General features: G+C 32.2%; 55 protein-coding genes and 1 pseudogene (2 of these 56 cut by a window edge). 36 read left to right on the top strand and 20 right to left on the bottom strand.

Annotated elements, in window-relative coordinates; translation table 11 throughout:
• The 7 genes from FH779_RS14315 to FH779_RS14285 all read left to right on the top strand — a co-directional run.
• Window positions 1-87: the end of a deoxycytidylate deaminase gene (locus tag FH779_RS14315; RefSeq protein WP_180905188.1), read on the top strand. Its footprint begins 357 nt before the window's first position; 87 of the gene's 444 nt are visible here — the last part of the coding sequence; its start codon lies beyond the left edge, outside the window; its stop codon occupies window positions 85-87.
• 7 nt (window positions 88-94) lie between these two features.
• Window positions 95-1678, top strand: a complete 1584-nt coding sequence (locus FH779_RS14310) for a S41 family peptidase (RefSeq protein ID WP_180905187.1) — start codon at window positions 95-97, stop codon at window positions 1676-1678.
• Window positions 1679-2566: a site-specific tyrosine recombinase XerD gene (gene xerD / locus FH779_RS14305; RefSeq protein WP_180905186.1), complete on the top strand. Its 888-nt coding sequence runs from the start codon at window positions 1679-1681 to the stop codon at window positions 2564-2566.
• Between the two features lie 181 nt (window positions 2567-2747).
• Window positions 2748-3260: an NUDIX hydrolase gene (locus FH779_RS14300; protein ID WP_180905185.1), complete on the top strand. Its 513-nt coding sequence runs from the start codon at window positions 2748-2750 to the stop codon at window positions 3258-3260.
• Window positions 3261-3262: 2 nt separating this feature from the next.
• Window positions 3263-3802, top strand: coding sequence for a GNAT family N-acetyltransferase (locus FH779_RS14295; RefSeq protein ID WP_180905184.1), 540 nt, complete (start codon window positions 3263-3265; stop codon window positions 3800-3802).
• 11 nt (window positions 3803-3813) lie between these two features.
• Window positions 3814-4338, top strand: coding sequence for a DUF4136 domain-containing protein (locus FH779_RS14290; RefSeq protein WP_180905183.1), 525 nt, complete (start codon window positions 3814-3816; stop codon window positions 4336-4338).
• 12 nt (window positions 4339-4350) lie between these two features.
• Window positions 4351-5091, top strand: coding sequence for a hypothetical protein (locus tag FH779_RS14285; RefSeq protein WP_180905182.1), 741 nt, complete (start codon window positions 4351-4353; stop codon window positions 5089-5091).
• A 39-nt stretch (window positions 5092-5130) separates the two neighbouring features.
• Here FH779_RS14285 and FH779_RS14280 read toward each other — a convergent pair whose 3' ends face one another.
• The 3 genes from FH779_RS14280 to FH779_RS14270 all read right to left on the bottom strand — a co-directional run bounded on the left by FH779_RS14280 (window position 5131) and on the right by FH779_RS14270 (window position 6989).
• Window positions 5131-5604, bottom strand: a complete 474-nt coding sequence (locus FH779_RS14280; RefSeq protein WP_180905181.1) for a GNAT family N-acetyltransferase — start codon at window positions 5602-5604, stop codon at window positions 5131-5133.
• 82 nt (window positions 5605-5686) lie between these two features.
• Entirely contained in the window at window positions 5687-6214 is a 528-nt protein-coding gene (locus FH779_RS14275) for a hypothetical protein (protein ID WP_180905180.1), read from the bottom strand.
• A 10-nt stretch (window positions 6215-6224) separates the two neighbouring features.
• Window positions 6225-6989 carry an exodeoxyribonuclease III gene (locus FH779_RS14270; RefSeq protein ID WP_115001807.1) on the bottom strand — a complete coding sequence of 255 codons (765 nt, stop codon included), beginning with the start codon at window positions 6987-6989 and terminating at the stop codon, window positions 6225-6227.
• A 113-nt stretch (window positions 6990-7102) separates the two neighbouring features.
• On the opposite strand from FH779_RS14270, the gene FH779_RS14265 reads away from it, so the two are divergent.
• On the top strand, window positions 7103-7858 hold the full coding sequence (locus FH779_RS14265) for a head GIN domain-containing protein (protein ID WP_180905179.1): 756 nt from the start codon (window positions 7103-7105) through the stop codon (window positions 7856-7858).
• Window positions 7859-7949: 91 nt separating this feature from the next.
• On the opposite strand, the gene FH779_RS14260 is transcribed toward FH779_RS14265, so the two are convergent.
• Together FH779_RS14260 and FH779_RS14255 are read right to left on the bottom strand one after the other, a co-directional pair.
• Entirely contained in the window at window positions 7950-9344 is a 1395-nt protein-coding gene (locus FH779_RS14260) for an OmpP1/FadL family transporter (RefSeq protein ID WP_180905178.1), read from the bottom strand.
• A gap of 21 nt (window positions 9345-9365) precedes the next feature.
• The gene (locus FH779_RS14255; RefSeq protein ID WP_180905177.1) at window positions 9366-10706 is read right to left on the bottom strand and encodes a hypothetical protein; all 1341 of its coding nucleotides are present in this window, start codon (window positions 10704-10706) and stop codon (window positions 9366-9368) included.
• Window positions 10707-10809: 103 nt separating this feature from the next.
• On the opposite strand from FH779_RS14255, the gene proS reads away from it, so the two are divergent.
• The 4 genes from proS (at window position 10810) to FH779_RS14235 (ending at window position 20792) form a co-directional block, all read left to right on the top strand.
• On the top strand, window positions 10810-12288 hold the full coding sequence (gene proS, locus FH779_RS14250) for a proline--tRNA ligase (RefSeq protein WP_180905176.1): 1479 nt from the start codon (window positions 10810-10812) through the stop codon (window positions 12286-12288).
• A 292-nt stretch (window positions 12289-12580) separates the two neighbouring features.
• Window positions 12581-14095, top strand: a complete 1515-nt coding sequence (locus FH779_RS14245; RefSeq protein WP_244957971.1) for a T9SS type A sorting domain-containing protein — start codon at window positions 12581-12583, stop codon at window positions 14093-14095.
• Between the two features lie 2 nt (window positions 14096-14097).
• Complete coding sequence (locus tag FH779_RS14240; RefSeq protein WP_180905175.1) at window positions 14098-17382, top strand: hypothetical protein; 3285 nt, start codon at window positions 14098-14100, stop codon at window positions 17380-17382.
• Window positions 17383-17393: 11 nt separating this feature from the next.
• Window positions 17394-20792: a DUF6443 domain-containing protein gene (locus FH779_RS14235; RefSeq protein ID WP_180905174.1), complete on the top strand. Its 3399-nt coding sequence runs from the start codon at window positions 17394-17396 to the stop codon at window positions 20790-20792.
• A gap of 444 nt (window positions 20793-21236) precedes the next feature.
• Here FH779_RS14235 and FH779_RS14230 read toward each other — a convergent pair whose 3' ends face one another.
• The 3 genes from FH779_RS14230 to FH779_RS14220 are packed head-to-tail and all read right to left on the bottom strand — an operon-like array spanning window position 21237 to window position 22090.
• Window positions 21237-21503, bottom strand: coding sequence for a Txe/YoeB family addiction module toxin (locus FH779_RS14230; RefSeq protein ID WP_180905173.1), 267 nt, complete (start codon window positions 21501-21503; stop codon window positions 21237-21239).
• Window position 21504: 1 nt separating this feature from the next.
• Complete coding sequence (locus tag FH779_RS14225) at window positions 21505-21723, bottom strand: DUF2683 family protein (RefSeq protein WP_180905172.1); 219 nt, start codon at window positions 21721-21723, stop codon at window positions 21505-21507.
• Between the two features lie 19 nt (window positions 21724-21742).
• Complete coding sequence (locus FH779_RS14220; RefSeq protein WP_180905171.1) at window positions 21743-22090, bottom strand: helix-turn-helix domain-containing protein; 348 nt, start codon at window positions 22088-22090, stop codon at window positions 21743-21745.
• 180 nt (window positions 22091-22270) lie between these two features.
• On the opposite strand from FH779_RS14220, the gene FH779_RS14215 reads away from it, so the two are divergent.
• The 4 genes from FH779_RS14215 to FH779_RS14200 all read left to right on the top strand — a co-directional run bounded on the left by FH779_RS14215 (window position 22271) and on the right by FH779_RS14200 (window position 27673).
• Window positions 22271-24580 carry a CHC2 zinc finger domain-containing protein gene (locus FH779_RS14215; RefSeq protein ID WP_180905170.1) on the top strand — a complete coding sequence of 770 codons (2310 nt, stop codon included), beginning with the start codon at window positions 22271-22273 and terminating at the stop codon, window positions 24578-24580.
• A gap of 213 nt (window positions 24581-24793) precedes the next feature.
• Window positions 24794-25645, top strand: a complete 852-nt coding sequence (locus tag FH779_RS14210) for a tyrosine-type recombinase/integrase (RefSeq protein WP_180905169.1) — start codon at window positions 24794-24796, stop codon at window positions 25643-25645.
• Complete coding sequence (locus FH779_RS14205) at window positions 25623-26477, top strand: tyrosine-type recombinase/integrase (RefSeq protein WP_180905168.1); 855 nt, start codon at window positions 25623-25625, stop codon at window positions 26475-26477. Before FH779_RS14210 ends, FH779_RS14205 begins: the two co-directional genes overlap by 23 nt.
• A 422-nt stretch (window positions 26478-26899) precedes the next feature.
• Window positions 26900-27673 carry an RHS repeat-associated core domain-containing protein gene (locus tag FH779_RS14200; protein WP_244957970.1) on the top strand — a complete coding sequence of 258 codons (774 nt, stop codon included), beginning with the start codon at window positions 26900-26902 and terminating at the stop codon, window positions 27671-27673.
• A gap of 444 nt (window positions 27674-28117) precedes the next feature.
• On the opposite strand, the gene FH779_RS14195 is transcribed toward FH779_RS14200, so the two are convergent.
• The 3 genes from FH779_RS14195 to FH779_RS14185 are packed head-to-tail and all read right to left on the bottom strand — an operon-like array spanning window position 28118 to window position 28971.
• Window positions 28118-28384: a Txe/YoeB family addiction module toxin gene (locus FH779_RS14195; protein ID WP_180905173.1), complete on the bottom strand. Its 267-nt coding sequence runs from the start codon at window positions 28382-28384 to the stop codon at window positions 28118-28120.
• Window position 28385: 1 nt separating this feature from the next.
• A complete protein-coding gene (locus FH779_RS14190; RefSeq protein ID WP_180905172.1) occupies window positions 28386-28604 on the bottom strand; it encodes a DUF2683 family protein in 219 nt (72 codons plus the stop codon).
• Between the two features lie 19 nt (window positions 28605-28623).
• A complete protein-coding gene (locus FH779_RS14185; protein ID WP_180905171.1) occupies window positions 28624-28971 on the bottom strand; it encodes a helix-turn-helix domain-containing protein in 348 nt (115 codons plus the stop codon).
• A gap of 180 nt (window positions 28972-29151) precedes the next feature.
• Here FH779_RS14185 and FH779_RS14180 point away from each other — a divergent pair, with 180 nt between their 5' ends.
• The 6 genes and pseudogenes from FH779_RS14180 (at window position 29152) to FH779_RS14160 (ending at window position 34811) form a co-directional block, all read left to right on the top strand.
• Entirely contained in the window at window positions 29152-31461 is a 2310-nt protein-coding gene (locus FH779_RS14180) for a CHC2 zinc finger domain-containing protein (RefSeq protein ID WP_180905170.1), read from the top strand.
• A gap of 213 nt (window positions 31462-31674) precedes the next feature.
• Complete coding sequence (locus FH779_RS14175; RefSeq protein WP_180905169.1) at window positions 31675-32526, top strand: tyrosine-type recombinase/integrase; 852 nt, start codon at window positions 31675-31677, stop codon at window positions 32524-32526.
• Window positions 32504-33358 carry a tyrosine-type recombinase/integrase gene (locus FH779_RS14170; protein ID WP_180905168.1) on the top strand — a complete coding sequence of 285 codons (855 nt, stop codon included), beginning with the start codon at window positions 32504-32506 and terminating at the stop codon, window positions 33356-33358. Before FH779_RS14175 ends, FH779_RS14170 begins: the two co-directional genes overlap by 23 nt.
• Window positions 33359-33771: 413 nt before the next feature.
• Window positions 33772-33855 (top strand): annotated as a pseudogene (locus tag FH779_RS17595) (hypothetical protein); the annotation flags it as partial.
• 39 nt (window positions 33856-33894) lie between these two features.
• Window positions 33895-34590, top strand: a complete 696-nt coding sequence (locus tag FH779_RS14165; protein WP_244957969.1) for a hypothetical protein — start codon at window positions 33895-33897, stop codon at window positions 34588-34590.
• On the top strand, window positions 34590-34811 hold the full coding sequence (locus FH779_RS14160) for a hypothetical protein (RefSeq protein ID WP_180905167.1): 222 nt from the start codon (window positions 34590-34592) through the stop codon (window positions 34809-34811). The genes FH779_RS14165 and FH779_RS14160 overlap by 1 nt, the downstream gene beginning before the upstream one ends.
• 76 nt (window positions 34812-34887) lie before the next feature.
• Here the strand turns inward: FH779_RS14160 and FH779_RS14155 are convergent, their stop codons facing one another.
• On the bottom strand, window positions 34888-35052 hold the full coding sequence (locus tag FH779_RS14155) for a type II toxin-antitoxin system RelE/ParE family toxin (RefSeq protein ID WP_180905166.1): 165 nt from the start codon (window positions 35050-35052) through the stop codon (window positions 34888-34890).
• 3423 nt (window positions 35053-38475) lie between these two features.
• Here FH779_RS14155 and FH779_RS14150 point away from each other — a divergent pair.
• From FH779_RS14150 to FH779_RS14140, 3 genes are all read left to right on the top strand, one after another.
• The gene (locus tag FH779_RS14150) at window positions 38476-38640 is read left to right on the top strand and encodes a hypothetical protein (protein WP_180905165.1); all 165 of its coding nucleotides are present in this window, start codon (window positions 38476-38478) and stop codon (window positions 38638-38640) included.
• 96 nt (window positions 38641-38736) lie between these two features.
• On the top strand, window positions 38737-39519 hold the full coding sequence (locus FH779_RS14145) for an RNA polymerase sigma factor (protein ID WP_180905164.1): 783 nt from the start codon (window positions 38737-38739) through the stop codon (window positions 39517-39519).
• Between the two features lie 2 nt (window positions 39520-39521).
• The gene (locus FH779_RS14140; RefSeq protein ID WP_180905163.1) at window positions 39522-40619 is read left to right on the top strand and encodes a transposase; all 1098 of its coding nucleotides are present in this window, start codon (window positions 39522-39524) and stop codon (window positions 40617-40619) included.
• 275 nt (window positions 40620-40894) lie between these two features.
• On the opposite strand, the gene FH779_RS14135 is transcribed toward FH779_RS14140, so the two are convergent.
• Complete coding sequence (locus FH779_RS14135) at window positions 40895-41221, bottom strand: Spy/CpxP family protein refolding chaperone (protein WP_180905162.1); 327 nt, start codon at window positions 41219-41221, stop codon at window positions 40895-40897.
• A gap of 237 nt (window positions 41222-41458) precedes the next feature.
• Between FH779_RS14135 and FH779_RS14130 the strand changes: the two genes are divergently transcribed.
• Window positions 41459-43981, top strand: a complete 2523-nt coding sequence (locus tag FH779_RS14130) for an outer membrane beta-barrel family protein (RefSeq protein WP_180905161.1) — start codon at window positions 41459-41461, stop codon at window positions 43979-43981.
• 75 nt (window positions 43982-44056) lie between these two features.
• Here FH779_RS14130 and mscL read toward each other — a convergent pair whose 3' ends face one another.
• The 5 genes from mscL to FH779_RS14105 all read right to left on the bottom strand — a co-directional run bounded on the left by mscL (window position 44057) and on the right by FH779_RS14105 (window position 46669).
• Complete coding sequence (mscL, locus tag FH779_RS14125; protein WP_180905160.1) at window positions 44057-44440, bottom strand: large conductance mechanosensitive channel protein MscL; 384 nt, start codon at window positions 44438-44440, stop codon at window positions 44057-44059.
• A gap of 34 nt (window positions 44441-44474) precedes the next feature.
• A complete protein-coding gene (gene lgt / locus FH779_RS14120) occupies window positions 44475-45368 on the bottom strand; it encodes a prolipoprotein diacylglyceryl transferase (RefSeq protein ID WP_180905159.1) in 894 nt (297 codons plus the stop codon).
• A complete protein-coding gene (gene yidD, locus FH779_RS14115) occupies window positions 45368-45601 on the bottom strand; it encodes a membrane protein insertion efficiency factor YidD (RefSeq protein WP_038332792.1) in 234 nt (77 codons plus the stop codon). The genes lgt and yidD overlap by 1 nt, the downstream gene beginning before the upstream one ends.
• Before the next feature lie 98 nt (window positions 45602-45699).
• The gene (locus tag FH779_RS14110; RefSeq protein WP_180905158.1) at window positions 45700-46206 is read right to left on the bottom strand and encodes a thioredoxin family protein; all 507 of its coding nucleotides are present in this window, start codon (window positions 46204-46206) and stop codon (window positions 45700-45702) included.
• Window positions 46207-46264: 58 nt separating this feature from the next.
• Entirely contained in the window at window positions 46265-46669 is a 405-nt protein-coding gene (locus FH779_RS14105; RefSeq protein WP_115001760.1) for a hypothetical protein, read from the bottom strand.
• Between the two features lie 113 nt (window positions 46670-46782).
• Between FH779_RS14105 and FH779_RS14100 the strand changes: the two genes are divergently transcribed.
• The 3 genes from FH779_RS14100 to FH779_RS14090 all read left to right on the top strand — a co-directional run bounded on the left by FH779_RS14100 (window position 46783) and on the right by FH779_RS14090 (window position 49063).
• Window positions 46783-48063, top strand: coding sequence for a replication-associated recombination protein A (locus FH779_RS14100; RefSeq protein WP_180906865.1), 1281 nt, complete (start codon window positions 46783-46785; stop codon window positions 48061-48063).
• Between the two features lie 213 nt (window positions 48064-48276).
• Entirely contained in the window at window positions 48277-48699 is a 423-nt protein-coding gene (locus tag FH779_RS14095) for a type II 3-dehydroquinate dehydratase (protein ID WP_125349650.1), read from the top strand.
• 40 nt (window positions 48700-48739) lie between these two features.
• The gene (locus FH779_RS14090; RefSeq protein ID WP_180905157.1) at window positions 48740-49063 is read left to right on the top strand and encodes a hypothetical protein; all 324 of its coding nucleotides are present in this window, start codon (window positions 48740-48742) and stop codon (window positions 49061-49063) included.
• Window positions 49064-49097: 34 nt separating this feature from the next.
• On the opposite strand, the gene yihA is transcribed toward FH779_RS14090, so the two are convergent.
• Window positions 49098-49730 carry a ribosome biogenesis GTP-binding protein YihA/YsxC gene (gene yihA / locus FH779_RS14085; RefSeq protein WP_084106860.1) on the bottom strand — a complete coding sequence of 211 codons (633 nt, stop codon included), beginning with the start codon at window positions 49728-49730 and terminating at the stop codon, window positions 49098-49100.
• A gap of 2 nt (window positions 49731-49732) precedes the next feature.
• Window positions 49733-50515: an alpha/beta fold hydrolase gene (locus tag FH779_RS14080; protein WP_038332809.1), complete on the bottom strand. Its 783-nt coding sequence runs from the start codon at window positions 50513-50515 to the stop codon at window positions 49733-49735.
• 262 nt (window positions 50516-50777) lie between these two features.
• Between FH779_RS14080 and mraZ the strand changes: the two genes are divergently transcribed.
• The 7 genes in view from mraZ to murD are tightly spaced (at most 9 nt apart) and all read left to right on the top strand, a layout consistent with a single transcriptional unit that may run on beyond the window.
• The gene (gene mraZ / locus FH779_RS14075) at window positions 50778-51239 is read left to right on the top strand and encodes a division/cell wall cluster transcriptional repressor MraZ (protein WP_038332815.1); all 462 of its coding nucleotides are present in this window, start codon (window positions 50778-50780) and stop codon (window positions 51237-51239) included.
• A complete protein-coding gene (gene rsmH, locus FH779_RS14070; protein ID WP_180905156.1) occupies window positions 51232-52137 on the top strand; it encodes a 16S rRNA (cytosine(1402)-N(4))-methyltransferase RsmH in 906 nt (301 codons plus the stop codon). The genes mraZ and rsmH overlap by 8 nt, the downstream gene beginning before the upstream one ends.
• 9 nt (window positions 52138-52146) lie before the next feature.
• On the top strand, window positions 52147-52506 hold the full coding sequence (locus FH779_RS14065; RefSeq protein WP_052217625.1) for an FtsL-like putative cell division protein: 360 nt from the start codon (window positions 52147-52149) through the stop codon (window positions 52504-52506).
• On the top strand, window positions 52484-54466 hold the full coding sequence (locus FH779_RS14060; protein ID WP_038332822.1) for a penicillin-binding protein: 1983 nt from the start codon (window positions 52484-52486) through the stop codon (window positions 54464-54466). The genes FH779_RS14065 and FH779_RS14060 overlap by 23 nt, the downstream gene beginning before the upstream one ends.
• Window positions 54463-55926 (top strand): UDP-N-acetylmuramoyl-L-alanyl-D-glutamate--2,6-diaminopimelate ligase, encoded by a 1464-nt coding sequence (locus tag FH779_RS14055; RefSeq protein WP_180905155.1) that lies wholly within the window; start codon window positions 54463-54465, stop codon window positions 55924-55926. Before FH779_RS14060 ends, FH779_RS14055 begins: the two co-directional genes overlap by 4 nt.
• Before the next feature lie 3 nt (window positions 55927-55929).
• Entirely contained in the window at window positions 55930-57171 is a 1242-nt protein-coding gene (mraY, locus tag FH779_RS14050; RefSeq protein ID WP_125349644.1) for a phospho-N-acetylmuramoyl-pentapeptide-transferase, read from the top strand.
• A 3-nt stretch (window positions 57172-57174) separates the two neighbouring features.
• Window positions 57175-57671: the 5' portion of a UDP-N-acetylmuramoyl-L-alanine--D-glutamate ligase gene (murD, locus tag FH779_RS14045; protein ID WP_180905154.1), read on the top strand. Its footprint extends 838 nt past the window's final position; the window shows 497 of its 1335 coding nt (coding positions 1-497); it begins with the start codon at window positions 57175-57177; its stop codon lies off the right edge, out of view.

Raw genomic sequence — 57671 nt, 5'->3', positions numbered from 1 at the left:
CAATACAAAGACCTTTCTGGGTTAGAGTTTTTAGAAAAATCAGGAATTACAATTCGACAAATTACAGAAGAAGAATTATACAGTTAGCATTTTAATGAGAAGTTTTTTCAAGGTTATTAATATCGTATTAGTTGTGATGATTATTTTCTTAATCGGTTTTATGGTTGGGAAAAAATACGACTTTGCGTTCGATGAAAACAAGGATATTGTAGGTTTGCAATATTCGGATAACGAACAAAAAATTCGTCGATTAGTTTCTTTGATTGACAATGAATATGTGAACGATGTTAATTCGGATAGTTTGGTTGATGATGCGATTCATTATATGGTTGCCAAGCTAGATCCACATAGTACATATATCGACAAAGCTTCTGTACAAAAGGCAGAAGAGCAATTGAAAGGTGAATTTGTTGGAATTGGAATTCAATTTCGCACAATGAATGACACCATTGTTGTTGAACGTACTTTACCTGGAACGAAAAATTATGGTAAACTAGAATTTGGAGATCAATTAGTTGCTGCAGACAATCAATCTTTAGTTGCAAAAGATAATAAAACAATAGAAGGTTTATTGAAGGGGAAGAAAGGATCGGAAGTTAAACTATCTGTTATTCGCGATCAAAAACCAATTTCTGTTACGCTAAATCGTACTATTGTACCAATTCCTACGGTTACTGGAAAACATATGTTAACGAAAGATATTGGTTATCTTAAATTGACTCGTTTTTCTGAAAATTCTGCAAATGAAGTTCATGAAGGTTTACAAAATTTATTGGATCAAGGAATGAAAACTTTGGTTTTTGATTTACGTGGAAATCCAGGAGGAATCATGCATATTGCAGAAGAAATTGCCGATGAATTTTTAACGAAAAACGAATTGATTGTTTACACACAAGACAAACAAAAACGTAAAAAATATATTTACGCTACAAATAGAGGTCTTTTCGAGCAAGGAAAAATTTACGTCTTAATGGATGAAAATTCTGCTTCCTCGAGTGAGATTGTTGCGGGTGCTTTACAAGATTATGGACGCGGAATTATCGTTGGTCGTCGTTCGTTTGGTAAAGGTTTGGTGCAACGCGAAATTAGTTTAGGAGATGGTACTAAGGTACGTTTGACTGTTGCAAATTATTACACGCCTTCTGGTCGATCTATTCAAAAACCTTTCGATAAAAAAACGGCAAAATACAGTGACGATTTATATAAACGATTAAAATCGGGTGAATTATATAGTAAAGATTCAATTAAAATTAATAAAGACTTAGAGTTTACAGCGCCTTCAGGTAAAAAAGTCTACGGTGGTGGTGGAATTATTCCTGATGAGTTTGTTGCATTAGATACAAATTCGGTTTCGAACTGGTTGTATTATAATCAAGATGCAAATTATTTTAATGATTTTTTATTCAAGAAAATTTATTCAATTCACGATTTTTTCATGTTTCATAACGAAGCAATTTATTTGAAATATTTTAGTGCAGGAATGTATAGAAATGAGTTTTTAGGTGTTTTAGGAATTCCTTCAAATGAGTTTAACCCTGTTTTTTCAACAACTGTTGATAACTACATGAAAGCCACAATTGCTGGAACTTTATATGGTTCTCGTGCATTTTATCAAGTTTGGATGCCCGAAGATGAAATGATAAAGCGTATTTTTGAACTTGAAAAAATAACGAAGTAAATGCTGTGGAAAGATGCTTTGTATGACTATCAAATGTATCTGAAATTAGAAAAAAGAGTTTCTGCTAATACAATTGAAGGTTATCTACGCGATATTCAAAAATTAATTAATTATTCTGATAAACAACCTTTAGATTATTCGCAAGATGATTTGAGGGATTTTGTACACGATTTTGCATCGAGCGAATATAGCGTTCGTTCGCAAGCGCGTGTTATTTCTGGCTTGAAAAGCTTTTTTGGATACTTACAACTCGAAGATTTTAGAGAAGATAATCCGACTTCTTTACTTGAAACTCCAAAAATTGGGATGAAACTTCCTGATGTGCTTTCTGAAAAAGAAATTGATAAAATGATTGAAGTAATTGATTTATCAAAACCAGAAGGACAGCGCAATCGTGCGATTATAGAAGTGCTTTATGGCTGTGGTTTGCGTGTTTCGGAATTGATAAATCTCAAAATTTCTGATCTTTTTTTTGATGATGGTTTTATTCGTGTCATTGGGAAAGGAAACAAACAAAGACTGGTTCCGATTAGCGATTATACGATAAAATATATTAACTTGTACAAAGAAAGTATTCGTATTCATCTTCCTATACAAGCTGGTTTCGAAGATTTTTTGTTCTTAAATAGACGAGGTAAAAATCTTACACGTGTGATGATTTTTACAATCGTAAAAGAATTATCGATAATTGCTGGAGTTAAAAAAACAATTAGTCCACATACGTTTCGCCATTCTTTTGCGACTCATTTATTGAAAAATGGAGCAGATCTTCGTGCTATTCAGTTGATGTTGGGACACGAAAGTATTACGACGACTGAAATTTATACGCATGTTGATCAAGAATTTATTCGAGATGCGATTATCAAATTTCATCCAAGAAATAAATAGAAAATTGTCATTCCGAATGAAGCGATTGTGAAATTGAAGAATCTTTTTTAGTTATAGATTTCTCGATGAAAATAGTCATTCTGAACTCGTTTCAGAATCACACTTGTTTATGAGATGCTGAAATAAATTCAGCATGACATGACGGATACTCAAAATAAATAATAATCATTAACCTAAAAAGATGATAAAATCGTTTAAATTTTGTCCAAATTGTGGACATTCTATCGATCATTTTGATTTTAGAAAAATGTCGTGTAAAAATTGTGATTTGGTTTATTATCAAAATGTGGCAGCTGCTGTTGCGGTTATTCTAAAAAAAGAAGATAAAATTCTTTTTACAGTTCGAAATAGAGAACCAAAGAAAGGAATGTTGGATTTGGCTGGAGGTTTTACAGACCCAAATGAATCGGCAGAAAGAACGTGTCAACGAGAGATTGAGGAAGAATTAGGAATTAAAATTCCATTAGAGAATTTCAAGTATTTTTTATCTCAACCCAATACATATGAGTACAAAGAAGTTCCATATAAAACGTGTGATTTAGCATTTATTGCTGATTTTCCAGATGAAGAAATTACGCTTGAAAAAGATGAAATTGCAGAAGTAAAGTGGGTTCCTATCAACGAAATTAATTTAGATGAAATAGGTTTTGATTCGTTGAGAAAAGTGGTGGAAACTTATATTAAAAATCAATAAAAATGAATTCTGATTCTTTTCCAATATTGAATTCTGAACGATTGCTTTTTCGACAAATTGTTCAAGAAGATATTCATGATATTTTTAAAGGCTTATCGCATCCAGAAGTGATAAAATATTATGGAGTAAGTTATAAAACTTTAGAAGAAACTCAGGAACAAATTGATTGGTACAAAGGATTAGAAGAAAACGAAACAGGAATTTATTGGGCGATCTGTTCTGTTGATAACTCTACTTTTTACGGAGTTGGAGGGTTGAATAATTTAGATAAAAAGAACAAAAAAGCTGAAATTGGATTCTGGTTATTGCCTGATTTTTGGAACAAAGGATTTATGAAAGAAGCATTTCCTCTTATTTGTGATTTTGCGTATAATTCGTTGAATTTGCATAGAATAGAAGGTTATGTTGATTCGAGAAATATAACTTGTAAAAAAGCAATCGAAAAAATGGGCTTCATTTTTGAAGGTTCTATGAGGGATTGTGAAATAAAAGATAATCAATTTCTTAGTGTAGATATCTATTCGAAATTGAAAACTGATTAATAAAATTTATTATGAAAAAAATACTTTTACTAAGTGCGTTATTTTTAACAATTGTTTCATGTAGTACGCAAAATATAGCGGTAGATTATGACCGAGATTTTGATTTTGAAACAAATAGAACATATTCTTTTACACAAACGGGAAATTTAGGTTTGAATGGTTTAGATTCTGCCAGATTATATTCGTCTATTGAAAAAGGAATGTTGTACAGAGGTTTTCAGAAATCGAATGATGGAGTTTTAACGTTAGACGTGAAGCCAGAAGAGTTTGTTTCTAAACAACAAAATTCAAATGTAGGAATTGGAATGGGAACGGGTAGTTATGGTTTTGGAGGTGGAGTTTCGGTTGGAATTCCGATTATGTCTCAAAAATTAAATCAAAATTATACGATTTCGATGAAGGATGAAGGAAGATTAGTTTGGGAAGGAACCTTGAAAATTCAAATGCCCTTGAAAGCTTCGCCAGAAGTTCGTGCAGCGAATATTCAGAAAGGTGTAACGAAATTGTTGCAAAAATTCCCACCTAAAAAGAAATAAAACAATAGTTTGATGAAAATTTGTTATACGGTATTTCTTTGTTTAATATTTCAGTTTTGTTTTGGTCAAATTAATGATTTTGAAGGTCTTTCGAATCATGAAGATTACTCATCATATCGTCAAGTTGTATTCAAAAGTTTTATGGGGTCAACTACTGAATATAATTTAAAAGAAAGTAGAGTGACAGATTTAATCTTTTATTTTTCTAAAGATAATATAGTTAGAAAAGAATCTTTTATTTATGATGCGATAGGTAATTTAATAAGCGTAAATAGTTATAATACAACTAATAATGAACTTTTATTTCAAACAAATTATATCTTGAGATATGATGATTTAGGTAGAATTTTAGAGAAAGATAAAAAAAGTTATATTTATAAAGGAGCTTCTAAATTACCAGAAAAAATAACAACTCTTTATCCTGAAGTTGAAGATTCTGCTTTTAGTTTAAAAAAAGAATTTTTATATGATGATTTGGGAAATGTAAAATCAGTTAAAAATTATTATTATACCCAAAATCAATTACAAGTTGATATTGAACAATATCAGTATGATAAATTTCAAAATGTAATCAAACTTGAAAGGAAAAGTATTCCAGAAAAAGAATATCCAATAATTATGATTGGAGGTTATAATAAACATCGAACTGAAGAGTTTGAGTATGTTTATAATCAGAAACAACTATGGATAAAAAAGTATAGAGTAGTTGATGGAAAAAAGACATTGATTGCAGAAAGAGATTTTTTTCAATAAAAAGCCTTGGTAAATTATTATCAAGGCTTTTTTTATTTTTTATAATTTAAAAATTAATTCGTTCTCTTCTGATTGTTGAAGTTTAGATTTTTGTAAAAGTTTCAATGTTTCTGGTTGATTTGCATTTGCTTTAGCAGCTATTTTATCTAACTTCAATTCATTTTTTGCATAATCTACAATTTCATTCAAAACTTCTGTTCCGTAACCTTTGTTCTGAAATTTACGTTTCAAACGAATGTTGATAACTGCGCCGTATTTTGTTTGACGCAAACCTCCCCAACCAACAAATCGTCCGCTTTTTTTCTCGTGAACACCCCATAGACCAAAACCATGTTCTTGGTAATGTTTCTCCATATTTTCGATAAAAAACTTCGCTTCGTCTTCAGATTTATACGGTTTTTCGTTGACGATTTTCATCAATTCTTTGTCAGAATTTAATTGAAATAATTCGAATGCATCAATCTCAAAAAACTCTCGTAAGATCAAACTTTTTGTTTCGCAAATAACTTTCATTAAAACTTTTTAGTTGTTGCAAAGTTACTTCGATTTGGAGAATAAAAAAAGTCTTACATTTTGGTGTAAGACTTTTTATTGCTTATTTTTTTGTTCCAGTTTTTGCTGGAGTTGTTGTTTTAGGAGGCGTAGCTGTTGCTTCCGAAACCTTTTGATTAATCTCTTGTGTTAAGATTTGTCTTTTTAGATTAAAGATTTCTGTATCTTTTTGATCAATCTTAGCGTCCAAATCTTTTACTTTTTGAGTCAAATCAGCAACTTGTTTTTCTTTTTCATTCAATTGAGTATAGAAAAGTTTCGATTTTTCTCCAGAACTATTCAAAGCAGAATATAATTCTTGCAAATTAGTATCGTGCTCTTTTTGAGCCATTCTAATCATAGATTGTGCATTTGATAAAGCTGTATCTTTGATGTATAATTCGCTTTTTGTTTTTGCTAAATCTTTTTCAAGATTCTCGATTTTCAAATTCGCTAATGTCAATTCTTTAGATGTATTCGATTGATCGTCTAAAGCTTTGTAATAATTAGCTTCCAATTCTTGGTGTTGTTTCTGAGGAACGCAACTTGCAATAGCAAAAAGAGCGAAACAACAAAGTACAATTTTTTTCATTTATATAATCTTAAACGTCTAATTCTAATAAAACAGGACAATGATCTGAGTGCTTCGCATCTGGTAAAATTGTCGCACGTGTCATATTTTTTTCTAATGTATTACTCACCATATTGTAATCGATTCTCCAACCTTTGTTATTATTGCGCGCATTTGCACGGTAAGACCACCACGAATAATGATGAGGTTCTTTTACAAAATAACGAAAAGAATCAATCATATTACATTCATCAAGAAAAGCAGTCATCCATTCTCTTTCGACAGGTAAAAAACCAGAAACTTTTGCATTACGAACAGGATCGTGAATATCAATTGCTTCGTGACAAATGTTATAATCGCCACAAATTACAATGTTTGGATGAGAGATTTTAAGTTCTTTGATATAATCTTTAAAATCTTCGCAAAATTGTAATTTAAAGTCTAATCGATCAATATTTGTTCCACTTGGCAAATACAAACTAATTACCGAAACATTGTCAAAATCAAGTCTCAAAACGCGACCTTCTCTGTCAATATAATCTATTCCAGTTCCTATTTGTACATGATTTGGTTTTATTTTCGAGAAAATAGCCACTCCGCTGTATCCTTTTTTCTCTGCTGCATGCCAATAAATGTGATAACCCAATTCCTCAAAAGGTTTTGTGTCCACTTGTTCTTGCATTGCTTTTGTTTCTTGAATACATAAAACATCTGGTTGTGCAGCCTCTAACCATTCAACCAAACCTTTCGTCATCGCAGCGCGAATTCCATTTACATTGTAACTGATGATTTTCATAGTTAGCGAAATTACTAAATATTTATGACGGATTGATTTAGAATGATAAATAAAGTGAATATTTTTTGTAACTTTTTAGAAGTTAATGCGTCTATATAATAAAAGACATCTATATGAAATACATTTTTCTTCCAATTTTAATATTCAGTTCGTTAGGATTTGCGAGTTGTTCGGTCGATTTAAATTCTAAATCACCAGCTTCTAATTATTTAGATCGAGTAGAAGCGAGTAGTAATACAGTTACGGAAACGCGTAAAGTTGCTTCTTTTGAAGGGATTGACGTAAGTAGTGCAATAAGTGTTACAGTTGAGGATGGTAATTATAATGGTCAAATTTCTGTTGAAGCACCAGATAATATTATGAATAGAATCACGACTGAAGTGAAGAATGGTGTTTTGGTGATGAAAATTAATGGAACAGTAAATTTGAAAAATTCTTCTATTAAAATTAAATTCTCACATCAAAAATTACGTTCATTTAATCTTTCTGGAGCAACGAATGTAACGGTTTTACCAACGCAAAAAGTAGAAAAAATGGCGGTTGATTTATCAGGAGCAAGTAATTTGAAATTAGATGTAGTTTCTAATTCTATTTCGGTTGATAATTCTGGTGCATCAAGTATGAAAATTTCTGGAAATGTACAGGATTTAAACATTTCAGTTTCGGGAGCTTCTTCATTTGTTGGAAAAGAATTGAAAGCTGCGAATGTAGTTGTTGATTGTTCAGGAGCAAGTTCTACAACAGTTTGGGCTGTGAATAATTTGACTGCTGATAGTTCTGGAGCGAGTTCTGTTCGTTATGTAGACGAAAATAGTTTGAAAACGAAAGTGAGCACTTCTGGAATGTCTTCTATCAAAAGAATAAACTAATAGTTTTTGTTTAAAACTATGATAAGTTAATATTTAGTACTACAAAAAAATCGGATGAATTTCATCCGATTTTTTATATCTATTTTCTTTATTAGAATTGCCAACCTAATGTCAATAAGAATAAATTGTTGTTTAATTTAACTTTTGGAGCGTAAGTGTTAGGTAAAGAAACAAATTCATTATTAGTATTAATATAATCTGTTCCACCAATCAACTGTTGATATTTTTGAGTTTGATATTGATAAGCCGCATCGATATAGAATCCACCAAAATCATATCCTAAACCAAAACTTGCACGATTAATATCTCCTTGAAATGCTTTCGATAAAACAGCTGCATTTGTTACAACATTGTTTTCGTTTGCAATATCCATTGTAAAATCTTTGTAAGGAGAAGTTACATAATTATAACCCGCTCTTACTTTGAAACGATCTACACGGTATTCTGCACCAACTCTAACTTCACTTGAATTTTTTACAAAATCATTGATGAAATTATTAGAAGAATTAAAATATTGTGATGGTTTTAATTTTGTATCATTGTTCATGTGGTACGTATAATCAGCACCAAGTGATAAATTTTTACCAACAACAAAACCTAAACTTCCTACAAGGCGACCACCACGTGTCATATCGTAATCAGAAGAATACATATAATAAGAATCTACAGCAGTTCCGTTATTGATGAAGTTTGCTGCATAATAATCTTCCGAAACATTGTACCAAACAGGAGAATGATAAGCCGCTCCTAAACGTACATTGTGATTCACTTTGTAAATAGCACCTAAAGAGAAAGAAAATCCTTGCCCAATTTCACTATATGGAGCTCCATCTGCATTGTATACATAAGTTTTTCCATTGTCGTCATCACGCTCTGCATATTGTTCGTATCCCGAATAGTTAGTTTCGTGGAAGTTTAATCCAAATCCTAAGTAGACTTTGTCGTCATAGCTAGTTCCTAAATTAACAGAGAATTTAGATTTGTATCCATCTATATCTTTAATGTAACCATTGAAAGTTCCATTTGGATTATCAAATTTAATTCCTTCATTTGTTCCAATTGATGAATAATTGTCTAAACGCTGATTAAGATAAGCGACACCAACTGTGAAACGATTCCATTTTGAAGCTTCATTTGCAAAAACAAATGTTCCTCCAAATTGTTGGAAATCAAAATTACTTTCAGATTCTTTGATATTTGTTCCGAAATTAGTTTTGTTACTAAAAGTAGAAACACCAGCTGTTACTTGTACGTCAGAGTTAATTGCTACTCCTAATCCAGCAGGATTTTGCTCGACAGAAGTAATGTCACTTCCTAATGCACCAACAGCCCCACCAACACCAATATATTTAGCATTTCCGCTGTTAATATCTTGCGAATATAAATTTATAGCATTTGTAGAATACTGAGTTTCGTACCCTTTGTTTTGTTGTGCAAAAGCCAATGTACCAGCTAAGGTACAAAGGCTTAATAATATTTTTTTCATTTATATATGATCTAAATCTAGTTATCTTCTTCCTCCACCACGAGAACCTCCGCCTCCTGTGCTACTTCCGCGAGAACCACCTCCCATGCTTCCGCTACTCATACTGCTACCTCTACTTGGAGAAGGTGTTGAATATGATGAACGAGAATTGTTCATGCTATTTGTTCTGTCATAGCTTCTTGTTGGTTGTTGATATTGTTGCGCTTCGCGAGTCGGTCTTGTGTTGTAAGTAGGCTGTTGTGTTTGCGCTGGTCTTACTTCACGAGTTGGACGTGTGTTATTCATTTGCCCTTGATCAACAGTAGGTCTTACTTCTCTTGTAGGACGAGTTCCGTTAATTTGACTTTGGTCTACACTTGGTCTTACTTCACGAGTTGGACGTGTATTATTCATTTGTCCTTGATCAATAGTAGGTCTAACCTCTCTTGTAGGACGAGTTCCGTTAATTTGACTTTGGTCTGTACCTGGTCTAACTTCGCGAGTTGGACGTGTTGTAGTATTAATTGTATTATCACGAGTAGGTCTTAAACCTGTAGAGATTTGGTTGTTTCTACCATTTAAGCTTCCAACAGGACGAGTAGAATTAATCGTGTTATTTAAACGACCACCGTTTCTGTAACCTGGTTGAGAATAAATTCCTCTTGGACGATTGTATCCATATCCGTAATAACCTGGATATCCGTAACCGTAACCCCAACCGTTATTCCAACCGTAGTAACCTCCATAATATCCACCATAGTAAGGTCTATTCCAACCCCAACCATAATATCCATTATACCATGGATCGTTCCATCCCCATCCGAATGAAATACCAAATCCGTTTCCGTACCATCCACCATACCAAGGATTGTAATATCCCCAACGATATGGATTGTAGAAACCTCCCCATCCGTAATTGTACCAAGGATAGTTGTTCCAGATATTAATTTCTACACCATCATTACGTCCCCAGTCATAATTACTTGATCCGTTATAAGTAAGTGTGTAATAGTTGTTTCCAAAATAATTGTAACCACCTAAACCATATCCGTTAATTTTAACTTTGGTTGCTGATTTAGATTGAGTATTATCATTTGTACTATCAACATCATCTTGGTAATAAAATTGTTCAGCACCATTTCCTTCTGCATCAAAGTATGGACTACCAATTTTTATTTCCCCTTGATTTTCTTGTTCTCCTTGCTCGTTTCCATATTGTGGTTGAGCTTGTTGATAGGTTTTATCTGTTTTCGGATTATAGTAAACTCCGTCGCTTTCGTAACCACTTGGTTGATAAGTCGAACAAGATGAAATTCCTAATGCAGCCACAAGAATTAATGTAGTTGCAGAAATTTTATTAGAAATTTTATAAACTTTGTTCATAATTATAAATTTACATCGTTTGTAATAATTAAATTTGCATAAATTTAAAGGCAATTTTTATGCCAAGTAAAGATACGAAACTTATCAACAAATATAAAAGATTATGGCAAAATTAACAACTCGTGCTGAGGATTATTCTAAGTGGTACAATGAGCTTGTTGTAAAAGCAAATTTAGCTGAAAATTCCAAGGTTAGAGGGTGTATGGTGATCAAACCATATGGCTATGCTATTTGGGAAAAACTACAAGCAGAATTAGACAAAAGATTTAAAGAAACAGGTCATCAAAATGCTTATTTCCCCTTATTTGTTCCTAAAAGTTTATTCGAAGCTGAAGAAAAAAACGCAGAAGGTTTTGCAAAAGAATGTGCAGTTGTAACACATTATCGATTGAAAAATGATCCTGATAATAAAGGAAAATTAATTGTAGATCCAGAAGCAAAATTAGAAGAAGAATTAATAGTTCGTCCAACTTCAGAAGCAATTATTTGGAGTACATACAAAGGTTGGATTCAGTCGTACCGCGATTTACCAATTTTGATTAATCAATGGGCAAATGTTGTGCGTTGGGAAATGCGTACGCGTTTGTTTTTGAGAACTGCCGAATTTTTATGGCAAGAAGGACACACAGCACACGAAACAAAAGATGAAGCAATTGCAGAAGCGCAACAAATGCAAGAAGTGTATGCGGATGTTGTAGAGAATTTTATGGCAATTCCAGTTGTAAAAGGAAGAAAGTCAGATTCTGAGCGTTTTGCGGGTGCAGATGACACGTACACAATTGAAGCGTTGATGCAAGATGGAAAAGCTTTACAAGCGGGAACTTCTCACTTTTTAGGGCAAAACTTTGCGAAAGCTTTTGATGTAAAATTTGCTAGTAAAGAAGGAAAACAAGAATATGTTTGGGCAACTTCTTGGGGAGTTTCTACTCGTTTGATGGGGGCATTAATTATGACGCATTCTGATGATTTAGGATTAGTTTTACCTCCAAAATTGGCACCAATTCAGATTGTTGTTGTTCCAATTTATAAAACAGAAGAACAATTAGAAGAAATTCGTCAAGTAGTGGATAAATTTTCATCAGAATTGAAAGCGAAAGGAATTTCGATCAAATTTGATGATGATGATAAAACGAAACCAGGTTGGAAATTTGCTGAATACGAATTGAAAGGTGTTCCTGTACGAATTGCAATTGGACCAAAAGATTTAGAAAAAGGTCATGTTGAGGTTGCTCGTCGTGATACATTAGAAAAACAATTTATTGCGTTGGATAATGTGTCAACTGAAGTAGAGAAATTATTAGAAGATATTCAAACTAATTTATTCCAAAAAGCGTCAGATTTTAGAGATACTCATACAACAGAAGCAACAACTTTTGAAGAGTTCAAAGATATTATCGAAAATAAAGGTGGTTTTGTTTCAGCTTTATGGGACGGAACAGAAGAAACAGAAGAAGCGGTAAAAAATGCGACGAAAGCAACAATTCGTTGTATTCCTCAAGCTTTTGAAACGCCTACAGAAGGAGTTGATGTTTTCTCTGGAAAACCTGCAAAATACAGAGTTTTATATGCGAAAGCATATTAATTTACTAAACAATAATTAGCAAAAAAACTTTCCAAAATAAAAAAGGAGCTATTAATTAGCTCCTTTTCTATTTTGATGTTTTTTGGCGTGCAATTCTTTTAAATGTAATTACTATAGTAGGGAAATTATTTTTTTGGATTTTATTTTACGTAAAACCGTAATTTATTTTTAGATAATTGTTTGAGATTTGTAAAATTGAAAATATAAATTACATTATTGATATAGAATAGATTTCGTTATAATGTCAATATAGTAAAAAAGACTATTTTTGCAAAAAAGTAAATATTGATATATGAGAAAAACTCTACTGTCGGTATTCTGTTTATTTTCTATGTATACTATTTCAGCACAACAAGATATAATGTGGGAAAAGTCTATAGGAGGAGAACAAGCAGAATATTTATACAATGCGATTTCTACACCCGATTATGGTTTCTTGATTTTAGGGAGTTCTGCTTCTAATACAATAGGAGATATTCAAAAGAAAAATCAAGGAAGTTTAGACTATTTCATTTGGAAAATGGATGAGAACGGTCAACAAGAATGGCAAAATTCTTTTGGAGGAAATGGTTCAGATTTTTTATATGCAGCTCAATCTACTTCTGACGGTGGTTATGTTTTAGTAGGGGCTTCTACATCTTCAAAATCTGGCGATAAAATAAGTGAAAACCAAGGGAACGAAGATATTTGGGTTATAAAAATTGATGCACAAGGAAAAACACAATGGCAAAATTCTTTTGGCGGAAATGGGAATGACATTCCTGTAGAAATTATTCGAACAAAAGATAAAGGATATTTAATAGCTGCTAATTCTAACTCAACACCTTCTCAGTACAAAAAGAGCGAGAATTTTGGAGGAAACGATTATTACATCATCAAACTAAATGAAAAAGGAGAAATCCTTTGGGAAAAAACGTATGGTGGATCATTTGATGATAAAATCAAATCGGTTATAGAAACGAAAGACGGTTTTGTTTTAGTTGGCAATTCGAACTCTCCTATAAGTGGAAATAAAACGATAGATCAAACTTCTAATGGAGCTTGGATAGTTCAGATTACTCAAAAAGGAGAAATAATCTCTGAACAGAATTTAAATTTAAATTCAGAAAATCAGTTGATTTCATTTCAAGAACATGAAAATGGTTATTTGTTTTCTATTCTAGAAAAGGCTGAAAATAAGTTAAACCCAAAGGTTATTCAAACCGATTTTACTTTTCAAACTCAAAAAACAACCGAATTAGAAATAGATAATGATTTGACTATTACAGAAATCAAATTAATTGATAATAAATTTCTTCTAACAGCGAATAAAATCTCTACGTTAGGGCAATTAAAAAGTAACAATCATTCTATCGAGAGTTATTACATCACTCAATCTTTTGATGAAAATGGTTCAAAGGTTTGGAACAAACAGTTTGGAGAAGAGGGATTCAATTATCTCGAAAAAGCAATCACCACTCGTGATGGCTCAATCATTCTATTTGGAAATTCTACTCAACAAGCTAAAGGAAACAAAGGTCAATCGGATTTTTATTTAGTGAAACTCGGAAAAGAAGAAGATGATATCAAACGAGTATACGTTGAAACTTACCCAAATCCTACACGTGATTTTGTAAATGTTTTAATCAACAAAGAGTTTGAAAAAGCAATAATTGAAGTTTATAATTTAACCGGTCAACATTTGCAAACTAAAGAGGTGAAGTATCGTTCAACACCAATTTCGTTAGGGAATTATCCAGCTGGTGTTTACATCCTAAAAATCAAAACCGACAACCAAACCGAATCTATTAAAATTATTAAAAAGTAATTATGAAGAAAAAAATAGTGCTATTTATTTTATTAGCTGTAGGAAATGTTTTTGGACAGGTGAGTATAGGAGAAAATAGTAATAATTATAATATAGATTTATATCCTAAAACACCTGAAGCATATGCATTTGCAAAATTCGTTGATATTCCTGCAGGTAGTTATACAGGTGTAGCAAACTTTAATATCCCTATTTACACAATTCAGGTTGATGGATTAACTATACCTATACAGTTAGATTACTCAACAGCAGGTGTTAAAGTAGATGAAATAGCTTCAAGAGTAGGTTTAGGTTGGAATCTTAATGCAGGTCCATCATTGACAATGCAAGTTGTAGGAGCCAAAGATTACTATAATACAAGAGAAATATTTGATCCAGGAACATTTTATCCTAATGATGTTACAAGTGCAGACAATCCTTCTTATCAGATTGCAATGGCCGCAGTAGGAAATGGGATGGAACCAATAGAAGAATATAAACCAGATATTTATTCTTATAGTATTGGAAACTATTCAGGGAAATTTATTATTGATTCTAAAAATTCAAAAGGAATTACTATCCCATATTATCCTATTGAAATTAAAAAGCAAGATGGTACAATAATAATTATAGATGATCAAGGAAATGAATTTTTCTTTTCAAGTCCAATGTCAAGTTATAACTATAACACTTGTGCCTCAGTTTTGGCCGAAGCTTCAAATTCTACATATATATTAGAAAAAATTTTAACCAAAAATAAAAAAATAATTAAATATGAATATGAACATCCTGCGCATACCATGTTTGCTACTGGTTTTTCAGAACAAAAAAAAGTTGATGAAATAAAAGCAGTTAATTATTTTAATGATGATTCGCAAGGTTCAGGTCCTAATATATCGCCTTTTTGCTTGTATTATTCATCTTCAAATGAACCTGTATTAAAAAGGATAAAGTATGAGAATAATGCAATTGAATTTAATTATAATGTAAATAATAGTAAAAAAGAACGACAAGATTTACCAGGAGAAGTTTTTTTAGAAGAAATTATTGTAATAGACTATAATGGTAAACCTATTAAAAAATTTAAGTTAAACCAAACCGCAAATTATTTTGTTTCTCCTTCGCTTGATATTCATCAAGATTTAACAAGGCAAATGAACTTAATTGATAGTAGATTAATTAAAGGTATTGATAAACGATTAAAATTAGAAGAGATTGAAGAGATATTTTCTAATCAAAAATATAGATTAGAATATTATGAAGAAAAACCATTAATTAATCGTTTCTCTTTTGCGCAAGATTATTGGGGGGTTTATAATGGTAAAAGCGGACAGATGTCTTCTATCCCAGCAGCTACCATAACTAACTTTAAAGGGAATACATCTTTTTATGGAGGAGCTGATAAAAAACCTAATCTTGAATATGGAATCATAGGAAATCTAAAAAAGATTATATACCCAACAAAAGGAAGTTTAACTATTAAATATGAAGCTGATCAATATTTTAAGAAAGAAAGTGTTGATTCTATTATTTATCATGTAGAAAAAACTTATAATACTAGGTCTACATATGATTATTTAGATTTTGAGGCGAGAAAAGGAAATAATATACGAATATATGATGTTAAACTAAATTTCACAGGAGATAATGATAATGGTTCAGGAGTAGAAACAGTTGGAAATTGTTATTTATCCGTTCTAAATAAATCTACTAATCAAAACATAATAAAAAATCCTTATCAATATACATTGGGAAATGGAACGCCTTACAAAGCATCAGATATTGAAGGTAAAAGTTTTAAAATGTCTATTGAAAAAGGTTATGATCATTTAACTGAAAAATCTATTGATTGTTACGCAACATTATCATGGATTGAAAGAGAAACTTTTATTGTACCTGAACATAATGAATCTATAGGAACTATAAGAGTTAAAAACATTACTCTTGATGATAACAATAATAATACGATTACTAGAGATTATACTTATGCGATTCCAGAAACAACAAAAGAAAGTGGAACCTTATATGGTGAAAATCAATTCAGAACTTTTTATACCTCAAATTTTACTAAAGGAGATACTAAATTAGCTGGAAAACAAAGGATAATAACAAACAATCCTGGGTGGCAAATTAATACAATAAATGGAAAATCTGTATTATATAAATACGTAACTGAAACGTATAAAAATTTAAAAAAGGAAAGTGAAAATTACACAAAACTGACAATGTATAATAATAGCGGATGTTCTACGCGTTTTGATGGTTATGGAACATCAAATTTTATATATCCTATATGTAATGAAGCTTTTTTACAAGGAAAAGTTAAAGAGGAGGTTTTAAAAGATAATGAGAATACAATAGTAAAAAAAACTATATTTGATTACAATGAAGATAGATTTTTAAATAGATTTTCATCAAGTGCACTTCCAAATCATTCTGGAATAGAATATGGTTTAGATATTACAAAAGTACAAGATGAGAATGGTTTTGTTTTTGCTAAATTTGAATATGCTCCTTTTTCAATAGATAATGCATGGATACAAAATATTAGAACAACAACAACTGATTTTTTTCCAAATGATAGTATAGTGATAACAACAGAAAATCACTATTCACCTACTTATAAACATTTGTATCCAGCAAGTGTAACAACCAAAAACAGCAAAAACGAAACATTAACTACGGAATACCAATATCCACCTGATTTAGTTGGACAAGAAGATTACATGAAAGAACTAACCGATGCTAACCGCATTGCAGAGCCAGTTGTTGTCAAACAAAGTGTTGATGGCGTATATATTTCTGAAGTTCATAATCAATATAATTTATTCAATGGAATCGTTCAGAAAGCTGCTGTTCATCAAAAGAAAGGAAATGGTGTCAATATTAAAACTACAGCCGACCGAAAAATAACTTACACCAGTTATGATGCTAAAGGTAATCTTACACAATATACTTTAGAAAATGGAATTCCTGTTTCTATTATTTGGGGATATGGCGGTCAATATCCTATCGCTAAAATAGAAGGAGCTTCTTTATCAGAGGTTAGTAGTTTTATTCAAAATTTAGAAATAGCAAGCAACAATGGTACTTTAACGAAAGATTCTTTTGCTAGTTTACGAACAGCATTACCTCAAGCTATGATCACTTCTTATATCTATCAACCTCTTGTTGGTGTCACGAGTATTACAGGGCCAAACGGACAAACAGAATATTACAACTATGATGCAGCTAACCGTTTGCAATCTATCGTAAATGATAAACAAGAAGTATTAAAAACCTTTGAGTACAACTACAAACAACCTTAAGCTATAGCGAGATGAAACACTTTTATAAAAATTTTATATACGGTACGCTTCTGACTTTAGGAAGTGGTAGTGTATATGCACAAACCTCTACGGAGAATTACATTAAAACAGTCGAATGTTTAAAAGCCGATTGTTCTGAAAAGAAAGAAACTGTTGTTTATTTTGATGGTCTAGGACGTGAAAAACAAGCCTTGCAAGTAGGTGCTTCACCTACAGGTAATACGATTGTAACACCATTTGAATATGATGGTTTTGGGCGTCAAGCCAAAGAATATTTGCCTTTTCCTATTTCTGGAGCAAGTAATCAACTAAATACTGGAGCAACAGGAGATACTTTTTACTTAGAAACGACAGGAGACTATATTCCTTATTCAGAAAAAACATTTGAGAATTCACCTTTAAACCGAGTGTTATTTCAGGCTGCTCCAGGAAGAGACTGGATGAAAGGAGCAGGTCATGAGATAGGATTTCAATATGCAACAAATTCAGATGGAGAAGTTTTTAATTTTGGCGTAGCAGATCCTACTACCAATCCAACTTTAACGTTAAGTAATTCTATAACATATTCAGGAGGAGCTTTATATAAAACGATTACAACAGATGAGAATGGTCAACCTATTGAGGAATTTAAAGACAAAGAAGGGAGAGTTGTTCTGAAAAGAATTCACATCGAATCAAAAACAGTAGCTCCTTTAAATTCGTCTGGTAATCATGATACGTATTACGTGTACGATATTTATGGTAATTTAACCTTTGTTCTTCCACCACAATTAATAAATACCGATTATGGAAATATCAATTCTTACAGAAATAATCTTGCCGAATTAGGTTATCAATATTTTTATGATGAAAAGAACAGGTTAGTTGAAAAACAACTTCCTGGAAAAGGACGTGAATTTATGGTGTATGATAACCAAGATCGTTTAACCTTACAACAAGATATCAATCAACGAACGGCAGTTGAAAAAGGATGGACTTTCTTTAAATACGATAAATTTGGAAGAATGGTGTATTCAGGTTTCTTTAAAAATACAGCGACACGAGGTTCAATGCAAACCGCTTTGAACAATAAAAAAACGGCTAATAATGAAGAAAGAGTACCAACTGTATTTGCTAATAATGGACAAAATATTTTCTATACCAATGCGCAATTTCCTAACGGAAGCTTAACCGTTCAATCTGTTAATTATTACGATCATTATCAAAATTTAGGTGTTACACCTTCGTCTATAGATAATCAAAAAGTTGTTGGGGTTGATGATACAAAAACCAAAGGTTTAGCTGTTGCAAGTTATACCAATGTATTAGGTACTGCAACGTGGAACAAAGCGTATACATATTATGATTCGAAATATATTCGTCCAGTAGCTTCTCACTTAGATAATTATTTGAAAGGATATCAAACAACCGCATCTATTTTAGATTTTAGAGGAAAGGTTAAGCATACAGTTACCAAGCACAAACCAACGGATATAGGAGCAGAAATAACAATCAATGAAGGTTTTGAATATTATGAGAATGAATTATTAAAGTATCAAACACACCAAATTAATAATGGTGCAATAGAATACATTGTTCAAAATTCGTACAACGAAATCAATCAGTTGACGAGTAAGAAAGTTGGAAACACGGTTGCTTCTAATCCATTACAAACGGTAGATTATAAGTATAATATTAGAGGTTGGTTAACAGATATAAACGATGTAGAACAAGCTATTAGACCAAAATTATTTTCATTTAATATCAACTACGGTTCTCATTTCAATGGAAATATATCTGGAGTTTCTTGGAAAACCAATGAACAAGATTCATATAAAACCTATAGATTTGATTATGATGGATTAAATCGACTGTTAACGGCAGATTTTGCTGTAATACAAACTGGTTTTATAGGAGGTTCTACCAATGTTGGTGCTTATAATGAATATGTAAAAGGCTACGATTATAATGGGAATATAAAAGGTTTTACACGTAATGGAAACTTATTGAACAATAATCTATTTACAATCGATGATTTAACATACGATTATCAAGCTAATTCGAATAAACTTCTTAATGTTTCTGACAACAGAACAGAAGATGGTTTCGCTGATAAGAATAAATACAGCGGAACAACAATTGAAGATCCTAAAAATGATTACAAATATGATCTTAATGGTAATCTTACCAAAGATTTAAACAAAGAAATAACAGCAATTACGTATAATTACTTAAATTTACCAACAGAAGTTCTTTGGAATGCATCCAAAAAGATTAACTATACGTACGATGCAAGTGGAGTTAAGCTAAGAAAGGTTGTAACAGATGGTACTACAGTGACCACTACAGATTACTTAGGAGGTTTTCAGTATCAAAATAGTGTATTACAATTTTTTCCAACAGCAGAAGGCTATGTAAATGTAACAGATGGTACAACATTTAATTATGTTTACAATTACACCGATCATTTGGGTAATGTAAGATTGAGTTATCAAAAAGAAGCAAATGGCTCGTTAAAAATATTGGAGGAGAACAACTATTATCCTTTTGGATTGAAACATAGTGGATACAACAATACCAATCTTGCGAATACTAACTATAAATACAAATACAACGGCAAAGAGTTACAAGAAGAATTAGGTCTTAATTGGACTGCTATGGACTTCAGAAATTATGATGCTTCAATAGGTAGATTTATGTCTCAGGATGGACTTGCTGAAGTAATGCCTGATTGGACTCCTTATCGTTTCTCTTTTAACAATCCAATTTATTTTTCTGATCCAACTGGCTTATTTGAACAAAATATTGAAACTTGCCCTACTTGTCCAAAAACTCCAGAATTTAAACCTTTTATTGATGATCCTAATAATGAATATGTTTATGATACTGAAACAAATACTGTAAGTGCAGTAATACAGCTAGCTGAAACTACTGTGACAAATAGTAATAAAAAAGAATCTAACACGAATAGTTATATACCTCAATATGAGTTTATTGATGGTATTTTAAATAATAAATATTATGATTTGACTTCTTTAGGTTTAGAACAAGGAATTGCCAAAACTACATCTTATTTAGATAAAGCTCTTAAAACTAAATCTACAGTTAATTTTACAATTTTAGATGAATATACTCGTCCTAGTTATAGAACATCACTTTTAAATTCAGCAATCAAAACTTCAAAAGTTGCATCAGCTGCAAAAGTTCTTAAAATATCAGGAAATGCTTTAGCTGGAGTAGGTGCTGTTGTATCAATTTATCAGTATGGCTCAGGTCAAATCTCTGGCACGGAGTTTACTGTAGATATGATAATGAGCGGTGTAGGTTTTTTAGGACCATTTGGTGCAGGAGCCTCCTTGATTTATTTTGGAGGTAAGGCAATATATGAATATTCATCAGGTAAGGATCTATTTGAAAAACCCACTCAATAATGAAAAAAATTTTAAACTACATCATATTCCACTTTATTGAATTCCAAAAAAAAGTAGGTAATCAAGATGTTTCAACATTTACAACATCAGTATTTTTCACAATAATGCTTTGGATGAATATTTTAACATTAATAAATTATATTCTAATGAAGAATCATTATCCTAATAAAAATTATATTATTCCAGTTATTTTATTTTGTTTAGGATTATTCTTAATTATAAATAACTATATAAGAAAAAAGCAGTATGAAGTTTATAATTTTCAATCCTCTTTTATAGGTTACCTATATTTGTTAATTTATATAACAATTAGCTTTGTATCGTTTGTATATAGTGTTGAATTACTAAAATCAAAATAATGGTAGTGTATCAGATGTGTTGCCGGAAAACAACCCAACATTCTCAATAAAGCAAAAGGCAAACGTTTGTTTGCCTTTTGTTATTTTATAAATAATGCCCAAAAGCAGAATGAATCGTTACAGTATTTTGCTCCACTTCATAGACAAGTCTGTGTTCTTGATTAATTCGTCTCGACCATAAACCAGATAAATTGTGTTTCAGTTGCTCTGGCTTTCCTGTTCCAGAGAAAGGATGTTCGGTCAGTTCCTCAAGAAGAACAAGCATCTTTTTAAGTACAGCTTTGTTACCAGCTTTCTTGTGACGCCCGATATCTTCGTTTGCTTTGTCGGTAAAATCTAAATCAAAAGCCATCTTATAAGCCTAAAAAATCTTTTAAATCCTCTTTTCTTACACGTGTAACTTTACCTTCTTTCGCTTGTTTTTGGCTTTCTTCAATTTTAGTTACAAACTCTTGGTTATAAGGACTTTCTTTTATCTCAAACTTTAATTTTAGAGCTTTAGCAAAGGCTTTCAAAGCTTTTGCTTGTTCAGATGTGTCGGGTTCAAAAATAAAAATATCTTGTGTTGCCATGATTTAATTTTTTAAGTAATTAAATTGCTAATTGTTTTTGCAGATTATTTTTTAAAATAAAAGCTTCTAATAAATCTTTGATTGTATTTTTTTGATTATCATTTAATTGTTGTGTTTCTGCAAATAAATTCAACAACTGATTATCCTGTAAAATAGCATCTGCTTTATTGTTTCCGTAAACTAATTCGTCTAAAGAAATTGACAAAATTTTCGCCATTTTTTCCGCTACTTCTAAAGATGGAATCGAAATATTTCTTTCGTATTTAGAAAGATTTGTCACGTGAACTCCAATCTTAGAAGCAAACACTTCTTGCGAAAAACCTTTTCCGCTTCTTAATTCTTTCAAGTTTTTTCCAAAATTTTCCATAGCAAATAAACTTTAAAACATACTACGTATGTATTATATACTCTACAAAATTACAATTTAGTTAGTGAAATAACTAATTCAGTTGAAAAATAAAAAGCAAAAAGAATTTGTTTTAAAAATCAAAAACGCTAAGTTTGTAAGCGAAAACGATTAGTAAAAATTTTTTAATTATTTTTTCAAATGAAAATCCAAGAAATAAAATCTCGCTTATCATTATCTCAAATCCTACATCATTACGGATTAGAACCTAAGAACAATATGCTGAAATGTCCTTTTCATTCGGATAAGACGGCAAGTTTACAGGTTAATTTGGAAAAGAATTTTTACAATTGTCATGCGTGTTCCAAAACAGGCGATGTCATTCAGTTTGTGCAAGATTATGAGAAATTGAGCAAACACGAAGCACTAAACAAGTGTAAAAGTTTGGCTGGCGAAGAGCGTTTTGCGGTAAACGAACCAAACCGCATTCCTCAAATCGCAGACCATTCAGCGTTTCTACAAAAGATGTTTCTAAGTTTCCGTAAAGGATTATTATGCAGTGAACCCGCTCAAAACTATTGCCATTCCAGAGCCTTAAATGTGGATGAATTAGAAGTCGGCTTTAACTCGGGACAATTCCATCATGGGTCGAGAAAAGACGAGAAATTAATCAACCAATGTGTAGAATTAGGCTTATTAATTCCCTACGGAACAAACAGCAAAACAGGCGGACAATCCTATAAACCATTCGGAAATAAATCCCTTGTTTTTCCGCTCAAAAACTGCCACGGGCAGACCGTATCATTTTACTTCAGATCGATTATAAGTGGTCAAAAGAATAAATCGTCTGTGAGCACTGCTCACCATTATTACTTAAAAAATCGTTCTGGAGTTTATCCAAATTATCCAAGTTCAACAACCAAAAAATTGATTTTAACCGAAAGTATTATTGATGCAGCTTCATTACTCCAATTACGAAGTACGAATTTAGAATTACGAAAATATGAAATACTTGCTTGTTTTGGAACGAATGGCTTAACAAACGAAATCCTTTCTGCAATCAAAAATCTAAATGAATTGGAAGAAATTATTTTCTGTTTTGATACAGATGAAGCGGGGCAAACAGCGACATTGAAGTATGCAAAATTACTTCAGACGATTCATCTAAAAGTAGCATTTTCTACGGTAGAATGGCTTGATAAAGACGTCAACGAAACCTTAACCGCTTACCATGAAGCCACTGTTTTAGGCTGTTTAGAGAAAAGAAAATCAATTGATTTTTCTTCTTCTACTCCTTCTTTTTCAATTGAAAAAGAAACTGTACCAACACCTCTGGAACAGCCTAAAATGACCACTGATTTATTTTTTCAATTGAATGATTTAATTGAAAAAAGCGGAATTGTAGGCGAACAAGATAGCCGATTATTACTGTTTATCATTGCAAGTTCATATAAAACCAAACATCCGCTACACGCCATTGTACAAGGAAGTTCAGGCAGTGGAAAAACCCATTTAATCAGTAAAATAGCCGATTTAATGCCACAAGAAGATGTACTTCGTTTTACCCGAATTACCGAAAGTAGTTTGTACAATTGGGGCGAATATGAATTAGTCGGAAAGCTTCTGATTATCGAGGATTTAGACGGTTTAAAAGAAGAAGCCATGTTTGCCATGCGAGAGTTAATTAGTAATCAACGTTTATCGAGTTCTGTCTCGATTAAAGATAAAAAAGGCAATATCAAAGCCGTTAAAAAAGAAGTTCGTGGCGTGTTTAGTTCGCTGTCTGCCACGACAAAAGGCGAGATTTACGAAGATAATATGAGCCGTAGTTTTCTGTTGGCGGTGGATGAAAGTAAGGAACAGTCTCGCCGAATTATCGCCTATCAAAATCAAAAATATGCAGGCGAAGTCAGTCATCAATCCGAAGAAAAAACCAAACATGATGTTCAACATATCATCCGAAATCTTGTGCCGTATCACGTGATTAATCCCTTTGCAACACGATTAGAATTACCCGAAGAAGTGCATAAAATCAGACGATTAAACGAAATGTTTCAAAGCATCGTTCGCCAAATTACCTTGATTAATCAGCAAAATAGACAATTGACAGACGATGGAAAATTAATCACACAGGTGGAAGATTTAAAGCAAGCAACGGAGGTTCTTTTTGAAAGTATTGTGCTAAAAGTGGATGAATTAGACGGGAGTTTGCGTCAGTTTTTTGAAAAACTAAAAGCCTATTTAGCCAAAAAAGCACACAAAGAAAATGCAAATGGATCTGAAATCGATTTTACCCAACGAGAAATCCGTTTGGCGTTTAACATGAGCAAAGCGCAGTGTTCACGCTACATGAACAGCTTGATTGAACTCGAATACTTAACCAGTAAATATGCAGGAAACTTGCGTAAAATCGCTTATAGAGTGGATTATTGGGATGATTATCAGAAGTTAAGACAAACTATTAAAGAAAAAATACTGCTACAAATTGAGAAGTTAGAAGTACGAAATTAGAAGTAAAACGATAGGTACGACGAGAGAACGAAACAATGAGGAACAATCTTGGAACAATTATTTTAGACTTAACTATCTGAAATCTAAAATCTAACATCTTAAATCTATCCCATTGTTCCATGTTCCAAAAGTAGACAACCTCAAATCTAACAAAGTGATTCGTAAACACCATAAGAAACAATAAAAACCAATGTGAACAAACCCGTCATAGTCATGCAAGATATACTCGATGAATTTAGAACAGAATTACAGCAATTAGGTTATTGTAAAAACATAGTCGACAACTATCCTAAACACGTCAAAGCCCTGTTTGAGCATTCTCATCAACTCATCACAACCATTGAAAGTCATCATATTGAAGCTTTTTATTTTCATTTGAAAACGGTGATTAGTAGCCGTCGAAAAAAGCCATTAAGTAACAGTTATATTCATTCTCAACTCTTTGCGATTCGCTTGTTCTTTGCCTATTTATTGCGTACAAAACAACTCATCAAAACGCCTTACACGTTAAAAATCAAACGTTCAGCCTATAAAAGTCGAGCTGTTTTAAGTGTCGACCAAATTGCCCTACTCTACAGCAATTGTGAAACGTTGGACGAAACGATGATTTTAAACCTGTGTTACGGCTGTGGATTAAGGCGAACAGAAGTCGAAAAGTTGTCGGTAGAAGATATTCATTTGACTGAAAAACGTTTGTATGTTCGAAGTGGAAAAGGAAAAAAAAGACGTGTTATTCCGCTTACAACAAAGCTTGTAGAGGATTTTAAGTTGTACCTGATTACAACCAAAAAAAGACGAGAAAATGAATCCATTTTACTGCTTTATCCAAACGGAAAACCAATGAGCGGAAACAAGATTTACACTGTTTTTAGTGGTGTTTTAAAACGTTCGGGATTAGATAAACAAGGCTTTAGCTTGCACAATCTGCGCCATAGCATTGCCACACATTTACTTGAAAATGAAATGACCGTTGAAATGGTTCGGGATTTTTTAGGACATGATTTACTGCGTACCACACAGATTTACACAAAAATAAAACCGTATGACTTTAGAAAATTATCTTGAAAAACAGTTACATAAAAGCACTGTTAGCAATTATTTATATGAGATCAATCGGTTCAAAAAACACTTTCCAAATCACGAAAAATGCCACTATTCACAGCTGATGCACTACATCGGGATTTTACGGAATCGTTACCAACCCAAAACCATTAAACGTGTGGTCTATGCCCTCAAAAAATACTATGATTATCTGATTGAAATAGAGGTCAGAAAAGATAATCCTGCACACTTTATCAAGCTTCGGGATGCAAAACCAACAGCCGTACAATTACAGGATTTATGGACGGATAAAGAACTGAAAACCTTACTTGAACCACGAAAAGAACGTTATCCTATTTTAGCCAAACGCAATCAAATTATACTGAGTTTATTCGTTCATCAAGCCGTTTTGGTCAAGGAAATTACCCAAATTCTACTCGAAGATATCGACCTCGAAAAAGCAGAAATTTACATCCGAGAAACAGGTATGACCAACAGTAGAACCTTGCCCTTAAAAGCAGAACAAATCCTTTTATTTTATCAGTATTTACAGGAAGATCGACCCGAATTAGAGCGAATAAAACAACCGTATTTTATTCTCAATAAATTAGGAAGTCCAACCACCGCAGACGACATCAATTACCTGTTATCGACTTATCAAAAAGGAGTTGATAAGCGATTAACTTCAGTTAAAATCAGACAAAGTGTGATTACTAATTTACTCAGTCAAGGGCATAATTTACGGGCAGTTCAGCTGTTTTGTGGGCATAAATTTCTGGACACAACCGAGAAATACAAACAATCCGGAATCAAAGCCTTACAAGATGCTATCGACAAGCATCATCCTTTACAATAGTTCTTTTTCTTTCAATTGAAAAAAAACACAACGAAACAAGCCATTTTTCGGGGTTATTTTGGCTATTTGCGGAGCGAAAACATAAAATAAATTATGGGCTGTAACGCCTATAATGAACGGAATTTTATGTTAAATAGCTTACCTTGTTTTTTGCTGGCGTAAATGAACGGGGAGCGCGGAGTGAATGTCTGTTTGTATCAAAAAGCAGGACAGCAAAAAAGAAGGGAAAAATAAAAACCGAAAAATGGCTTGGCTTATCCAATAAAAAATCTTTTTTTCAATTGAAATTTACTATATTTGAGTGATAATGAAGCGTTCATTAAAATTGAAGTAGTGTTGAAAATTTGAAGTGTATAGGGATGTAGGAATACAAATACAACGGCAAAGAGTTACAAGAAGAATTAGGTCTTAATTGGACTGCTATGGACTTCAGAAATTATGATGCTTCAATAGGTAGATTTATGTCTCAGGATGGACTTGCTGAAGTAATGCCTGATTGGACTCCTTATCGTTTCTCTTTTAACAATCCAATTTATTTTTCTGATCCAACTGGCTTATTTGAACAAAATATTGAAACTTGCCCTACTTGTCCAAAAACTCCAGAATTTAAACCTTTTATTGATGATCCTAATAATGAATATGTTTATGATACTGAAACAAATACTGTAAGTGCAGTAATACAGCTAGCTGAAACTACTGTGACAAATAGTAATAAAAAAGAATCTAACACGAATAGTTATATACCTCAATATGAGTTTATTGATGGTATTTTAAATAATAAATATTATGATTTGACTTCTTTAGGTTTAGAACAAGGAATTGCCAAAACTACATCTTATTTAGATAAAGCTCTTAAAACTAAATCTACAGTTAATTTTACAATTTTAGATGAATATACTCGTCCTAGTTATAGAACATCACTTTTAAATTCAGCAATCAAAACTTCAAAAGTTGCATCAGCTGCAAAAGTTCTTAAAATATCAGGAAATGCTTTAGCTGGAGTAGGTGCTGTTGTATCAATTTATCAGTATGGCTCAGGTCAAATCTCTGGCACGGAGTTTACTGTAGATATGATAATGAGCGGTGTAGGTTTTTTAGGACCATTTGGTGCAGGAGCCTCCTTGATTTATTTTGGAGGTAAGGCAATATATGAATATTCATCAGGTAAGGATCTATTTGAAAAACCCACTCAATAATGAAAAAAATTTTAAACTACATCATATTCCACTTTATTGAATTCCAAAAAAAAGTAGGTAATCAAGATGTTTCAACATTTACAACATCAGTATTTTTCACAATAATGCTTTGGATGAATATTTTAACATTAATAAATTATATTCTAATGAAGAATCATTATCCTAATAAAAATTATATTATTCCAGTTATTTTATTTTGTTTAGGATTATTCTTAATTATAAATAACTATATAAGAAAAAAGCAGTATGAAGTTTATAATTTTCAATCCTCTTTTATAGGTTACCTATATTTGTTAATTTATATAACAATTAGCTTTGTATCGTTTGTATATAGTGTTGAATTACTAAAATCAAAATAATGGTAGTGTATCAGATGTGTTGCCGGAAAACAACCCAACATTCTCAATAAAGCAAAAGGCAAACGTTTGTTTGCCTTTTGTTATTTTATAAATAATGCCCAAAAGCAGAATGAATCGTTACAGTATTTTGCTCCACTTCATAGACAAGTCTGTGTTCTTGATTAATTCGTCTCGACCATAAACCAGATAAATTGTGTTTCAGTTGCTCTGGCTTTCCTGTTCCAGAGAAAGGATGTTCGGTCAGTTCCTCAAGAAGAACAAGCATCTTTTTAAGTACAGCTTTGTTACCAGCTTTCTTGTGACGCCCGATATCTTCGTTTGCTTTGTCGGTAAAATCTAAATCAAAAGCCATCTTATAAGCCTAAAAAATCTTTTAAATCCTCTTTTCTTACACGTGTAACTTTACCTTCTTTCGCTTGTTTTTGGCTTTCTTCAATTTTAGTTACAAACTCTTGGTTATAAGGACTTTCTTTTATCTCAAACTTTAATTTTAGAGCTTTAGCAAAGGCTTTCAAAGCTTTTGCTTGTTCAGATGTGTCGGGTTCAAAAATAAAAATATCTTGTGTTGCCATGATTTAATTTTTTAAGTAATTAAATTGCTAATTGTTTTTGCAGATTATTTTTTAAAATAAAAGCTTCTAATAAATCTTTGATTGTATTTTTTTGATTATCATTTAATTGTTGTGTTTCTGCAAATAAATTCAACAACTGATTATCCTGTAAAATAGCATCTGCTTTATTGTTTCCGTAAACTAATTCGTCTAAAGAAATTGACAAAATTTTCGCCATTTTTTCCGCTACTTCTAAAGATGGAATCGAAATATTTCTTTCGTATTTAGAAAGATTTGTCACGTGAACTCCAATCTTAGAAGCAAACACTTCTTGCGAAAAACCTTTTCCGCTTCTTAATTCTTTCAAGTTTTTTCCAAAATTTTCCATAGCAAATAAACTTTAAAACATACTACGTATGTATTATATACTCTACAAAATTACAATTTAGTTAGTGAAATAACTAATTCAGTTGAAAAATAAAAAGCAAAAAGAATTTGTTTTAAAAATCAAAAACGCTAAGTTTGTAAGCGAAAACGATTAGTAAAAATTTTTTAATTATTTTTTCAAATGAAAATCCAAGAAATAAAATCTCGCTTATCATTATCTCAAATCCTACATCATTACGGATTAGAACCTAAGAACAATATGCTGAAATGTCCTTTTCATTCGGATAAGACGGCAAGTTTACAGGTTAATTTGGAAAAGAATTTTTACAATTGTCATGCGTGTTCCAAAACAGGCGATGTCATTCAGTTTGTGCAAGATTATGAGAAATTGAGCAAACACGAAGCACTAAACAAGTGTAAAAGTTTGGCTGGCGAAGAGCGTTTTGCGGTAAACGAACCAAACCGCATTCCTCAAATCGCAGACCATTCAGCGTTTCTACAAAAGATGTTTCTAAGTTTCCGTAAAGGATTATTATGCAGTGAACCCGCTCAAAACTATTGCCATTCCAGAGCCTTAAATGTGGATGAATTAGAAGTCGGCTTTAACTCGGGACAATTCCATCATGGGTCGAGAAAAGACGAGAAATTAATCAACCAATGTGTAGAATTAGGCTTATTAATTCCCTACGGAACAAACAGCAAAACAGGCGGACAATCCTATAAACCATTCGGAAATAAATCCCTTGTTTTTCCGCTCAAAAACTGCCACGGGCAGACCGTATCATTTTACTTCAGATCGATTATAAGTGGTCAAAAGAATAAATCGTCTGTGAGCACTGCTCACCATTATTACTTAAAAAATCGTTCTGGAGTTTATCCAAATTATCCAAGTTCAACAACCAAAAAATTGATTTTAACCGAAAGTATTATTGATGCAGCTTCATTACTCCAATTACGAAGTACGAATTTAGAATTACGAAAATATGAAATACTTGCTTGTTTTGGAACGAATGGCTTAACAAACGAAATCCTTTCTGCAATCAAAAATCTAAATGAATTGGAAGAAATTATTTTCTGTTTTGATACAGATGAAGCGGGGCAAACAGCGACATTGAAGTATGCAAAATTACTTCAGACGATTCATCTAAAAGTAGCATTTTCTACGGTAGAATGGCTTGATAAAGACGTCAACGAAACCTTAACCGCTTACCATGAAGCCACTGTTTTAGGCTGTTTAGAGAAAAGAAAATCAATTGATTTTTCTTCTTCTACTCCTTCTTTTTCAATTGAAAAAGAAACTGTACCAACACCTCTGGAACAGCCTAAAATGACCACTGATTTATTTTTTCAATTGAATGATTTAATTGAAAAAAGCGGAATTGTAGGCGAACAAGATAGCCGATTATTACTGTTTATCATTGCAAGTTCATATAAAACCAAACATCCGCTACACGCCATTGTACAAGGAAGTTCAGGCAGTGGAAAAACCCATTTAATCAGTAAAATAGCCGATTTAATGCCACAAGAAGATGTACTTCGTTTTACCCGAATTACCGAAAGTAGTTTGTACAATTGGGGCGAATATGAATTAGTCGGAAAGCTTCTGATTATCGAGGATTTAGACGGTTTAAAAGAAGAAGCCATGTTTGCCATGCGAGAGTTAATTAGTAATCAACGTTTATCGAGTTCTGTCTCGATTAAAGATAAAAAAGGCAATATCAAAGCCGTTAAAAAAGAAGTTCGTGGCGTGTTTAGTTCGCTGTCTGCCACGACAAAAGGCGAGATTTACGAAGATAATATGAGCCGTAGTTTTCTGTTGGCGGTGGATGAAAGTAAGGAACAGTCTCGCCGAATTATCGCCTATCAAAATCAAAAATATGCAGGCGAAGTCAGTCATCAATCCGAAGAAAAAACCAAACATGATGTTCAACATATCATCCGAAATCTTGTGCCGTATCACGTGATTAATCCCTTTGCAACACGATTAGAATTACCCGAAGAAGTGCATAAAATCAGACGATTAAACGAAATGTTTCAAAGCATCGTTCGCCAAATTACCTTGATTAATCAGCAAAATAGACAATTGACAGACGATGGAAAATTAATCACACAGGTGGAAGATTTAAAGCAAGCAACGGAGGTTCTTTTTGAAAGTATTGTGCTAAAAGTGGATGAATTAGACGGGAGTTTGCGTCAGTTTTTTGAAAAACTAAAAGCCTATTTAGCCAAAAAAGCACACAAAGAAAATGCAAATGGATCTGAAATCGATTTTACCCAACGAGAAATCCGTTTGGCGTTTAACATGAGCAAAGCGCAGTGTTCACGCTACATGAACAGCTTGATTGAACTCGAATACTTAACCAGTAAATATGCAGGAAACTTGCGTAAAATCGCTTATAGAGTGGATTATTGGGATGATTATCAGAAGTTAAGACAAACTATTAAAGAAAAAATACTGCTACAAATTGAGAAGTTAGAAGTACGAAATTAGAAGTAAAACGATAGGTACGACGAGAGAACGAAACAATGAGGAACAATCTTGGAACAATTATTTTAGACTTAACTATCTGAAATCTAAAATCTAACATCTTAAATCTATCCCATTGTTCCATGTTCCAAAAGTAGACAACCTCAAATCTAACAAAGTGATTCGTAAACACCATAAGAAACAATAAAAACCAATGTGAACAAACCCGTCATAGTCATGCAAGATATACTCGATGAATTTAGAACAGAATTACAGCAATTAGGTTATTGTAAAAACATAGTCGACAACTATCCTAAACACGTCAAAGCCCTGTTTGAGCATTCTCATCAACTCATCACAACCATTGAAAGTCATCATATTGAAGCTTTTTATTTTCATTTGAAAACGGTGATTAGTAGCCGTCGAAAAAAGCCATTAAGTAACAGTTATATTCATTCTCAACTCTTTGCGATTCGCTTGTTCTTTGCCTATTTATTGCGTACAAAACAACTCATCAAAACGCCTTACACGTTAAAAATCAAACGTTCAGCCTATAAAAGTCGAGCTGTTTTAAGTGTCGACCAAATTGCCCTACTCTACAGCAATTGTGAAACGTTGGACGAAACGATGATTTTAAACCTGTGTTACGGCTGTGGATTAAGGCGAACAGAAGTCGAAAAGTTGTCGGTAGAAGATATTCATTTGACTGAAAAACGTTTGTATGTTCGAAGTGGAAAAGGAAAAAAAAGACGTGTTATTCCGCTTACAACAAAGCTTGTAGAGGATTTTAAGTTGTACCTGATTACAACCAAAAAAAGACGAGAAAATGAATCCATTTTACTGCTTTATCCAAACGGAAAACCAATGAGCGGAAACAAGATTTACACTGTTTTTAGTGGTGTTTTAAAACGTTCGGGATTAGATAAACAAGGCTTTAGCTTGCACAATCTGCGCCATAGCATTGCCACACATTTACTTGAAAATGAAATGACCGTTGAAATGGTTCGGGATTTTTTAGGACATGATTTACTGCGTACCACACAGATTTACACAAAAATAAAACCGTATGACTTTAGAAAATTATCTTGAAAAACAGTTACATAAAAGCACTGTTAGCAATTATTTATATGAGATCAATCGGTTCAAAAAACACTTTCCAAATCACGAAAAATGCCACTATTCACAGCTGATGCACTACATCGGGATTTTACGGAATCGTTACCAACCCAAAACCATTAAACGTGTGGTCTATGCCCTCAAAAAATACTATGATTATCTGATTGAAATAGAGGTCAGAAAAGATAATCCTGCACACTTTATCAAGCTTCGGGATGCAAAACCAACAGCCGTACAATTACAGGATTTATGGACGGATAAAGAACTGAAAACCTTACTTGAACCACGAAAAGAACGTTATCCTATTTTAGCCAAACGCAATCAAATTATACTGAGTTTATTCGTTCATCAAGCCGTTTTGGTCAAGGAAATTACCCAAATTCTACTCGAAGATATCGACCTCGAAAAAGCAGAAATTTACATCCGAGAAACAGGTATGACCAACAGTAGAACCTTGCCCTTAAAAGCAGAACAAATCCTTTTATTTTATCAGTATTTACAGGAAGATCGACCCGAATTAGAGCGAATAAAACAACCGTATTTTATTCTCAATAAATTAGGAAGTCCAACCACCGCAGACGACATCAATTACCTGTTATCGACTTATCAAAAAGGAGTTGATAAGCGATTAACTTCAGTTAAAATCAGACAAAGTGTGATTACTAATTTACTCAGTCAAGGGCATAATTTACGGGCAGTTCAGCTGTTTTGTGGGCATAAATTTCTGGACACAACCGAGAAATACAAACAATCCGGAATCAAAGCCTTACAAGATGCTATCGACAAGCATCATCCTTTACAATAGTTCTTTTTCTTTCAATTGAAAAAAAACACAACGAAACAAGCCATTTTTCGGGGTTATTTTGGCTATTTGCGGAGCGAAAACATAAAATAAATTATGGGCTGTAACGCCTATAATGAACGGAATTTTATGTTAAATAGCTTACCTTGTTTTTTGCTGGCGTAAATGAACGGGGAGCGCGGAGTGAATGTCTGTTTGTATCAAAAAGCAGGACAGCAAAAAAGAAGGGAAAAATAAAAACCGAAAAATGGCTTGGCTTATCCAATAAAAAATCTTTTTTTCAATTGAAATTTACTATATTTGAGTGATAATGAAGCGTTCATTAAAATTGAAGTAGTGTTGAAAATTTGAAGTGTATAGGGATGTAGGAATACAAATACAACGGCAAAGAGTTACAGGATGAATTAAACCTAAATCTGTACGACTACGGTGCACGAAACTATGACCCTGCAATTGGTAGATGGTTTAACATTGACCCGCTCGCGGAGAAATTCATTAATACAACTCCTTACAATTATGTTCTAAATAATCCTGTCAATATGATTGATCCTGACGGAATGGAGGCTCAAGATATATGGGGTAGAAACCGTTATAATGAAATGGGAATGTATATTCCTCCTCATGAAAGGGGTTCAAAAGATGGGAATGATAATGGTTATGAAAGAGATGGAAATGGAGGCTATAAAAAAGTTAATAATTTAGGTGGCGATGATAAAGATTATCTTTTTGAAAATGGAAAATTAGTAGATTCTAAAGATGTTACCGAAAGTGCTCATGAAAGAACTTTAAGAACATATGGAATTAAAGGGCCTTCTTCCTTAAATTTAATAGAAACTGATGTAATTGGTCCTGCGATAGCTTTAAGAGGTTTAGCGATTGGAAGTTTTAAACTTTTAAATGGAGGTTGGTCATTATTAAAATCAGCTGTCTTTGCGAAAAATTTAGTTAAAATTGCTCAAATAGAGGATGATGTAATGATTTTTACTGCTAAAATAGGAAATGAGACAGTAGAAGGAGTTACTAATTTCATTGTAAAAGAAAATCAATTACATTTAAATCAGTTACATCTTCAAGGTTCTTCTGGAGGGCAAATTGGTCGTCAAAATTTATGGAAAATGGCAAAAGATTTAGGAAAACAATTTAAAGTAGAAGAAGTTATTATACAAGGAGGTAAAAGAACTACAGGTAAATATAAAGGTCAAATACCTTCACCTATTAAAATACCAGTTAATTAATGGAAATATTATTAGAAAGTTGGAATGAGGGATTCCAAAAAGTATGTTTAACAAAATTGCAAATGGATTTATTAAAATTATCTTTAAAAGAATCAAAAAATAATGTTGATAATCTATTAGATGGGAAAAAAGTTATTATAAGAATTAATGACATTGAATTAGGTAATCTTTTTATTAAAGAAATTAATAAAATTGGTGTCAATGCTGTAGTACTTGAATAAGATACTCTTCCAATCGTATTATTTTAAATAAAATAATACACAATAAAGAAAAAGGCAAACGTTTGTTTGCCTTTTGTTATTTTATCAGTTTTAGTAAATCTTTTATTTCTTTATCGGAGATAGAATTTTGCTCGCTTTTATCGTAAAGAGAAAGTAGATAAACTGTTTCGTTTTCAATAAAAAGATGCGTTATTACTCTTGCTCCACCGCTTTTACCTTTTCCTTTCGATTTTATTGTCAAACGTTTGTTTGCCTTTTATTATTTTACAAAATTCTCTCAAATTATATCATTTAACGTAAAAATATTACATCTAAATAAAGCCGTGTTTTAACCTATCTTCTTCGATAATCCTTCGACCGTTGTTCGACTGTTGTTCGACAAAACAACCTTTTTCTCGAACCATTGTCGAAGGACACTCGAACAAACCCCGAAGAAATAGGCTATTTTGTTATTATAAAATATAGACGACAAAATAAGAGGTATACCTTGTTGTGTAAAGTGTTTTTGGAATGTGAAATAATTTGAATTATTGTTCAATAGATAGTAAGATTTACTCCTACTTTATAGCATTATTATTTCTCATACGTTAATAATGGAATGTAAAAAGAGTTTTATCTACTAAAATAAAATTAAAAACTGCAAGACAATTGGCAGAAGTTAAATAAATAAAGGCTCCAAGTTGGAGCCTTTATTATATATTAACCATTTTGAAAAACTCGTATAACTTGATTTCCCTAGATGTACATATTTTTTCAAGTGTAGTGATAGGAATATTATACTCAATATAATCTTTATCTTGAGATGCTTTTTTAATCTTTCTAACAATACTTTCTTCTATATTATGCTCATCAGCAAACTTTCTTTGTGAATCAGAATTTATTATCCAATTATAATATATGTATTTACATATACGTCTGTTTACGTTATCCATTGTAACAATAATAAGAGTAGTATGTAAAAATATTGCGGTCGATAGTGCGCAATTAAAAATATATTATTATATTTGTTATCAGATAGTTAAAAAATAAAGTAATTGTACTTTAATCTCGCTTTTGAAAACTGGTAATTTTTGTAGCAACGAGAAAATAAGTAAATTTGCTCACGACCTAGGCGTGGGCTCTCTTATTGTTGCAAGGTATACCAGTACCTCAAAAGCTTTAAGATGAGTTCATGCCTTTTTTGTTTTGGTCGTTTCTTCCATAACAATAGCATTGGACTTCATACGTTACACTTGGTTTAATTCCTCTACAAATCAAGTAAAATACTCTCTCTAAAAATATGTGTTTCTTATAATAGAAATACACAGACGGTTATTAGATTCTATTAGAATTGTAAGATGTATATAGTAGGTGTTAGATATTAGTATTGAGATTTTAGAATTGTAAGATGTTTTTAAGTATTAAGTAAAATGTAAAAAGTATTATGTATTCAGATTAAGGATGAGGTTTTGAGATAAGTTCAGAATGACAACGAAATGAGGTTCTGAACATAATTACGATAATAAGAAAATGATTATTTGTTCATTTTTTATTCATGAGTTATTATTATTTCAAATGAATTTATATGCCCTACGGGGAACCTTGATGAAAAAACATTTGAGATTAAGAATTTGAAATTAAAAGGAGAAGCTCCAGTGGAGCTTAGGTAAAAATTGTTACAAGTTGATTAATAATTATATGTTCATTTTTACCTTGACGCAAAAACGAACCAAAAAAATCAAGACTGAGATTTTCGACGTTCAATTCCCATCTCACGCACTAAAAAGATTAAATGATTCGCATACGCTCACTAATCCTTTTTACGCTTGTTTCAATGAATTGCAGCTCGTCTGCAAACCGTATGTCAACTCTAAAATTCGTTATTAAAAGTGGATTTGAGTATTGAAAAGGATAAAAAATGGCATTAAAACTCTCACGTTAAGAAAATGGTTAAATGGAGCGTTAAAAAGATTTTAGCCCGTAGGGTTTGTAAAATCTTTAGTGGAGTGAAGACATTTTTAGTAGAGAGGTTTACAGCCAAGTCTTTTTTCGTTAGTTTTTTTGACGAAAAAAAGTGACATTAAAGAAAAGGAATACCTAAGCCATGCTATGGCTTCTCCTTTTAATTTCAAATGTTTTTTGGATGAGCAAAAAATGAAAATAAAGAACAAATTTGAAATAAAAAAACAAAAAACCCCTTTTCCCAAAACAAAGTTGGCGCGATGTACTGGAAAGGATGGCTTTTAAAACTAATGTTGAATTTAAAAACTATGTAAAATTATGAGAAAATTTTACTTCAAATTCAGTAGGCAATCTTATGTTATGCTACTGGGACTATTTTGTGCTATACCTTTATATGCACAAATAAAAACCATGACTGACATGGTAAAAGAAATTCGAATCTTAGTGATGGATATACTACTAGTAGGAAGGAGAAATAGTGAACAAAATTATTAAGCAATAAAGACTCACATTTAATTCCCCGAAGACAACTTATAAGAGAGTGAATGATCTTCATAAAAGTAGTGTTAATTTTTATTTCATTTATTAATGTAATTTTTAAAACTGTCTAAGGGGAATTGTGGGTTTATGCCTGGTTTCATAATGACAAAATCCGTTGTCAAAATCGAATTAGAATTTTAATTAGAAAACCACGTAAAACGTTAAGTGTACAAGGTAAAACTTGATAAAAAACATTGTGGTTAGATAAATTAAGTGTTAAAAAGAGTTAAAATCCTGTATCGTTGTATATCGAAAAAGACACTTTTCTGTATCGGTTGTGTATCCGCGCTGTATCCATTCTATATCCATTGTATATGCGTTCCGTATGGTTTGTTCGGTGTTCGTGTATCGGTGTTTAGTTTGTAAAAAGTACTATGTATTAAGTAAAAAGTACAGATTAGATGTTAGATATGAGAATTGAGATTTTATAATTGTAAGATGTCTTATGTATTTGAGGATGAGGCTCTGTGACGAACTAAGAATAACAACGAATTCGAATATTGAAAAAGGATTATAAAAATGTCATATGATTTGGAGGCGAGTGTCAAAAAGTTGAAGTCATGGTTAAAATGTTTTACTGTTTGCGTAGCAAATGATTTAAAACATTCAATGGCTGAAACTTATTTTGGCCGTCGAAAATCAAAGACAAGAGTTTTTTGATTACTTTTTTGCTCTCTTCCCTGAAAGGTATATGAATTCAATATTCATAAAATAATAAAGACCATGAATAAAAAAGTGATAGAAAGGATTTCACATTCATTTTTGTCTTGACACAAAAACGAACCAAAAAAGTCAAGTCTGTGCTTACAAGTCGGTCAATAATGGCTATTCGCTAAATGCTTTAAATCATTCGCATATAAAATGCGAACAGTAAATCATTTTTAACGCTCCTTACGCCGAATTGACACTCGACTTTTCAGCAATGACGGTTTTGGAATTCGTTCTTGAAAGAGATAACGAATTTGAATATTGAAAAAGGATGAATAAACTGGTATTAAAACTCTCACGTTAAGAAAATGGTTAAATGGAGCGTTAAAAAGGTTTTAGCCCGTAGGGTTTGTAAAATCTTTAGTGGAATGAGAACATTTTTAGTAGAGAGGTTTACAGCCAAGTCTTTTTTCGTTAGTTTTTTTGACTGTTCCCCGAAGGGCATATGAATACCAATAATTAAAATAGATGTTCAATGAATAAAAAAAGTGACATTAAAGAAAAGGAATACCTAAGCCATACTATGGCTTCTCTTTTTAATTTCAAATGTTTTTTGGATGAGCAAAAAAATGAAAATAAAGAAAAAACAAAAACAAAAACCCCTTTCCTAAAAACAAAGTTGGCGCGATGTACAGGGTAAGGAGTGACTTTTAAAACTAATGTTGAATTAAAAAACTATGAAAAAACGTATAACGTAATACGCATCACGTAAAACATAATTAAAACCACCTTTATTATGCTAGAAAAAGAATATGAATTATTGAAAAAAGGCGATCCAAAAGCTTTGGAGCAAATCTATTCACGACATAAAAGACTACTTTTTTGGATTGGTAAACAAATAATTACGGATGAATTTGTTGTAGAATGTTTGGTACAAGATGCTTTTCTTAGATTATGGGAATATCGAGATAACATAGAAAGACCTGAACATATCTTTTATTTCACGCGACTTGTATTGAAACACAGTTGTTATTCTCATTATAAGAGTTCTAAAAATATATTTTTTAGGTCGGTGCATTCATTAGATAGTTACGAGAATTATGATAGTTATTTGACTGGATACGATCCGTTAGAGGTTGCAGAAAACATAAAGGATAAAGTAATACATGACCAACATTATGAAGAAATTAGAAAAATATTACCCTTATTAAGTGGTGAAAGAAAACATTTGATTGAACTCTGCTTGAAATATGGATTCAGATACAAAGCGATTGCCAATGCAATGGGAAAAAGAGTTTCAGAAACGAGTAAGGAGATTAAAAGTGCAATAGAGGATCTTAAGAACCTTATAAATAGTCATGATGTATTAGTGTCTAAAAAGAAAATAGTTTCTAAGGAAAAGGAACAAAATCAAATGACCGAAAAACAATCGTTGATTTTAAAACTTCGATTCGAGAAGAAACAATCGTTTACAACCATTGCTCAGACATTAGAACTTTCTCAGAAAGAAGTGCACAATGAATTTGTAGTTGCTTATAAATTGTCTCAACAAAATAAGTTTACCCCCCTAAATAACTAAATATGGAAAATTCTACAGTTTTTTTAACACGTAAAATACAGCTAATTACTGATTTACCGACTCAAGAAGAACGAAAAGAAGTTTTGAGTACGCTTTATAAATGGCAAAATAGATGTTTTATAGCGGCTAATTTGATTGTTTCTCATTTGTATGTGCAAGAAATGGTGAAAGATTTTTTTTATTTCTCTGACGGAATCAAATATAAATTAGTAGACGAAAACAAAGATGAAGATGGTATACTCAAATGTTCACGGTCGACTACCATTTATCGTGTACTCTCAAAACGTTTTAAGGACGAAGTTCCAATGTATATATTGTCTAGTTTGATGAATACGTTATACCTATCCTTCAAGAAGGATTGTGTCAGGTATTGGAAAGGTGAACTTTCATTAAAAATTTTTAAACGAGATATAGCAATTCCTTTTAATATAGCGAGGATAAGTAAATTCTCGTATGATACAGATAAAAAATACATTTATTTTAAACTTTATAAAATACCTTTTAAAACGTATCTTGGAAGAGATTATATTGATAATTATAAGCTATTGGAGCAAATAGTAAGTAAAGAAATTAGAATTTGTAGATCGCATATTAAATTAGAAAAAAATAAAATATTTTGGGTATTCACTGTAGAAATTGAAAAAGAAAAAAATCAATTACAACCCGATATTATTGCAGAAGTTTCCTTGTCGTTGGAATATCCGTTGGTTGTAAAAATAGGGAGATCTCAACTTACCATTGGTAGCAAAGAAGAATTTTTGTACAGAAGATTAGCGATACAAGCTTCTCGTAAAAGAATACTAGAAGGAGTGCCTTATTGCAAAGGAGGGAAAGGAAAAGCAAGAAAATTAAAAATAGCAAAAAAATTACAAAATACAGAGAGTAAATATGTTCATCATCGGCTACATGTTTACAGTAGAATGTTAATTGATTTTTGCGTTGAAAAAAAAGCAGGAACGATAGTTATTCTAGATCAAGAAGAAAAAATAGAAATAGCCAAAGAAGAAAGATTTGTCTTAAGAAACTGGAGCTATTATGAGCTCATAAATAAAATAAAATATAAAGCTGATAAAGCAGGTATTGAGCTTGTAACAGCTTAAACCATAATTTCGGAGGGTGATTTGTACACCCATAGGGTGAGGTAATTGTTAACGCTCATCAAATGTGAATAACATATACAAAACGGGGGGATTTTTTAGATTTTATTGAAACTTGCTAGATACTCCCAACATAAAGGCAGGATAAAGGCAACATAATGGCAGTAGAATGTATGTAATTATTTTTCTAACTTAGAATTGTGATGGTAATACAGTTGCTTTATACAAAAGCATAAACGTATTAAGTTACAATAATTATTAAAATAAAAAAGGAGCTATTAATTAGCTCCTTTTTTATTTTGATGTTTTTTGGCGTGCAATTCTTTCAATGTTGCTTTTTGTTCTGGCGTAAAAACAGCATTGATTTCATTAAATTCTTTTTCACGAACTTCTTTCATTTTTCGTTTCAATTCAATTTTTTCGTCTTTGTAGCTGTCTTCAATTTGTTTGATTTTGATGACTTGAGCATCTGTCAAGTTCAAATCTTTTTTTAATTGTTGTAATTTCTGCTCTCTTGATCCTTCATTTCTGTCTTGCGCTGAAGCAGTTGTTAAAGTGAAAGCAATTAATCCTAATCCTACATATTTATAAAATGCTGTTCTCATAATTATCAACTTTTTTTGTTTTATTTATTCTTAAGACTTCAAAAAAATAAAAAGGTTTAAAATGATAAATGTTAAAATTTTTCGGTAATGATGAAATCTTTTAAAAGATGTAACATTTGAGACGAATTATCGACCAATATTTTTTGAAATTATTTTTGAAATCGATTAAACCTTTTCCAAAAAGGATTGTCAAACAAGTTGTAAAATTATAAAACTACAAAACGAAAAATTAAACAAATGAGGTTAAGAAGTTTATTTGCTTTGATTTTTATTTGTGTTTGTGCAGGATTGAATGCGCAAGAGCTTTTAAAAATTAAAGGGAAAGTCTTATCAAGTGAAAACAAGCCTGTAGAATATACTACAATATCGCTTGAAAGCTCGGAAGATGGAGTTGTGGCAGAAGCGGCAACGGATGCAAAAGGAGAATTTACAGTAGAAGCAAAGGCAGGACAATATGTTATTGTGATTGAGCCATTGGGATACGATGTAATAGAAAAACAAGTTAATTTAGAGTCTGCATTAGATCTAGGTACTTTTACTGTAAAAACAACGCAAACTGTATCATTGGGAGCAGCAGTTGTAACAGCGGAAAAACCAATTTATAAGGTAGAATTGGACAAGAAAGTATATGATATGGCGAATGATCCAATGTCGCAAGGTCAAACATTGTCTGATGCTTTAGCAAATGTACCATCGGTTTCTGTAGATGCACAAGGAAACGTTTCATTAAGAGGGAATGATAATGTAAAGTTTTTGATTGATGGAAAACCTTCGGGAATGTTAGGTGTTTCTGATGTAGCAGAAGCTTTAAAAAATATTCCGGCCGAAAATGTTGAGCGTATCGAATTGGTGACAAATCCTTCTGCACGTTACGAGGCTTCTGGTTCTGCAGGGATTATCAATATTGTTTTAAAGAAAGGTTCTAATACAGGTTTTAATGGTTCTGTAACGTTAAATGGAGGAATTCCTAAAATGGTTGGAGGAAACGTAAACTTGAACTACAAAACAAAAAAATATAACATCTATACTACTTTAGGTACACGTTATATGGATAGAGAAGGAGAAGGGAATGCTTTGACAACAAACTATCCGAATGGAATTATTTCTGATTATAGAAAAACAGATACGAACAACAATAGAATTCGTAGAAACTATAATGCACGTTTAGGAGGTGAATATTATTTAGATGATAAAAATACATTAGGAGCTTCTGCAGGATATCGTTACAATAATGGAAATAATATTAATGATGTTAGATACTATTATTATGATGCATTATGGAATCAAACAGATAAAACTGCTCGTATCGAAAATGAAAAAGAGTTAGAAAAAAGTTTTGATGCGGATTTTAACTACAAACACGCTTTTGATACAAAAGGACATGAGTTTACTTTTACAGGACGTTACTCGTACCAAAAAGAAGACGAAAATGGAATTATTCGTAATTTAAATGCAAGTGATGTATTGACAGGAAATGAAAGAACATATAGTTTAGAAACTCAAAATTCTGCAGTTTTTACAGCAGATTATGTTCGTCCAATTGGAGAAAAAGGGAAATTTGAACTAGGTGCACGTGTTGATTTAAGCGATACAAAAACAAATAGTGGAAATAATACAATTAATACGTACGGAACAGAAACTCCAAATAAAGCTTTCTTGGCTGATATTGACAATCAACAAAATGTTTACGCTGGATATGTGCAATATGGAAATGCAATTGGAGAAAAATTCCAATACTTTGCAGGTTTACGTGTAGAAAGTTCTGATATGGAAATTGCAAATCATTCAGAAGGAAATACAATCTCAAAAAAATATACAGATTTATTCCCAACATTAACATTGAATTATAAATTGACAGATAAAAATGAGATGCAATTAAGCTATTCTCGTCGTGTTCGTCGTCCAATGGGATTCATGTTGATGCCATATTTTTCTAGTGTAAATGCATTAGATGTTCGTCGTGGTAATCCAGATCTTAATCCAACATATACTAATTCATTTGAATTATCGTATATCGCAACAGTTGGTAAATTGATGGTGACACCAAGTTTATTCTACCAAAGAACAACTGATGTGATTAATGATTTCCAAACATATAATTATATAGAGTCAGGAAATCCTTTAAAACCATATAATCAAGCATTCGAAACAATGCCAGTTAATGCAGGAAATGAAGATCGTTATGGTTTAGATTTAACTGCTACTTATCGTCCTTTCAAATGGTGGAATTTAATGTTTAATGTCAACTTATTTGGATACAATAGAACAGGTTCTTACTCAGCAACAATTTCAGATTATTTAAATCCAGATACAGGAGTTACAGAGTCGAAAGAATTTACACAAAGTTTCAAAGGAGATGGATTTAGTTCTCGTGGACGTTTATCATCAAACTTTATTTTACCAGCTGATTTAAAATTACAAATCGCAGGTAATTATATGGGAGGAATGAAAACTGCTCAACAAAAAACAGAAGATAACTTATCAATGGATTTATCTTTATCAAAAGATTTATTGAAAAAGAGAGCTTCATTAACATTAAATATTCGTGATGTATTCAATTCTCGTAAAAGAGAGCAAACAACTTTCTACGAAGAATCAGAAAACTATCAAAGTATGCGTTGGATGAAACGCTCTATTAACCTTTCATTTACGTATCGTTTCAAAAATACAAACGAGAAAGAGCAACGTGGTAAACAACAACGTTCAAATGGAGAAGAAATGGGAGGTGGAGAAGAAATGCAAATGCAATCAGCTTCTTAGTAGTTTGAAAATAATCGATAAAAAAAGGATCGCAATTGCGATCCTTTTTTGTTTTATTAATTGTTCGAAAAATGATTATTTGTTTTTTAACAAATCACGAATTTCAGCCAATAATTCTTCTTGTGTTGGTCCTGCAGGTACTGGTTCTTCAGCAGGAGCTTCTTTTTTCAATTTGTTAATTCCTTTAATCATTACGAATAAAGCAAATGCAACAACTATAAAAGAAATAGCAGCAGCTAAAAAGCTACCATATTTAATTGCAGTCCCTGGTATTACTAATGCAGCTAAATTTTCAGCGTTAATAGCTTTCAAGGCTGGATTTAAAATGGCTGGCGTAATGATATCTTCAACTAAAGAAGTAACAATTTTACCAAAGGCACCACCGATAACTACACCGACAGCTAAATCTACTACGTTACCTTTTACTGCAAACTCTTTAAATTCTTTAAAAAATCCCATAAGTTTAAAATTTATTTCTAAGTTTATAATAATTCTAAGGTTGATTGGTATCTAATCTATTTTTAGAAGAGATAAATAAGTATAAACCGATTAACATAAAAGGAATACTTAAGATTTGACCATTGTTTAATCCTATATTCAACATTTGAGCAACAGCTTCTTCACCTTGATTTTCTTTATAGAACTCAACAACAAATCGTATTAAAAATAATAAAAATAAGAATACGCCTAACAAGGCTCCTAAATATTTTCTCTTGTCTGTTTTGTTGTACATATAAAGCATGATAATTCCTAAGATAACATACCCTATTGCTTCATAAATTTGAGCTGGATGACGAGGGATTACTTCTCCATATCCCAAACTTTGTTGATGAAATTTTACTGCCCAAGGTAATTCTGATGCCTTTCCTACAATTTCTGAGTTGTAAAAGTTTCCAATTCGAACCGCAGCTCCACCAAAAGGAACAACAACAGCAATACGGTCTAATAACCATAATACATTGCGATGCAAATATTTTCTACTAAATAAATAGGAAGTTAAAATTACACCCAATGCTGCTCCGTGACTTGCAAGTCCACTAAATCCTACAAATTCGTAATCTTGTAATAGACCAAAGAAAGCACTTTGTCCTGGTGAATGTTGTACAGGTAAGAAAACTTCGATTGGTCGTTCGATAAACGCTGCTGGATCATAAAAAATATATTCTCCAAGTCTTGCACCTACAATTGCTCCAATAAATGTGTAAAGGAATAAAGGATCAAGTAATTCTTTTTTCTGATTTTCTTTCTTGAAAATGTTCGACATCAAATACCAACCTACGACAAAGGCAACTATCCAACATAAACTGTAAATATGTACTTTGAATCCTGCTATTTCAAATAAATAAGGTTTTGGATCCCAATCGATAAACGAAATTAAGTTAATCATTAATTTTTCTTTTTAGGTACAGGGTCGTATCCATGTCCTCCCCAAGGATGACAGCGACCAATTCTTTTTGTTCCGAGCCACAAACCTTTCAGTAAACCATGTTCTTTTAACGCCTCTATCATGTAAGAAGAGCAAGTTGGTTGAAATCTACAATTACTTCCCATCCAAGGAGAAATTGCTAATTGATAAAATCTTACCAACAGAATAAATGGTGTAACCAAAATTTTGTTCATCTTGCAAAGTTAATCAATAACCGAAATAAAAAAGAATCAATCTAAAAAGTTTATGCTTTTGCAGATTGATTCTCTATACGATACGTGCTTAACGCAGATTATTTTTTAGTATAACTCGCTGGATCTAATGCTTTGTAAGACCAGTTTTGTAAAAATTCTAACACAACTTTCGGATCGTGTCCTTTCACTTCTTTGCTTTCAAGATAAGCCGAATTTTGTGTGTGAATTAAATTTCCTTTCTCATCTAAAATCACAAAAACAGGAAACCCAAAACGCTCTGGATGTTTCAATGCAGCTAACGTTTCTTCGTTTTTATTTTTTGGAGAATAATTTACATGAACTACTTCATAATTATTCGCGATATAGTCTTTTACTTCTTGATTTTCTTTCGTCAATTTATCAAACATCACACACCAAGCGCACCAGTTACCACCAATTTGCAATAAAACGTGTTTCTTTTCAGTAGAAGCTTTTTGCACCGCATTCGCAATATCTACTTTCGGATTTGCTTCTTCGCTATAAATTTTTGGTTTTTCTGTTTGTTGACCAAATGCAAAACTTAATGATAAAATCATTAAGCTAAAAAACATAGTTAATTTTTTCATTTCAAATTCTAAATATTAAGTCGAATTTACAATAAAAAATTATGCCGAAAACGTTTTTCTACGAATTAATAATCGTGTAGTATAAATTTAGTTTTTCTTGAACTGAATTTATTTCATTATTTTTTTCGTTTTGATTAAATTGATTAATCATATTGATAGAGAATTTAGATTCAAATTCTAAACGATCCAATTCAATTTCATAAAAATTAATTTGATGATGAATTTGCGTGAAATAATAATTCACCAATTCAACATACATCAATCTAAGTTCTTGATTAACTCTGATAAATTCGACAAATTCTTGCAATTCGACCAAAAACTCAATCATTTGTTTATTGATTTCTGATTGTTTATCTTTTAGTTCAATCTTTTTCAAATAATCAGTTGATAAAGCAATTTTATCACCCAAAAGTTGGTGCTTTCTTGTTAAAATTAAAGCACATTCTAACGCTTTCTTCATCATTTTAATTTTTATTCTAACACAAAGAAAATAAATCTAAATGCCAAAATATGTCGTCCAAAAAATCATTCATTTTGACAAAACATTCCCTAACTTTGAAATCTAAACAAGATTTTATGAATGCGCCTTTAGCTGAAAGAATGCGTCCAAAAACGCTTGAAGAATACATTAATCAAAAGCATTTGGTGGGCGAAAACGGACCAATAAAAATGATGTTGCAACATGATATGATTGCTTCGATGATTTTTTGGGGACCGCCAGGAACAGGAAAAACGACACTTGCACAATTAATTTCCGAATTGACTGATCGACCATTTTATACGTTGAGCGCCATAAATTCTGGTGTGAAAGAAGTGCGTGAAGTAATTGAAAAAGCAAAGAATCAAAATTTGTTTTCGGGAACGAAAAATCCGATTTTATTTATAGATGAAATTCATCGTTTCAATAAATCACAGCAAGACAGTTTGTTGGGAGCGGTAGAAACTGGTTTGGTGACTTTGATTGGAGCAACAACCGAAAATCCAAGTTTCGAAGTTGTTCCAGCTTTGCTTTCGCGTGCGCAAGTTTATGTGTTGAAACATCTCGAAAAAGAAGATTTAGTTGATTTAATCGAACGAGCTATAGAAAAAGATAAGGTTTTATCTAAATTAAATATTGAATTAGTTGAAACAAATGCATTATTAAGATATTCGGGTGGTGATGCAAGAAAACTGTTGAATGGTTTGGAGTTGGTGATTAATAGTTTTTCTCCAACAGATAAAATCATCATCAACGATGAAATTGTACATGAACGTATTCAGCAAAATTTAGCGCGTTATGATAAAACGGGTGAACAGCATTACGATATTATTTCCGCTTTTATCAAATCGATTCGTGGTTCAGATCCGAATGGAGCGGTTTATTGGTTGGCTCGAATGATTGAAGGTGGTGAAGATTTGAAATTTATTGCGCGACGAATGTTGATTTCGGCTTCTGAAGATGTGGGAAATGCAAATCCAACTGCAATGATTTTGGCGAATAATACATTTCAAGCTGTTTCGGTGATTGGTTATCCAGAATCTCGTATTTTATTGAGCCAATGTGCGGTTTATTTGGCGAATTCTCCAAAAAGTAATGCGACTTATTTAGCGATTGGTAAAGCGCAACAAATCGTTAAACAAACGGGCGATTTACCTGTTCCGTTGCATTTACGAAACGCACCAACTAAGTTGATGAAAGATTTGGATTATGGAAAAGAATATAAATATTCGCACGATTTTCCAGGAAATTTTGCTGAGCAAGAATTTTTACCAAATGAAATTTCGGGGACGACTTTTTATGAGCCAGGAAATAATAAGCGAGAGCAAGTGGATAAACAATCGCTCAATCAAAAGTGGAAGGGAAAGTATGGGTACTAAAATTAAAAATCCCAGTTAATCATTTGTTAACTGAGATTTTAAGGTTTGGTTGATTTTTTTGGTTTAGATTGGTTTATATGATAATAGGTTGGTAATTGTATATATACAAGGTTTGTGCCAAAACTTAATAAAAAGTAAAAAATTGATTAAAAAAAAGAAAAAATTAAACTTTTTCGATCTAAAAAAGAGATTTATATTTATAAAATAAAGAAAATGAAACAAATACAAATTATAAACGGACCTAATTTAAATTTACTTGGCGTTCGCGAACCAGAAATTTATGGAACACAAACTTTCGAAGATTTTTTTGAACATGAATTGAGAAAGCAATTTCCAGAAGTTTCGTTGCATTATTTTCAATCAAATCACGAAGGAGATATTATTGATAAGTTGCACGAAATAGGTTTTAAATATGACGGAATTATCTTAAATGCTGGTGCGTATACGCATTATTCGTATGCGATTGCAGATGCGATAAAAGCGATTACGACTAAAGTGATAGAAGTTCATATTTCGGATATTTATGCACGCGAAGATTTTAGAAAAAATAGTGTAACAGGTGAAAGTTGTTTAAAAATTATTTCAGGAAAAGGTTTACCAGGTTATGTTGAAGCTGTGAATGATTTTGTGAAATAATTAATAGTCATTATCTTAACAAGATTAAAATCTATTACCTATGAAGAAAATTATTTTAGGATTAATCTTTGGATTAACCATTGTTAGCTGTAATTCGAAAGCTGATAAACATAATGCAGAACAAAAAGCTCAAGCAATGACGGCTTGTGAACAAGCGGCAATAACACTAGGGATATCTGCGGCTAAAAAAGAACTGATTACAAAATATTGTGACTGTTCGACAGATAAAATGATGGATGAATTTACGTATACAGAAATGATGCAAATGAATAATCCAACACCTGAATTACAAGAACGATTAATGAAATTAATAGAACCTTGTATCAATGATTTGAAAACAAAATCTGCTGAATTAGGAGAGTAATAAACAAAAAAGTCGGAACATAGTTCCGACTTTTTTAATATTCTTTTTTGTATTGTTCTTTCTTAAACTCGTCTACAAGATGTTCGTTCAAACTATCAATGTAGCCTAAGATTTCTAATTTACCAATTTTACTCGAAGCCGAACTTGTAAATATTTTTGGTAATTCTTCCCAAGTTTTTAATAACTCGTTTTTGTAATGATTCAAGTTTTTTTGCATTTGTGTACTCGTTAGTTTATCTAATTTTGTAAATACAATCGCAAACGGAATTTGTTTGTTTCCTAACCATTCCATAAACTGTAAATCTATTTTTTGAGGCGTGTGTCGAGAATCAATCAATAAAAAAACATTTACTAAGTTTTTACGAAACTCAATGTAATCATAAATCATTTTATTGAAACCACCACGGACACCTTTTGGTGCTTTAGCAAAACCATAACCTGGTAAATCGGCTAAATACCAAGTATCATCCATTTCGAATGTATTAATCAATTGAGTTTTACCTGGTGTTGCAGAAGTTTTAGCTAATGCTTTTTTATCTGCTAACATATTGATTAATGACGATTTTCCAACATTAGAACGCCCAATAAATGCGTATTCTGGTTTGAAAGGATCTGGACAATCTGTATATTTTTGCGAACTTTTTACGAATTCAGCTTTTTTAATCATAATTATGCTTTAGTGGCTGGATCTAATTGTTTTTCGATTAGCCATTTGTATAAAATTTCGTTGAATAATTCAGGGTGTTCCATCATTGGAGCGTGCCCGCATTTATCAATCCAAAATAAAGAAGCGTCTGGTAATTCTTCTTCAAATTCTATTGCAACTTCTGGTGGAGTTACATTATCTTGTTTTCCCCAAATCAAACAAACAGGCATTTTGATGTCTTTTAAATCATCTTTCATGTTAGATTTGATTGCGTCTCTTGCGATATATAAAGTTTTGATAGCTTTATTTCTGTCATTTACAGTGTCAAAAACATCATCTACAATTTCTTTTGTCGCGATAGCAGGATCGTAAAAAACTTCGCGCGTTTTACGTTCTACATATTCGTAATTACCACGTTTTGGGTAAGTTTCTCCAAAAGATTTTTCGTACAAACCAGAACTTCCTGTTAAACAAAGTGCTTTTACATATTCCGGATGTCTGTGACAAACCATCAAACCAATATGTCCTCCTAAAGAATTTCCAACTAAAATAGCTGGTTCTTTAACGACTTCTTCAATAAAATTTGCAACATGTTTTGCAATATTTTTGATATTAGTATTGATGACAGATAAAGAATATAATGGCAATTCTGGTGCGAAAACCTTATATCCTCTTTGTGCATAATAATTTGTAAGTGAGCTGAAATTGCTAAGTTCACCCATTAATCCATGAAGCAAAACAATTGGTTGTCCCTCTCCTTCTTCTATGTAAGAGAACTTATCTTTTTTCTTTAAGCTAAAAAACATTTACTCGATATTAAGTCGACAAATTTAATTAATTATATTTTTTATTTCGTGGTTTATATGAAAAACTTTAACAATCCATATTAATCACTTATCAAAACAAGGTCTATATAAACATTATTTCTCATTTTATACATGGGGTTTGCGTTAGAAAAAACATAACTATCTGATACTAAATTTTAAATTGTTGATAACTATTTCAATAAAAGTGGTAAAAAATGGTAATTTGTGGTAATATTTTCTTTATTTTTGGAAAAAATCTATCATGAATTCATTAATTGGAACATATGAGTGTAAGGTAGATACAAAGGGTAGGCTCCCAATACCAGCGGGTTTGAAGAAACAACTTGCTGAATGTTTGGAAGATGGCTTTGTGTTGAAAAGATCTGTGTTTCAAAATTGTTTAGAACTGCATCCAATGAAAGAATGGGAAAAAGTGATGAATGATTTGAATAAATTGAATCGATTTGTGAAGAAAAACAATGATTTTATTAGAATTTTTACGGCTGGATTAAAAATTGTCGAAGTTGATGCAAATGGAAGGCTACAGATTTCAAAAGATTTAGTGAAATTTGCAGAAATTAATAAAGAAGTCGTTCTAAATTCTTCTGTAAACATGATCGAGATTTGGGATAAAGACAAATATGAAGAGTCGATTAATGTAGATGATTTAGATTTTGCTTCTTTGGCGGAAGATGTAATGGGAAATTTAGGAGAAGATGAGTGAATATCATAATCCAGTATTATTAAAAGATAGTGTTGATGCGTTAATTATTAACGAATCAGGTATATATGTAGATTGTACGTTCGGGGGTGGAGGACACTCACGTGAAATATTAAGTCGTTTGGATCAAAATGGAAAATTATTTTCATTTGATCAAGATGTGGATGCTGTTCGTAATAAAATTGATGATGATCGATTTGAGTTAGTTGAGCAAAATTTTAGATTCTTGAAAAATAATTTAAGATTTCGTGGAATAAAACAAGTTGATGGTGTTTTGGGTGATTTGGGAGTTTCTTCTCATCAGTTTGATACACCAGAACGTGGTTTTTCAACTCGCTTTGATGGAGAATTGGATATGCGAATGAACCAGAATGCAAAATTATCTGCCAAAACAATTATTAACGAATACGAAGAAGAAGATCTTGCTCGTGTTTTTTATGATTTTGGAGAGTTGCAAGGTTCGTATCGCTTGGCGAGAGAAGTTGTAAAAGCAAGAGCTGATAAACAAATCAATACAATTGATGAGTTGAAGCAAATTTTTTCATTCATTCCAAAAATGAAAGAAAATAAATTTTTCGCTCAAATGTTTCAAGCGTTACGCATCGAGGCAAATGATGAAATGGCAGCATTGAAAGAGATGTTGACGCAATGTGGAGAAGTGATAAAGCCAGGTGGTCGCTTGGTTATTATTTCGTATCATTCGTTAGAAGATCGCTTGACAAAACGCTACATGAAAAACGGAATTTTTGAAGGAGAACCAGAACGTGACGTTTTTGGAAATTGGTCGGCGCCTTTCAAACCTTTACAATCAAAGGTGATTGTGCCAACGCAAGAAGAAATTAATGAAAATCCAAGAGCTCGTAGTGCGAAAATGCGTATTGCGGTTCGTAATGAGGATTAAGAAATAGGAATGGCAAAAAAGAAAAAAATATTACCAGAGAAAAAAACTTTTACAGGTTTGTTGAGAGGTGAGTTTTTAATTAAAACTGGCTCAGAACAAAACTGGAAGTTTATGTTGTATCTGGTAGGTTTGGCTTTTTTGAGTATTTCGAGTTCGCATTTAGTTGATCGAAAAGTGGTTCGAATCGCTGAATTGCAAGATAAAGTAGAAGATTTAAAATCTCAATATACAGATAAGCATCGCGATTTGATGCGTATGCAATTAGAAACGGAAATTTTGGAGCGTACGGCAGTGTATGGTTTGAAAATTCCAGATAAACAACCTTATTATATAGTAGACAAAGTTTATGACGAAGTCAGCGAAAAATAAAAACAATATTGTCATCAAAGGATGGGTATTTGCCGGCGCGCTTGCGATTTGGGCCATCTTTATTATTGTTTTTATGTTTCGAATTAATATTGTAGAAGGGGTTGAATTAGAGCGTTTTGCTGAAAAGAATAATTTTAGATTAGATACTGTTACGGCGGAGCGTGGTAATTTATATGCTTCTAATGGCGCATTAATGGCTACAACTGTTACAAAACACAATGTTTATGTGGATTTGACGGTGATCAAAGATGAATTATTCAAAACAGAAATGCACAATCTTGCCGATTCTTTAGGTAAGATGTTTACAAAATCTCCCTCTTATTTTTACGACAAATTTTCTACAGAACGTAAAAAGAAAAATCGTTACATGATGTTGGTGAAAGATTTGGATTATGAGCAATATCAACGCATCAAAAAATTTCCAATTTTCAACAAAGGTCAAAACAAAGGTGGATTTATTCATGAAACTGAATCAAAACGAGAATTAATTGTTCAAGATATTGGTGTTCGTACAATTGGTTACGATGATCAACGCGGAAAAGTAGGATTAGAAGGAGCTTATTCTGACTTATTAAGCGGTATTGAAGGTCGTCGTTGGGAGCAATTTATGGGACGTGGTAAATGGAAACCAATGAAAAGTTGGGAGCAAGAGCCTCAAGCAGGTTCATCTGTTTACACAACAATAGATGCCGATTTGCAAATGGTTGCTTACGATGCTTTGTACAAACAACTTTCTGAATTTGAAGCGCAACACGGAAGTGTGGTTGTGATGGAAGTTCAGACAGGGAAAGTTCGTGCAATTGTAAATTTATCTCGCAAAAAAGACGGAACATATATCGACGATTATAACTATGCGGTTGGTGAAGCTGCAGAGCCAGGATCTACTTTCAAAACAGTTTCGTTGCTTGCAGCAATGGATGATGGTTTTATCAATAAAAACTCAACTGTAGAAACAGGAGGTGGAAGTTATAAATTCTATGGTCGTACGATTACAGATACACACGGTTATGGAACATTGACTGTAGATGGCGTGATGAAAAAATCGTCTAACATTGGTACAGCAAAAATTATTAATAAATACTACGGAGAAAATCCAAAAGCTTTCTTCAAAAAAATGGATAAATGGCATATGACTTCGCCTCTTGGAGTAGATATTCTTGGAGAAGGAAGTCCAATTATGCACCGTCCAGATAGTAAATCTTGGAGTAATATTACGTTACCTGTAATGGGTTATGGATATGGTTTACAGTTAACTCCAATTCAAATTGTGACTTTTTACAACGCAGTGGCAAATAATGGTAAAATGTTGAAACCATTATTTATGGATAAAATCACGCGTAAAGGTGAACCTGATAAAGTTTTTGAACCTGTCGTTTTAGTAGATCAACTAACGTCTTTGGAAAATGTAAAACAGATGCAAGAAATGCTTCGTGGAGCAGTAGAACAAGGAACGGGACGTATTATTAGTAATAGTAATTACGATATTGCTGGTAAAACTGGTACTGCTCGTGTTGATTATTGGAAGCGAGATGGTAAAGGAATGCAATATCGTGCTTCATTCGCAGGGTATTTTCCAGCAGAAAAACCAAAGTATTCTTGTATCGTAGTTGTGCACAAACCAAATACAGCCAAAGGGTTTTATGGAGGTAGTGTAACTGCTCCGGTTTTTAAGAAAATTGCCGATTGGGTATATTCAAAAACTCCCATACCTTTGCCACGTGATTTAGTAAAAAAGAACGCGGTGAAAGAGTTTAAAAAAGGAGATGATATTAATGTTAGTAATTCTAAAAATATAGTGCCAAATGTGACTGGTCATACAGGATCTAAAGCAATTCCGGTATTAGAAAATTTAGGATTAGATGTGCAATATTCAGGGTTTGGAAAAGTAACAAATCAATCCATTCCTGCGGGAACAAGATTTAAGAAGGGTGAGACAATTTATTTAATGTTGGAAGGATGAGAAATTTAGTTGATTTATTATATAAAGTTTCCATCTCAGAAACGATTGGTTCAACAAAAGTTGAAGTCAATAATATTCAATTTGATTCAAGAAAAGTATCAAAAAATGATGTTTTTGTCGCTGTAAATGGAGTTACAGTTGACGGTCATCAGTATATAGAAAAAGCGATTGGTTTAGGTACTAAAGCAATTGTTTGCGAAGTTTTGCCAGAAAATTTAGTTGAAGGAGTAACGTATGTGAAAGTTGAAAATTCAACGATTGCATTAGGAATTTTAGCTTCTAATTTTTATGAAAATCCAACAAAAGATTTAAAACTTGTTGGAGTTACAGGTACGAATGGAAAAACAACAACGACAACTTTGTTGTACGAATTGTTTACAAAATTAGGTTATGCTTGTGCATTAATTTCGACGATTAAAATTGTAATTGATGGTGAAGTGATTCCGTCTACGCATACAACGCCAGATATTTTGACATTGAACAAAATGTTTCGCGAAGCGGTAGATAGAGGATGCGAATTTGCTTTTATGGAAGTTTCTTCGCACGGAATTCATCAAAATAGAATTGCTGGTTTGCATTTCGAAGTAGCTGGATTTACGAATATCACACACGATCATTTAGATTATCACAAAACGTTTGCAAATTATCTTGAAGCAAAAAAGAAATTCTTCGACGATTTGCCAAAAACGTCTACGGCAATTTCGAATGCAGATGATAAAAACGGAAAAGTAATGCTTCAGAATACAGTTGCTACGAAAAAATTGTATGCGCTAAAAACTGATGCAGAATTTAAAGGAAAAATTATTGAACACCAATTTGATGGAATGCAATTAGAATTCAATGGAAAAGAATTCTGGACATCATTAATTGGTCAATTCAATGCATATAATTTATTATTAGTTTTTGGTGTAGCGTCAATTTTAGGACAAGATGAGTTAGAAGTTCTAAAAGCATTGAGCACACTAGGAAATGTTGATGGTCGTTTTCAAACATTCAAAACGGAGTCAGGAATTATCGTAATCGTGGATTATGCACATACACCTGATGCGTTAGAAAATGTTTTGGATACAATAGAAGGAATTCGTACCAAAAACGAAAAACTAATAACAGTTGTAGGTTGTGGTGGAGATCGAGATAAAACAAAACGTCCTGAAATGGCCGATATCGCGAGCGAAAAATCTAATCTTGCCATTTTTACATCAGATAATCCAAGAACCGAAGATGCAGAAGAAATTCTTCGTGAGATGGAAGTTGGTGTAAAAGCGCAATTTTATAATCGCACCTTGAAGATTACTGATCGAAAAGAAGCTATAAAAACAGCACTTAAAATGGCCGAACCAAAAGATATTATTTTGATTGCGGGAAAAGGTCACGAGACGTATCAAGAAATTAACGGAGTAAGAACACATTTTTCTGATGTAGAAGTTGCATCAGAATTGAGTAAAATATTGAACAAATAAAGAATGTTATACTATTTATTTGATTATTTAGAAGGTATCCATTTTCCAGGAGCGCGTATGTTTCAATACACGTCTTTCCGCGCGGGAATGGCAATTTTATTGGCAATGTTCATCAGTTTGTTTTACGGAAAACGAATCATCAGTTATTTACGTAAAGAACAAATGGGAGAAATTGTTCGTGATTTAGGTTTAAAAGGACAAATCGAAAAAGCAGGAACGCCAACAATGGGTGGTTTAATCATCATTTTGGCAACGTTAATTCCTACTTTACTTTTTGCGAGATTAGATAATATTTACATTATCATTTTGTTGGTTTCAACAATTTGGTTGGGTGTGATTGGTTTTTTAGACGATTACATCAAAGTTTTTAGAAAAAACAAAGAAGGTTTACAAGGTAAATTTAAAATTTTAGGACAAGTTGGTCTTGGAGTTGTAGTTGGATTAATGCTTTATTTCAGTCCAACAGTTACCGTAAAACATCAAGAAAATAGAGTAAAAACGCCTGTAGGAACAGAACAAACAGAATACAGCCGACAAATAAAATTTGGTCCAGAAGAAAAAACGTTGGAAACAACAATGCCTTTCGTGAAAGGAAATGAATTTAACTATTCTGATATTTTATTTTGGATGGATGCGCAAGATCGACCAACATGGGCGGTTGCAGCGATTTTTATTTTTGCAGTAATTTTTATCATTACAGCAGTTTCGAATGGAGCAAATTTAACAGATGGAATCGACGGTTTAGCAGCAGGTAGTTCGGCTGTGATTATGGCAGCAATCTCGATGTTTGTTTTCGTTTCCGGAAATTTAATGTTCGCCGATTATTTGAACATTATGTTTATTCCGCGTTCAGAAGAAGTCTTGATTTTCTGTGGAGCTTTCCTTGGAGGTTTGATAGGATTTATTTGGTATAATACCTATCCAGCTCAAGTGTTCATGGGTGATACAGGAAGTTTAACAATCGGAGGAATTATTGCTGTTTTGGCAATTATCGTTCGTAAAGAATTATTACTACCAATTTTATGCGGAATATTTTTCGCAGAAAGTTTATCAGTAATGTTACAAGTGTCTTATTTCAAGTACACGAAAAAGAAATTTGGTGAAGGTCGTAGAATCTTTTTGATGTCTCCTCTACATCACCATTTTCAGAAGTTAGGTTATCACGAAAGTAAAATCGTGGTGCGTGCAATTATCATCGGAATCATTTTAGCGGTAATTAGTATTATTACCTTAAAGATTAGATAAAAAATGAAAAGATTAGTCGTTTTAGGAGGAGGAGAAAGTGGCGTAGGAACAGCTATTCTTGCGAAGAAAGAAAACTTTGATGTTTTTCTTTCGGACATGGGACAAATAAAAGACAAGTATAAACAACTTTTGGAGGAGCGCGGAATTGCTTATGAAGAAGGTCAGCACACAGAAGAATTAATTCTGAATGCCGATGAAGTAATGAAAAGTCCAGGTATTCCAAAAAAAGCAGCGCTAATTCAGAAATTAGAAGAAAAAGGAATTTCAATTATTTCTGAAATTGAATTTGCGTCTCGTTATACAGATGCAAAAATTATTGCGATTACAGGATCTAATGGAAAAACAACAACAACAAGTTTGATGTTCCATATCCTAAAGCAAGCTGGATTAAATGTAGGATTAGGTGGTAACATCGGAAAAAGTTTTGCAAAATCTGTAGCAGAAGACAATTTCGATTATTATGTATTAGAAGTAAGTAGTTTTCAGTTAGATGATATCAA

It is taken from the genome of Empedobacter falsenii, from assembly GCF_013488205.1.
Taxonomy (GTDB): domain Bacteria; phylum Bacteroidota; class Bacteroidia; order Flavobacteriales; family Weeksellaceae; genus Empedobacter; species Empedobacter falsenii_C.
This window is presented reverse-complemented; position numbering and strand designations above follow the sequence as displayed.

Coding starts and splice junctions, on each gene's coding strand:
- lgt (WP_180905159.1), bottom strand. CDS start 45,368: ATGATTAACTTAATTTCGTTTATCGATTGGGATCCAAAACCTTATTTA.
- FH779_RS14110 (WP_180905158.1), bottom strand. CDS start 46,206: ATGAAAAAATTAACTATGTTTTTTAGCTTAATGATTTTATCATTAAGT.
- FH779_RS14190 (WP_180905172.1), bottom strand. CDS start 28,604: ATGGCAACACAAGATATTTTTATTTTTGAACCCGACACATCTGAACAA.
- FH779_RS14215 (WP_180905170.1), top strand. CDS start 22,271: ATGAAAATCCAAGAAATAAAATCTCGCTTATCATTATCTCAAATCCTA.
- FH779_RS14235 (WP_180905174.1), top strand. CDS start 17,394: ATGAAACACTTTTATAAAAATTTTATATACGGTACGCTTCTGACTTTA.
- FH779_RS14100 (WP_180906865.1), top strand. CDS start 46,783: ATGAATGCGCCTTTAGCTGAAAGAATGCGTCCAAAAACGCTTGAAGAA.
- FH779_RS14240 (WP_180905175.1), top strand. CDS start 14,098: ATGAAGAAAAAAATAGTGCTATTTATTTTATTAGCTGTAGGAAATGTT.
- FH779_RS14195 (WP_180905173.1), bottom strand. CDS start 28,384: ATGGCTTTTGATTTAGATTTTACCGACAAAGCAAACGAAGATATCGGG.
- FH779_RS14265 (WP_180905179.1), top strand. CDS start 7,103: ATGAAATACATTTTTCTTCCAATTTTAATATTCAGTTCGTTAGGATTT.
- yihA (WP_084106860.1), bottom strand. CDS start 49,730: ATGATTAAAAAAGCTGAATTCGTAAAAAGTTCGCAAAAATATACAGAT.
- FH779_RS14065 (WP_052217625.1), top strand. CDS start 52,147: ATGGCAAAAAAGAAAAAAATATTACCAGAGAAAAAAACTTTTACAGGT.
- FH779_RS14080 (WP_038332809.1), bottom strand. CDS start 50,515: ATGTTTTTTAGCTTAAAGAAAAAAGATAAGTTCTCTTACATAGAAGAA.
- FH779_RS14205 (WP_180905168.1), top strand. CDS start 25,623: ATGACTTTAGAAAATTATCTTGAAAAACAGTTACATAAAAGCACTGTT.
- mraZ (WP_038332815.1), top strand. CDS start 50,778: ATGAATTCATTAATTGGAACATATGAGTGTAAGGTAGATACAAAGGGT.
- FH779_RS14140 (WP_180905163.1), top strand. CDS start 39,522: ATGGAAAATTCTACAGTTTTTTTAACACGTAAAATACAGCTAATTACT.
- FH779_RS14260 (WP_180905178.1), bottom strand. CDS start 9,344: ATGAAAAAAATATTATTAAGCCTTTGTACCTTAGCTGGTACATTGGCT.
- FH779_RS14200 (WP_244957970.1), top strand. CDS start 26,900: ATGGACTTCAGAAATTATGATGCTTCAATAGGTAGATTTATGTCTCAG.
- FH779_RS14290 (WP_180905183.1), top strand. CDS start 3,814: ATGAAAAAAATACTTTTACTAAGTGCGTTATTTTTAACAATTGTTTCA.
- FH779_RS14280 (WP_180905181.1), bottom strand. CDS start 5,604: ATGAAAGTTATTTGCGAAACAAAAAGTTTGATCTTACGAGAGTTTTTT.
- FH779_RS14060 (WP_038332822.1), top strand. CDS start 52,484: ATGACGAAGTCAGCGAAAAATAAAAACAATATTGTCATCAAAGGATGG.
- FH779_RS14055 (WP_180905155.1), top strand. CDS start 54,463: ATGAGAAATTTAGTTGATTTATTATATAAAGTTTCCATCTCAGAAACG.
- FH779_RS14135 (WP_180905162.1), bottom strand. CDS start 41,221: ATGAGAACAGCATTTTATAAATATGTAGGATTAGGATTAATTGCTTTC.
- yidD (WP_038332792.1), bottom strand. CDS start 45,601: ATGAACAAAATTTTGGTTACACCATTTATTCTGTTGGTAAGATTTTAT.
- FH779_RS14130 (WP_180905161.1), top strand. CDS start 41,459: ATGAGGTTAAGAAGTTTATTTGCTTTGATTTTTATTTGTGTTTGTGCA.
- FH779_RS14295 (WP_180905184.1), top strand. CDS start 3,263: ATGAATTCTGATTCTTTTCCAATATTGAATTCTGAACGATTGCTTTTT.
- FH779_RS14165 (WP_244957969.1), top strand. CDS start 33,895: ATGATTGATCCTGACGGAATGGAGGCTCAAGATATATGGGGTAGAAAC.
- FH779_RS14095 (WP_125349650.1), top strand. CDS start 48,277: ATGAAACAAATACAAATTATAAACGGACCTAATTTAAATTTACTTGGC.
- xerD (WP_180905186.1), top strand. CDS start 1,679: ATGCTGTGGAAAGATGCTTTGTATGACTATCAAATGTATCTGAAATTA.
- FH779_RS14150 (WP_180905165.1), top strand. CDS start 38,476: ATGAATAAAAAAAGTGACATTAAAGAAAAGGAATACCTAAGCCATACT.
- FH779_RS14285 (WP_180905182.1), top strand. CDS start 4,351: ATGAAAATTTGTTATACGGTATTTCTTTGTTTAATATTTCAGTTTTGT.
- FH779_RS14180 (WP_180905170.1), top strand. CDS start 29,152: ATGAAAATCCAAGAAATAAAATCTCGCTTATCATTATCTCAAATCCTA.
- FH779_RS14145 (WP_180905164.1), top strand. CDS start 38,737: ATGCTAGAAAAAGAATATGAATTATTGAAAAAAGGCGATCCAAAAGCT.
- proS (WP_180905176.1), top strand. CDS start 10,810: ATGGCAAAATTAACAACTCGTGCTGAGGATTATTCTAAGTGGTACAAT.
- mscL (WP_180905160.1), bottom strand. CDS start 44,440: ATGGGATTTTTTAAAGAATTTAAAGAGTTTGCAGTAAAAGGTAACGTA.
- FH779_RS14170 (WP_180905168.1), top strand. CDS start 32,504: ATGACTTTAGAAAATTATCTTGAAAAACAGTTACATAAAAGCACTGTT.
- FH779_RS14175 (WP_180905169.1), top strand. CDS start 31,675: ATGCAAGATATACTCGATGAATTTAGAACAGAATTACAGCAATTAGGT.
- FH779_RS14105 (WP_115001760.1), bottom strand. CDS start 46,669: ATGATGAAGAAAGCGTTAGAATGTGCTTTAATTTTAACAAGAAAGCAC.
- FH779_RS14230 (WP_180905173.1), bottom strand. CDS start 21,503: ATGGCTTTTGATTTAGATTTTACCGACAAAGCAAACGAAGATATCGGG.
- FH779_RS14245 (WP_244957971.1), top strand. CDS start 12,581: ATGAGAAAAACTCTACTGTCGGTATTCTGTTTATTTTCTATGTATACT.
- FH779_RS14160 (WP_180905167.1), top strand. CDS start 34,590: ATGGAAATATTATTAGAAAGTTGGAATGAGGGATTCCAAAAAGTATGT.
- FH779_RS14255 (WP_180905177.1), bottom strand. CDS start 10,706: ATGAACAAAGTTTATAAAATTTCTAATAAAATTTCTGCAACTACATTA.
- rsmH (WP_180905156.1), top strand. CDS start 51,232: ATGAGTGAATATCATAATCCAGTATTATTAAAAGATAGTGTTGATGCG.
- mraY (WP_125349644.1), top strand. CDS start 55,930: ATGTTATACTATTTATTTGATTATTTAGAAGGTATCCATTTTCCAGGA.
- FH779_RS14090 (WP_180905157.1), top strand. CDS start 48,740: ATGAAGAAAATTATTTTAGGATTAATCTTTGGATTAACCATTGTTAGC.
- FH779_RS14300 (WP_180905185.1), top strand. CDS start 2,748: ATGATAAAATCGTTTAAATTTTGTCCAAATTGTGGACATTCTATCGAT.
- FH779_RS14225 (WP_180905172.1), bottom strand. CDS start 21,723: ATGGCAACACAAGATATTTTTATTTTTGAACCCGACACATCTGAACAA.
- FH779_RS14185 (WP_180905171.1), bottom strand. CDS start 28,971: ATGGAAAATTTTGGAAAAAACTTGAAAGAATTAAGAAGCGGAAAAGGT.
- FH779_RS14210 (WP_180905169.1), top strand. CDS start 24,794: ATGCAAGATATACTCGATGAATTTAGAACAGAATTACAGCAATTAGGT.
- FH779_RS14270 (WP_115001807.1), bottom strand. CDS start 6,989: ATGAAAATCATCAGTTACAATGTAAATGGAATTCGCGCTGCGATGACG.
- FH779_RS14275 (WP_180905180.1), bottom strand. CDS start 6,214: ATGAAAAAAATTGTACTTTGTTGTTTCGCTCTTTTTGCTATTGCAAGT.
- FH779_RS14310 (WP_180905187.1), top strand. CDS start 95: ATGAGAAGTTTTTTCAAGGTTATTAATATCGTATTAGTTGTGATGATT.
- FH779_RS14220 (WP_180905171.1), bottom strand. CDS start 22,090: ATGGAAAATTTTGGAAAAAACTTGAAAGAATTAAGAAGCGGAAAAGGT.